The organism is Streptomyces sp. NPDC107562 (genome assembly GCF_055657325.1).
This window is the reverse complement of record NZ_JBVKBE010000022.1, coordinates 54922-96124: the sequence shown is the minus strand read 5'-3', so window position 1 is coordinate 96124 and position 41203 is coordinate 54922. Positions and strand designations below refer to the sequence as shown.

General features: G+C 73.3%; 36 protein-coding genes, 1 tRNA gene and 1 pseudogene (1 of these 38 cut by a window edge). 19 read left to right on the top strand and 19 right to left on the bottom strand.

From position 1 onward, the window contains the following. On the bottom strand, window positions 1–371 hold a 371-nt coding region (locus ACZ7LV_RS37065), incomplete at its 3' end, for a methylmalonyl-CoA mutase family protein (RefSeq protein WP_471945760.1). A 187-nt stretch (window positions 372–558) separates the two neighbouring features. On the opposite strand from ACZ7LV_RS37065, the gene ACZ7LV_RS37060 reads away from it, so the two are divergent. Further along, window positions 559–819, top strand: a complete 261-nt coding sequence (locus tag ACZ7LV_RS37060) for a DUF5988 family protein (protein ID WP_471945759.1) — start codon at window positions 559–561, stop codon at window positions 817–819. Window positions 820–979: 160 nt separating this feature from the next. Here the strand turns inward: ACZ7LV_RS37060 and ACZ7LV_RS37055 are convergent, their stop codons facing one another. Continuing rightward, the gene (locus tag ACZ7LV_RS37055) at window positions 980–2875 is read right to left on the bottom strand and encodes an ABC transporter ATP-binding protein (RefSeq protein ID WP_471945764.1); all 1896 of its coding nucleotides are present in this window, start codon (window positions 2873–2875) and stop codon (window positions 980–982) included. A 156-nt stretch (window positions 2876–3031) separates the two neighbouring features. On the opposite strand from ACZ7LV_RS37055, the gene ACZ7LV_RS37050 reads away from it, so the two are divergent. Both ACZ7LV_RS37050 and ACZ7LV_RS37045 read left to right on the top strand, forming a co-directional pair. Next, window positions 3032–4000 (top strand): lysylphosphatidylglycerol synthase transmembrane domain-containing protein, encoded by a 969-nt coding sequence (locus ACZ7LV_RS37050; protein WP_471945758.1) that lies wholly within the window; start codon window positions 3032–3034, stop codon window positions 3998–4000. 66 nt (window positions 4001–4066) lie between these two features. Continuing rightward, on the top strand, window positions 4067–4831 hold the full coding sequence (locus tag ACZ7LV_RS37045; RefSeq protein WP_471945757.1) for a crotonase/enoyl-CoA hydratase family protein: 765 nt from the start codon (window positions 4067–4069) through the stop codon (window positions 4829–4831). Window positions 4832–4967: 136 nt separating this feature from the next. Here the strand turns inward: ACZ7LV_RS37045 and ACZ7LV_RS37040 are convergent. The 3 genes and pseudogenes from ACZ7LV_RS37040 to ACZ7LV_RS37030 all read right to left on the bottom strand — a co-directional run. Next, a pseudogene (locus ACZ7LV_RS37040) lies at window positions 4968–5912 on the bottom strand (FAD-dependent oxidoreductase); the annotation flags it as partial. Then, window positions 5909–7285 (bottom strand): FAD-dependent oxidoreductase, encoded by a 1377-nt coding sequence (locus tag ACZ7LV_RS37035; RefSeq protein ID WP_471945756.1) that lies wholly within the window; start codon window positions 7283–7285, stop codon window positions 5909–5911. The gene ACZ7LV_RS37035 and the pseudogene ACZ7LV_RS37040, both read right to left, overlap by 4 nt. After that, window positions 7282–8721, bottom strand: a complete 1440-nt coding sequence (locus tag ACZ7LV_RS37030; RefSeq protein ID WP_471945755.1) for an FGGY family carbohydrate kinase — start codon at window positions 8719–8721, stop codon at window positions 7282–7284. Before ACZ7LV_RS37030 ends, ACZ7LV_RS37035 begins: the two co-directional genes overlap by 4 nt. A 273-nt stretch (window positions 8722–8994) precedes the next feature. Here ACZ7LV_RS37030 and ACZ7LV_RS37025 point away from each other — a divergent pair, with 273 nt between their 5' ends. The 6 genes from ACZ7LV_RS37025 to ACZ7LV_RS37000 all read left to right on the top strand — a co-directional run bounded on the left by ACZ7LV_RS37025 (window position 8995) and on the right by ACZ7LV_RS37000 (window position 17438). After that, window positions 8995–9978 (top strand): hypothetical protein, encoded by a 984-nt coding sequence (locus ACZ7LV_RS37025; RefSeq protein ID WP_471945763.1) that lies wholly within the window; start codon window positions 8995–8997, stop codon window positions 9976–9978. Between the two features lie 25 nt (window positions 9979–10003). Next, window positions 10004–11515, top strand: a complete 1512-nt coding sequence (locus ACZ7LV_RS37020; RefSeq protein WP_471945754.1) for an amino acid permease — start codon at window positions 10004–10006, stop codon at window positions 11513–11515. A gap of 178 nt (window positions 11516–11693) precedes the next feature. Further along, window positions 11694–12788: a mechanosensitive ion channel family protein gene (locus ACZ7LV_RS37015; RefSeq protein ID WP_471945753.1), complete on the top strand. Its 1095-nt coding sequence runs from the start codon at window positions 11694–11696 to the stop codon at window positions 12786–12788. A gap of 215 nt (window positions 12789–13003) precedes the next feature. Further along, window positions 13004–15223 carry an NADP-dependent isocitrate dehydrogenase gene (locus ACZ7LV_RS37010; protein WP_471945752.1) on the top strand — a complete coding sequence of 740 codons (2220 nt, stop codon included), beginning with the start codon at window positions 13004–13006 and terminating at the stop codon, window positions 15221–15223. A gap of 133 nt (window positions 15224–15356) precedes the next feature. Further along, the gene (locus ACZ7LV_RS37005) at window positions 15357–16157 is read left to right on the top strand and encodes an N-formylglutamate amidohydrolase (protein WP_471945751.1); all 801 of its coding nucleotides are present in this window, start codon (window positions 15357–15359) and stop codon (window positions 16155–16157) included. A gap of 57 nt (window positions 16158–16214) precedes the next feature. Next, the gene (locus ACZ7LV_RS37000; RefSeq protein ID WP_471945750.1) at window positions 16215–17438 is read left to right on the top strand and encodes a cytochrome P450; all 1224 of its coding nucleotides are present in this window, start codon (window positions 16215–16217) and stop codon (window positions 17436–17438) included. A 33-nt stretch (window positions 17439–17471) separates the two neighbouring features. On the opposite strand, the gene ACZ7LV_RS36995 is transcribed toward ACZ7LV_RS37000, so the two are convergent. Genes ACZ7LV_RS36995 through ACZ7LV_RS36985 form a run of 3 tightly spaced genes read right to left on the bottom strand, consistent with a single transcriptional unit; the run spans window position 17472 to window position 20031 of the window. Beyond that, window positions 17472–17969 carry a hypothetical protein gene (locus tag ACZ7LV_RS36995; RefSeq protein WP_471945749.1) on the bottom strand — a complete coding sequence of 166 codons (498 nt, stop codon included), beginning with the start codon at window positions 17967–17969 and terminating at the stop codon, window positions 17472–17474. Further along, on the bottom strand, window positions 17966–18541 hold the full coding sequence (locus ACZ7LV_RS36990; RefSeq protein WP_471945748.1) for an RNA polymerase sigma factor: 576 nt from the start codon (window positions 18539–18541) through the stop codon (window positions 17966–17968). The genes ACZ7LV_RS36995 and ACZ7LV_RS36990 overlap by 4 nt, the downstream gene beginning before the upstream one ends. Before the next feature lie 59 nt (window positions 18542–18600). Beyond that, a complete protein-coding gene (locus ACZ7LV_RS36985; protein WP_471945747.1) occupies window positions 18601–20031 on the bottom strand; it encodes a S8/S53 family peptidase in 1431 nt (476 codons plus the stop codon). 110 nt (window positions 20032–20141) lie between these two features. Between ACZ7LV_RS36985 and ACZ7LV_RS36980 the strand changes: the two genes are divergently transcribed. Further along, on the top strand, window positions 20142–22745 hold the full coding sequence (locus ACZ7LV_RS36980) for a CHAT domain-containing protein (protein ID WP_471945746.1): 2604 nt from the start codon (window positions 20142–20144) through the stop codon (window positions 22743–22745). 41 nt (window positions 22746–22786) lie between these two features. Here ACZ7LV_RS36980 and ACZ7LV_RS36975 read toward each other — a convergent pair whose 3' ends face one another. Continuing rightward, window positions 22787–24592: a LuxR family transcriptional regulator AbsR2 gene (locus ACZ7LV_RS36975; RefSeq protein WP_471945745.1), complete on the bottom strand. Its 1806-nt coding sequence runs from the start codon at window positions 24590–24592 to the stop codon at window positions 22787–22789. Between the two features lie 95 nt (window positions 24593–24687). Here ACZ7LV_RS36975 and absR1 point away from each other — a divergent pair, with 95 nt between their 5' ends. Both absR1 and ACZ7LV_RS36965 read left to right on the top strand, forming a co-directional pair. Next, entirely contained in the window at window positions 24688–25773 is a 1086-nt protein-coding gene (gene absR1, locus ACZ7LV_RS36970) for a beta-glucuronidase AbsR1 (RefSeq protein WP_471945744.1), read from the top strand. Between the two features lie 211 nt (window positions 25774–25984). Beyond that, window positions 25985–26278 (top strand): SCO4225 family membrane protein, encoded by a 294-nt coding sequence (locus ACZ7LV_RS36965; RefSeq protein WP_471945743.1) that lies wholly within the window; start codon window positions 25985–25987, stop codon window positions 26276–26278. A gap of 52 nt (window positions 26279–26330) precedes the next feature. On the opposite strand, the gene ACZ7LV_RS36960 is transcribed toward ACZ7LV_RS36965, so the two are convergent. Then, window positions 26331–26404: transfer RNA gene (locus ACZ7LV_RS36960), tRNA-Pro, on the bottom strand. A 133-nt stretch (window positions 26405–26537) separates the two neighbouring features. Next, window positions 26538–27389, bottom strand: coding sequence for a LysR family transcriptional regulator (locus tag ACZ7LV_RS36955; RefSeq protein ID WP_471945742.1), 852 nt, complete (start codon window positions 27387–27389; stop codon window positions 26538–26540). Window positions 27390–27457: 68 nt separating this feature from the next. On the opposite strand from ACZ7LV_RS36955, the gene ACZ7LV_RS36950 reads away from it, so the two are divergent. The 3 genes from ACZ7LV_RS36950 to ACZ7LV_RS36940 all read left to right on the top strand — a co-directional run bounded on the left by ACZ7LV_RS36950 (window position 27458) and on the right by ACZ7LV_RS36940 (window position 30081). Continuing rightward, window positions 27458–28342, top strand: coding sequence for an EamA family transporter (locus tag ACZ7LV_RS36950; protein WP_471945741.1), 885 nt, complete (start codon window positions 27458–27460; stop codon window positions 28340–28342). 117 nt (window positions 28343–28459) lie between these two features. Next, window positions 28460–28804: a cupin domain-containing protein gene (locus tag ACZ7LV_RS36945; RefSeq protein WP_471945740.1), complete on the top strand. Its 345-nt coding sequence runs from the start codon at window positions 28460–28462 to the stop codon at window positions 28802–28804. 113 nt (window positions 28805–28917) lie between these two features. After that, window positions 28918–30081: a Gfo/Idh/MocA family protein gene (locus tag ACZ7LV_RS36940; protein WP_471945739.1), complete on the top strand. Its 1164-nt coding sequence runs from the start codon at window positions 28918–28920 to the stop codon at window positions 30079–30081. A 9-nt stretch (window positions 30082–30090) separates the two neighbouring features. On the opposite strand, the gene ACZ7LV_RS36935 is transcribed toward ACZ7LV_RS36940, so the two are convergent. Further along, on the bottom strand, window positions 30091–30702 hold the full coding sequence (locus tag ACZ7LV_RS36935) for a TMEM175 family protein (RefSeq protein WP_471945738.1): 612 nt from the start codon (window positions 30700–30702) through the stop codon (window positions 30091–30093). A gap of 74 nt (window positions 30703–30776) precedes the next feature. Beyond that, entirely contained in the window at window positions 30777–31811 is a 1035-nt protein-coding gene (locus tag ACZ7LV_RS36930; protein ID WP_471945737.1) for a LacI family DNA-binding transcriptional regulator, read from the bottom strand. Window positions 31812–31877: 66 nt separating this feature from the next. Here ACZ7LV_RS36930 and ACZ7LV_RS36925 point away from each other — a divergent pair, with 66 nt between their 5' ends. Together ACZ7LV_RS36925 and ACZ7LV_RS36920 are read left to right on the top strand one after the other, a co-directional pair. Further along, the gene (locus ACZ7LV_RS36925; RefSeq protein WP_471945736.1) at window positions 31878–32042 is read left to right on the top strand and encodes a hypothetical protein; all 165 of its coding nucleotides are present in this window, start codon (window positions 31878–31880) and stop codon (window positions 32040–32042) included. A gap of 87 nt (window positions 32043–32129) precedes the next feature. Further along, window positions 32130–33134 (top strand): Gfo/Idh/MocA family protein, encoded by a 1005-nt coding sequence (locus tag ACZ7LV_RS36920; RefSeq protein ID WP_471945735.1) that lies wholly within the window; start codon window positions 32130–32132, stop codon window positions 33132–33134. Between the two features lies 1 nt (window position 33135). Here ACZ7LV_RS36920 and ACZ7LV_RS36915 read toward each other — a convergent pair whose 3' ends face one another. Next, window positions 33136–34518, bottom strand: a complete 1383-nt coding sequence (locus ACZ7LV_RS36915; protein ID WP_471945734.1) for a glutamate decarboxylase — start codon at window positions 34516–34518, stop codon at window positions 33136–33138. A 283-nt stretch (window positions 34519–34801) separates the two neighbouring features. Further along, window positions 34802–35734, bottom strand: a complete 933-nt coding sequence (locus ACZ7LV_RS36910; RefSeq protein ID WP_471945733.1) for a GNAT family N-acetyltransferase — start codon at window positions 35732–35734, stop codon at window positions 34802–34804. Between the two features lie 142 nt (window positions 35735–35876). Between ACZ7LV_RS36910 and pgfA the strand changes: the two genes are divergently transcribed. Continuing rightward, window positions 35877–36830 (top strand): cell envelope lipid trafficking protein PgfA, encoded by a 954-nt coding sequence (gene pgfA / locus ACZ7LV_RS36905; RefSeq protein WP_471945732.1) that lies wholly within the window; start codon window positions 35877–35879, stop codon window positions 36828–36830. A gap of 198 nt (window positions 36831–37028) precedes the next feature. Here the strand turns inward: pgfA and ACZ7LV_RS36900 are convergent, their stop codons facing one another. From ACZ7LV_RS36900 to ACZ7LV_RS36885, 4 genes are read right to left on the bottom strand one after another with little or no spacing between them, the layout of a single operon-like run. Next, on the bottom strand, window positions 37029–37937 hold the full coding sequence (locus tag ACZ7LV_RS36900; RefSeq protein ID WP_471945731.1) for a sugar phosphate isomerase/epimerase family protein: 909 nt from the start codon (window positions 37935–37937) through the stop codon (window positions 37029–37031). A 1-nt stretch (window position 37938) separates the two neighbouring features. Then, window positions 37939–38916 (bottom strand): ATP-binding cassette domain-containing protein, encoded by a 978-nt coding sequence (locus ACZ7LV_RS36895; protein ID WP_471945730.1) that lies wholly within the window; start codon window positions 38914–38916, stop codon window positions 37939–37941. 5 nt (window positions 38917–38921) lie between these two features. Then, a complete protein-coding gene (locus tag ACZ7LV_RS36890) occupies window positions 38922–39998 on the bottom strand; it encodes an ABC transporter permease (protein WP_471945729.1) in 1077 nt (358 codons plus the stop codon). Continuing rightward, on the bottom strand, window positions 39998–41002 hold the full coding sequence (locus tag ACZ7LV_RS36885; protein WP_471945728.1) for a sugar ABC transporter substrate-binding protein: 1005 nt from the start codon (window positions 41000–41002) through the stop codon (window positions 39998–40000). Before ACZ7LV_RS36885 ends, ACZ7LV_RS36890 begins: the two co-directional genes overlap by 1 nt. A gap of 157 nt (window positions 41003–41159) precedes the next feature. Between ACZ7LV_RS36885 and ACZ7LV_RS36880 the strand changes: the two genes are divergently transcribed. Continuing rightward, window positions 41160–41203, top strand: the 5' end (the start) of a protein-coding gene (locus ACZ7LV_RS36880; RefSeq protein ID WP_471945727.1) for a GntR family transcriptional regulator. Its footprint extends 718 nt past the window's final position; the window shows 44 of its 762 coding nt (coding positions 1–44); it begins with the start codon at window positions 41160–41162; its stop codon lies off the right edge, out of view.

The window sequence follows — 41203 nt, the reverse complement described above, 5'->3', positions numbered from 1 at the left end:
AGCGGGATCCCGCCGAACAGCACCCGCATGTCCTCGACCGAGTCGACCGCCACACCGACCTTGCCCACCTCGCCGTGCGCCAGCGGCGCGTCCGAATCATGGCCCATCTGGGTCGGCAGATCGAAGGCGACCGACAGACCGGTGGTGCCGTGCGCGATCAACTGCCGGTAACGGGCATTGGACTCCGCCGCCGTACCGAACCCCGCATACTGCCGCATCGTCCACGGACGACCCGTGTACATCGACGGGTAGACCCCCCGCGTGAAGGGATACCCGCCCGGCTCGCCCAGCTTCTCGGCCGGATCCCATCCCTGCAGGACATCAGGCCCGTGGACCGGCTCGATGGGCAGGCCGGACTCCGAATCGCGCACGGCTGCACTCCTTCACGTCTGCCACGTCGTCCCGACGATAGGCAGCGGGCCGTTCCGTGCGTACCCCTAGTCCCCCCTCAAGCGGCCGGGCCGGACGGCCGCCCGACGGGCTGATCCATAGGGGATCTTCAGGGGTGTCCGGGGAACGCGACCCGACGAAGAATCGTGGCGGGACGAGAGGAGACCCATGAGTAGCGTCACCCACGATTCCTCCGCCATAGCGATGAGCTCCGTACGGCTGGAGGGCGGTCCGAGCGGGTTGTCCGGGACGGTCGAGCTCACCGAACTGGACGAGGTGATCTTCTCGGAGGAGAAGATCAAGATCCGTTACGGCAACGGATACGAACACTACGAGACCGTCCGCCCGGCGCCGGCGAGCACCGGCGGCGGTGCGGAGGCCGAGCACAGGACCTTCCGGTGGGTCGGCCGCACCAAGATCGCCGAGTAGGCGGAACATCCTTCGGAGTCACCCCGGAGGGCCGGGCCCGGGGATCCCGGTGGATCGGCCCGCACGCCCGCGCCTGGCGGGTCCGGCCCTGCCGTCCGCGGCTTCAGCTGCCTTCGGCCTCATCGGGGGGCGCGGCGGCTCCAGCGCGGTCCGGCCGGCCTCATGCCGTCACCTCCGCCGCCTCCGGGACCTCCTCCCCCGTACCCTCCGCGAACTGTGTCCGATACAGCTCCGCGTACCGTCCACCCACCGCGAGCAGGGCCTCGTGCGTGCCCCGTTCGACGACCCGGCCGCCTTCAAGGACGAGGATCAGGTCGGCGTTGCGGACCGTGGACAGGCGGTGGGCGATGACGAGGGCGGTGCGGCCCTGGAGGGCCTCGGTGAGGGCCTCCTGCACGGCCGCCTCCGAGGTGTTGTCGAGGTGGGCCGTGGCCTCGTCGAGGATCACCACGCGCTGACGGGCGAGCAGGAGGCGGGCGATGGTCATGCGCTGGCGCTCACCGCCGGACAGGCGGTAGCCGCGTTCGCCGACGACGGTGTCGAGGCCGTCCGGCAGGGCCCGGACGAGCGTGTCCAGGCGGGCCCGGCGCAGGGCGTCCCACAGGTCGCCCTCGCTCGCCGTGGGACGGGCCAGCAGCAGGTTGGCCCGGACCGTGTCGTGGAACAGGTGGCCGTCCTGGGTGACCATGCCGACGGTGGCGCGCAGGGAGCCCGCGGTCAGTTCGCGGACGTCGACGCCGCCGACCCGCACGGCGCCCCCGTCCACGTCGTACAGGCGCGGCAGCAGTTGCGCGATCGTCGACTTGCCCGCGCCCGAGGAGCCGACCAGGGCGACGGTGCGGCCGGGGTCGGCACGGAAGGAGACGCCGTGCAGGACCTCGGCTCCGCCCCGGCTGTCGAGGGCGGCGACCTCCTCCAGGGAGGCGAGGGAGACCTTGTCGGCGGAGGGGTAGCCGAAGCGGACGCCCTCGAACTCGACCGACACCGGTCCTTCGGGCACCTCGACGGCGTCCGGCGCGTCCTCGATGAGCGGCTGGAGGTCGAGCACCTCGAAGACCCGCTCGAAGCTGACGAGGGCGCTCATCACCTCGACGCGCGCCCCGGCGAGCGCCGTGAGGGGCGCGTACAGGCGGGTCAGCAGCAGGGCGAGGGCCACGACCGCGCCGGGTTCCATGCTGCCGCTCAGGGCGAACCAGCCGCCGAGGCCGTAGACCAGCGCGAGCGCGAGCGCCGACACCAGGGTCAGCGCGGTGATGAAGGCGGACTGCGCGGTCGCCGTACGGATGCCGATGTCGGCGACCCGGCGGGCCCGGACCGCGAACTCCGCGGACTCCTCCTCCGGCCGGCCGAAGAGCTTGACGAGGGTGGCGCCGGGCGCGGAGAAGCGCTCCGTCATCCGGGTGCCCATCGCCGCGTTCAGCGTCGCCGCCTCCCGCTGCATCCCGGCCATCCGGCTGCCCATCCGCCGGGCGGGGATCACGAACACCGGCAGCAGCACCAGCGCGAGCAGGGTGACCTGCCAGGACAGGGTGAGCATGACGGCGAGGGTGAGCACCAGCGTGACGAGGTTGCTGACCACGCCGGAGAGCGTGTTGCTGAACGCCCGCTGGGCGCCGATCACGTCGTTGTTGAGGCGGCTGACGAGCGCTCCGGTGCGGGTGCGGGTGAAGAACGCGACCGGCATGCGCTGCACATGGTCGAACACCGCCCTGCGCAGATCGAGGATGAGGCCCTCCCCGAGCGCCGCCGAGAGCCTGCGGCCGAGGATGCCGAGGGCCGCCTCCACCACCGCGATGAGCGCGATCAGCAGGGCGAGCCGTACGACGGTCCGCTCGTCGCCGTTCGTGACGATCGCGTCGACGACCTGCCCGGCGAGGATCGGGGTCGCGACGGCGAGCAGCGCGGTCGCGACGCCGAGCAGCACGAACAGCGCGATCCGTGAGCGGTGCGGGCGGGCGAAGGCGGCGATCCGGCGGAGGGTGGCGGGGGCGAAGGCGCGGCGTTCGTCTGTGGCGTTCATGACGCTGTACAACTGCGTCCACGCCGTGGTCTCCATACTCATGCGAGCGAACCTAGGACCTCGACCAAGCTTGAGGTCAAGTGCCCCGCGCCGGTCGCCGGAGAGATCGTTGTCGGCCGAATCCCCGCACGTAATCCCCTGGTCCCGCTTCCGCAACCCGCAGTTGGGGCGGTGCGGAAAACCTCTCGAAGTGTGACAACGGCAGAACGGCAACCCTCGGGACGGCGCCCCCGGCGCGTCCCTTACCGGCTCGTCCTGGGCCTGATCCCGCTCGCCTTCGTGGCGTACCTCGCGGTGCGGCACCGCGACGTACTCGCCGAGGGCTTCCATCATCTGGCGACGGCCAAGTGGCCCTGGCTGCTGGCCGCGGGCGGTGCCACCTGCCTGACCTGGGTCGCCATGGCGGTGACCCGGCAGGGTGCGGTCGTCGAGCGGCTGCCGGGGTTCCGGCTGCTCGCCACGCAGGTCGCGGCGATGGCCGCCAACCACATGCTGCCGACGGGGCTGGGCTCCAGCGCGGTCAATCTGCGGTTCATGACGGTGTGCGGGCTGCCGCTGGCCCGCTCCTCGGCCGCGGTCGCGCTCTATCTGCTCGCCGAGAGCATCGCCCGGGTCGGGATGCTGGCCGTGCTGCTGATCGCCTTCCCCGGCGCGCTGCGGCTCGGCACGCTGCTGCCGGAGAACGTGGTCGGCCCGCTGCTGTTCGTGCTGGGCGCGGTCGCCGTCTTGGCGGCGGCGGTGCTGCTTCTCGTGGGACGGCTGCGCAGGGCCGTGTTCTCGTTCGTGCGCACGGCGCTGGGTGAGGCCCGCTCGGTGCACACCCGCCCGTCGCGGGCGCTGGCGCTGTGGGGCGGTTCCCTGGCGTTCCCCGCGTTGCAGGCGGCCGGTCTGGTCGCGGTGGGGCTGGCGCTGGGCCTGGAGATACCGCTGTGGCACATCGTCGTCGCCTATCTGGCCGCGACGGTCGCCGTCGCCGTGGTGCCCACGCCGGGTGGGCTCGGCTCGGTCGAGGCGGCGCTGATCGTGGCGCTGGTCGCGGCGGGCAGCCCGGCCGCGGTGGCGACGGCGGTGGTCCTGGCGTACCGCGTGATCACGGTGTGGCTGCCGCTGCTGCCGGGGGCGCTGACGCTGGGCGCGCTCGTACGGCTGAAGGTGATCTGAGGCCGGTCCCGGCCAGTAGCGTGCTGACCTTCGACGACACGAAGCCGCAACGAAGGGGGCACCACCATGCCGGTCCGCGTCGAGCGTCAAGGGCACGTCACCACGGTCATTCTCTCCCGCCCCGAGGCCCGCAACGCCGTGGACGGCCCCACGGCGGCCGAACTCGCGCTCGCCTTCCGTGAGTTCGAGGCGGACGACGAGGCGCGGGTGGCGGTGCTGTGGGGTGAGGGCGGCACGTTCTGCGCGGGGGCGGACCTGAAGGCGATCGGCACCGGGCGCGGCAACCGGGTCGCCGAGGACGGTGACGGTCCCATGGGACCGACCCGGATGCGGCTGACCAAGCCGGTCGTCGCGGCCGTGGCGGGGCACGCGGTCGCGGGCGGCCTGGAACTGGCGCTCTGGTGCGATCTGCGGGTCGCCGAGGAGGACGCCGTGTTCGGGGTGTTCTGCCGCCGGTGGGGCGTCCCGCTGATCGACGGCGGCACGGTACGGCTGCCCCGGCTGATCGGCACCGGCCGCGCCCTGGACATGATCCTCACCGGTCGGCCGGTGCCGGCTCGCGAGGCCTACGACATCGGGCTCGCCAACCGCGTGGTGCCGACCGGCCGGGCCCGCGCCGAGGCCGAGGAACTGGCCGCCGCCCTCGCCCGCTTCCCGCAGGCCTGCCTGCGCGCCGACCGCGCCTCGGTGTGGGAGCAGGACGGCCTCGACGAACCGGAGGCGATGCGCGGGGAGCTCCGGCACGGCATGGGCGTCCTGCCGGCGGCGTCGGAGGGCGCGTCCCGCTTCACGGCGGGAGCCGGACGACACGGCTCGTTCACGGCCGACTGAGCCCGAAGTCCACGCGTGCCACGGCGGCCCGCCGCCCCCGCATGAGCCGCGCCCGTCCGCCCCGCAACCGGCCGGACAGAACCGCCCCGACCTGCACGGGCCGCGCGGTGGCACGGGTCGGTCACGGGCCGGTGAGGGCCAGGGCGGTCAGGACGGCGGTGGCCGCGCGTGTGCCCTCGTGGGCCACGGCCGGCGCGCGTCGCACGACGTGCACGGCGTTGCCGACGGCGAACACACCGGGGCGCGAGGTGCGCCAGTCGCCGTCGACGGCGGGGCCGCGCGTGGCGGTGTCCAGGACGATGCCGCCGCGCCGGGCGAGCTCGTTGTCGGGGACGAAGTCGCCGGTGAACACCACGGTGTCGCAGGCCAGTACCGCCGTACGGCCGTCGCGGTGGCGTACGCGGACGCCGGACAGGCGGCCGTGGCCGAGGACTTCGGTCACGCTCGTGCCGGTGAGCAGCGGGACGCCCCCGCGCAGCCGGGTGTCGAGGGCGCGGACGCGTGAGGTGGGTGCGGCCGGCAGGTCGGTGACCATCGCGACCACGCGGGCGCCGGCCGCCCGCACGGTCGCGGCGGCCGCGTAGGAGACGTCCTCCGCGCCGACGACCACGGCCCGGGTGCCGATCCGCTGCCCGTAGAGGTGGACCGCCTGCTGGAGTTCACCCGTGGTCCAGACGCCGGCCGGGCGGGTGCCGGGCACCAGGCGGGCGGCACGGGGGCGTTCGCGGGCACCGGTGGCCAGCACGATCGCGCGCGCGGCGATCTCCTCGGGGCCGTGCGGGCCGACCGTCGCCAGGGTCCGCGGTCCCACCCAGTCCAGGGCGCTGACACCGGTGCGCACGACCGCTCCGGCGCGTACGGCGGCGGCGGTGAGCAGCCGTGCGTATCGGGGGCCGGTCAGGGGGCGCAGCCAGGTGCCGAAGCCGCCGTGCGCGCAGTGCCGAGGCACCCCGCCCGCCGCGCGTTCCCGGTCGAGCACCTCCACCCGGCCAGCCCCGGCGGCGGCCAGCCGCGCGGCGGTGGCGAGCCCGGCGGGGCCCGCGCCGATCACCAGTACGTCGACCTGGCGCGGCCCGGTCATGACCGGCCCTGTTCGAACAGCTGCCGTACCGCCGCGCCGCAGTGGAAGCCCTGGCACCGGCCCGCCCGGGCGCGGGTGCGGCGGCGCAGTCCGTCGAGGGTGCGCGGCGGGATCGTGCTGGTGAGGGCGTCGCGGATCTCGCCCTGCGAGACCCGCTCGCAGTGGCAGACGAGGGTGCCGTACTGCGGGTCGGCCGCGATGAGTTCGGGGCGCTGGTAGGGGCGGGGGAAGGCCTCGCCGAGGTTCGGCATGCGCACCGGCTCCAGCTTCCGGGCCGGTCCCGGGTCGAGGCCGGCCCGCTTGAGCAGGCCGGTGACATGGGCCGCGATCGCGAGGGACGCCGTCAGGCCGGTGGAGCGGATGCCGCCGACGGTGACGTACGCCTGGCCGGGGTGGGCGCGGACGCGGTAGTCGTCCTGCCCGGTGGCGGCGCGCAGGCCGGCGTAGACGGCGGTGAACTCCTCGTCGAGCAGTGCGGGGAGGATGCGGCGGCCGTGGGCGCGCAGGGCGGCGAGCCCGTCGGCTGTGGTGCCGGTGGCCCGTTTGTCGTCCAGGTCCTCGGCGGTGGGGCCGAGCAGGACGTTGCCGTGGACGGTGGGGGCGACGAGGACGCCCTTGCCGAGCGCGGTGGGGACGGGCAGCAGGATGTGGCGGACGAGGGCGCGGGCGAACGTGTCGAAGACGATGAGCTGGCCGCGGCGCGGGGTGACCGTGAAGTCGTGGTGCCCGAGCCGGGCGTCGAGCGTGTCGGCGTGCAGTCCGGCCGCGTTCACCAGCCAGCGGGCCCGCAGGGTGCCCGCCCTGGTCTCCAGCACATGGACGCCGTCGTGCCGGCCGGCCGCCTCCACCCGGGTGTCGAGGTGCAGTTCGACTCCGTGCCGGACGGCCTGGGTGGCGTACGCCAGGGTCGTCGTCCAGGGGCAGATGACGGACTCGCCGGGTACGTGCAGGGCGCCGAGCGCGCCGGGGCCCAGGTGGGGTTCGCGCGCGTACAGTTCGGCGGGGTCGAGTTCCCGGGTGGTGCGGTGGTCGTTGGCCTCGGCCTTGGCGGCGAGGCCGGGCAGCGCGGCGAGCTGTTCCTCGTCCCAGGCGACGAGCAGGGCGCCGACGGGCTCGACGGGGATGCCGGACTCGGCGGCGTAGGCGGCGAGCAGCCGGGCGCCCTCGCGCACCAGCCGCGCCTCCAGCGTTCCGGGCACGGCGTCGAAACCGGTGTGCAGGATCGCGGTGTTGGCCTTGGAGCTGCCCTGACCGACGTCGTCCTCGGCTTCGACGAGGGCGACGCGCAGCCGGGGGTGGCGGGCGAGTTCGCGGGCGATCGCGCTGCCGACGACACCGGCGCCGACGACCGCCACGTCGTACACCGGGGTCATGCGGGCGCCTCATCGAGCAGGGCGGCGACGGCACGGCGGAAGGCGGCGAGGCGTTCTGCGGCCTCGTCGGCGCCGATGCGGGGCTCGTGGACGGCGGCGGGCTTCCAGTCGGGCAGGGCGTCCGCCACGGTCAGTCCCGGCTCCGCGCCCAGCCGGGCGAGCGCGCCGACGCCGACGGCGGTCGCGTCGGGCAGCGCGGACACCTCCACGGGACGTTGCAGCAGGTCGGCCTGGGTCTGCATGAGGAGCGCCGAGCGGGTCAGACCGCCGTCGACGCGCAGTGCCCCGAGCGGCGCGCCGAGGTCCTGCTCCGCCGCGTCGGTGAGGGCGACGACCTGGGCGGCGATGCCCTCGCACAGGGCGCGGACCAGATGGCCGGGTCCGGTGTCGAGGCCGAGTCCGGTGAGCGAGCCGCGCAGGTCGCCGCGCCACCAGGGGGCGGCGAGCCCGGCGAGGGCGGGCACGAAGGTGACCCCGCCGCTGTCGGGGACCGTGGCGCCGACGGGGTCGAGGTCGGCGGCGCCCTTCAGCACACCGAGGTCGGTGAGCCAGCGGACGGCGGAGGCGGCGGTGTAGACCTGCCCGTCGAGGCAGTAGCCGGTGTCCGCGGCGAGCCGCCAGGCCACGCAGCTGACCAGTCCGGAGCCCCCGCGCCGGGGGGTGTCGCCGGTGTGCGCGAGGAGGAACGCGCCGGTGCCGTAGGTGCACTTGGCGCCGCCCGGTCCCGTGATGTGCTGGGCGAGCAGCGCGGCCTGCTGGTCGACGGCCAGGCCGGTGAGCGGGATCTCGGCGCCGAAGACGGTGGTGGTGCCGACGTGGCCGGCGTTGTCGACGACCTCGGGGAGCCGTTCGCCGGACAGGCCGTACAGGTCCAGGGCGCGCGGTGACCACCGGGCGTGGTCGAGGTCGAGCAGCTGGGTGCGGCCGGCGGTGGCGGCGTCGGTGACGAAGGCGCCGGTGAGGCGGTGCACGAGCCAGGCGTCGCTGGTGGTGACGACGCCCTCGCGGGTGAGGTGCCGTCGTATCCAGGCCATCTTCGGGGCGGCGAAGTACGGGTCGAGCGGCAGGCCGGTGAGGTGCCTCAGCTCCTCGCCGTGCGGCGCGAGTTCGGCGCAGACGGTGTCGGCCCGGCGGTCCTGCCAGACGAGCGCGTCGGTCAGCGGGCGGCCGGTCGCCGGATCCCAGGCGAGCACGGTCTCGCCCTGGTTGGCCAGGCCCAGGGCGACGACGGGTTCGCCGGCTTCGGCGAGGGCGCGGTGGCCGGCCTCGACCACCGAGTCGTACAGCTCGGCGGGGTCGACCTCGACCAGGCCGCCGGGCAGCGGGCGGGGGCGCACGGCGGCGAACCCGGTGCCGAGCACGCCGCGTTCGGGGCAGATCACCAGGGCCTTGGTGCCGGACGTGCCCTGGTCGACGGCGAGCACCGGACCTGTCATCGAGCCCCCTCCGGCTCCTCAGGCGATCACGGTGCGACAGCCTGCCGTCGGCCGCGGCGTCGCGTCAAGCGTCTCTGACGGTCAGTCAGCTCACATGGTGAACAGGTGACACGAGGAAGCCGGGGTGGATCGGCGATCCGTGCGGAGATGCGGAAGCTCCGCCTCTATAGTGACGGCCGACCGGACGTGACCTTGTCAACCGCCGCTCGGGGGAGCCCTGTTGTTACTCCAGCCCGCCGTTCCCGTCCACCCGCACCAGGGGACGGGCGGATGATGGCCAGAGACGGAGCACGACCCGCCTACGACCCCGCGGGACCCGACACCGCGCTGCGCACGGTCCTCCAGGAGGTGCGCACGGGACGCTGGATGTCGATGCGCACGCTGCTCGCCGAGACCTCGTCGTGGTGGCAGTGGACGCAGCGCACGCAGGTCCTCGCGGCGGCGGCCGCGGGCACCGACGTGGTGCGGGCCTGGCTCACCGAGGAACCGGACAGCGTCCCGGCCGTGGTGATGCGGGCCCGGGTGGCGGTGGAGCGCGCGCTGCGGGCCGCCCGCGGGGACCACCGCCGTACCCAGGAACTGTGGCACGAGGCCTGGCGGGCCGCCGGCGCCGCGGCCCGCGCGAGCCCGCACGACCCGGTGCCCTGGGTGTGCCTGCTGGCGCTGGCCCGGCTGGACGGGGAGCAGCGCTGGGACGAGCACCGGGTCGCCGCGCCGGAGCCGATGCTGCCGCCGGGGCCGTGGGGGCTGCTCACGGAGGCCGGCAGGCGTGATCCGTACAACCGCGAGGCCCACCACCGCATGCTCCAGTTCCTGTTCGGGCGGGCAGCCACCGGTCGGCTCGCGGAGGCCGTCGGCTTCGCCCAGTGGGCCGCCGACGGGGCGCCGCCGGGCTCGGCGCTGCACGTCCTGCCGCTGTACGTGCGGGTCGAGCGCTACCGGCGGGCCGGCGGCAACGACGCCGCCCTCGATCTGCACTGGGTCGCCGAGGACGCGACCCGGGAGGCCCGCCGGGCGTTCCACTCCTGGTTCGAGCTAACCACCGTCGCCGAGCGCACCGCGCTCGACCTGAACCACCTCGCCCACGGGCTGTGGGGTGCCCTCCAGTTCCCGGAGGCGGCCCGGGTGTTCGACGCGATCGGCCCGTACTACGCGCCCCTGCCGTGGGCCCACCGCACGACGGACCCGTCCGACCACGCCGGCGCCGTGGAGGTCTTCCTCCAGGCCCGCAGCCGCTCGACGGCCCATCGCCCCTGATCCCCTCTCCCCTCGAAGGATGCGCATGTCCCGCAACGCCCTTCCGCCGCAGGACGAGGAACAGCGCCTGCGCGAACTCGGCTACAAGCCCGTCCTGGCCCGCCGTATGGGAGGCTTCGGCAACTTCGCGATCAGCTTCTCGGTGATCTCGATCCTGTCCGGCTGCATGACCCTGTACGGCTTCGGCATGGGCGCCGGCGGTCCCGCGGTGATGCTGTGGGGCTGGGCCGGGGTCGGCCTGTTCGTGCTGTGCGTGGGCCTCGCGTTGGCGGAGGTGACGAGCGCGTACCCCACCTCCGGCGCCCTCTACTACATGGCCGACCGGCTCGGTGGCCGGCGCTGGGGCTGGTACACGGGCTGGCTGAATCTGCTCGGCCTGCTCGGCGCGATCGCCGGCATCGACTACGGGGCCGCGCTGTTCACCGGCGCCTTCCTGAACCTCCAGTGGGGATTCACGCCCACGCCCGAGAAGACGATGCTGATCTTCGTGGTGATCCTGCTGCTGCACGCCACGCTGAACCTGTTCGGCGTCCGTCTGGTCAGCGTGCTCAACTCGATCAGCGTGTGGTGGCACCTCGCCGGAGTCGCGCTCATCGTCGGCGCGTTGGCGATCGTCCCCGACGACCACCGGTCGCCGTCCTTCGTCTTCACCGAGTTCGTCAACGAGACCGGCTGGGAGAACCCGGTCTACGTCGCCGCGATCGGCCTGCTGCTCGCGCAGTACACGTTCTCCGGCTACGACGCCTCCGCGCACCTGTCCGAGGAGACCTCCAACGCCTCGGTGTCGGCGGCACGCGGCATCGTCCGGGCCATCTGGGTGTCGTGGATCGCCGGCTTCGTATTGCTGGCCGGACTGACGTTCGCCATCCAGGACTACGCCGCGACCCGGGACAGCGAGACCGGGGTGCCGCCCGCCCAGATCCTGCTCGACGGCCTCGGCACGGACGGCGCCAGTGCGCTGCTGCTGGTCGTGATCGTCGCCCAGTTGTTCTGCGGCAACGCGGAGGTCACCGCGGCCAGCCGGATGGTGTTCGCGTTCAGCCGGGACGGGGCGCTGCCCGGCTCGGCGCTGTGGCGCAAGGTCAGCAACCGCACCCGGACCCCGGTGGCCGCCGTCTGGCTGGCGGTGGGCGTCGCCTGCCTGCTCGCCCTGCCCTCCCTCTATTCGGCGACGGCCTACGGCGCGGTCACCGCCATCAACGTCATCGGGATCACCCCCGCCTACGTCATCCCGGTGTACCTCCGGCTGCGCGCCGGGGACCGGTTCGAGCCCGGACCCTGGAACCTGGGCCGGTGGAGCAGGCCGATCGGCTGGATCGCGGTCGGGTGGGTGGCCTGCGTCACCGTGCTGTTCTGCCTGCCGCAGTCCTCGCCGGTGACGGTCGACACGATGAACTACGCGTCCGTCGCCCTCGTCGTCGTACTCGTCCTCGCCACCGCGTGGTGGTACGTCGCCCGCCGTTCGTACGGGACACCGAGCACGGCGGCCTACGGATCGGACCGTGAACAGGCGGAAATGGCCGAGGGCGTCATCTGAGCCGCGGGGTCCGGCCGCCGCTCCCGGTACGAACTGGCGTGCCGGATACGGCAGGATGAGCGGGCGCGCCACCCCGTCGCAGGGGAGGGCGCGCTCGCACATCCCGTCTTCGAGCAGGTGACTACGTGACGCGACCTCACATCCGGTATGCCGCCCCTCGTTTCCCCGGAGGTGACCGATGACCCGGGCGCTGACCATGCACGACCTGATGCTCGCCGGCATCGCCCTCGTGGCCGGCCTGCTGGCGGCGTTCCTGCTGCGCATGCTGCTGCGCTGGCTGGGCAAGCACGCGCTGCGGACCCGCTGGGGCGGCGACGACGTCATCGTGGACGCCCTGCGGACCGTGGTGCCGTGGGGAGCGGTCGTCGGCGGCGCGGCGGTGGCCGGAGGGGTGCTGCCGCTGACGCGGACGGTCCAGCACCACGTCAACCAGTCGCTGACGGTGCTGTTCATTCTCGTCGTGTCGGTCTCCGCGGCACGGGCGGTCGCCGCCCTGGTGCGTTCGGTCGCCCAGTCCCGTTCCGGGGTCGCCGCCTCGGCGTCGATCTTCGTGAACATCACCCGGGTCGTGGTGTTGGCGATCGGCTTCCTGGTGATGCTCCAGACGCTGGGCATCTCCATAGCACCGCTGCTGACCGCCCTGGGCGTCGGCGGCCTGGCCGTCGCGCTGGCCCTTCAGGACACCCTCGCGAACCTCTTCGCGGGCATCCACATCCTCGCCTCGAAGACCGTCCAGCCCGGCGACTACATCCGGCTGAGCAGCGGCGAGGAGGGCTACGTCACGGACATCAACTGGCGGCAGACCACCATCCGCAACCTCTCCAACAACCTGGTCATCATCCCCAACGGGCAGCTCGCGGGGACGAACATGACCAACTACAACCGGCCCGAGGAGCAGCTGACTATCCTCCTCCAGGCGGGCGTGGCGTACGACAGCGACCTGGAGCAGGTCGAGCGGGTGACCATGGAGGTCATCGCCGAGGTGATGAACGAGATCGACGGCGCGGTCCCGGAGCACGAGCCGGCGGTCCGCTTCCACACCTTCGGCGACTCCCGGATCGGGTTCACGATCATCCTGGGCGTCGGCGAGTTCAGCGACCAGTACCGGATCAAGCACGAGTTCATCAAGCGGCTGCACCAGCGGTACCGGGCCGAGGGCATCCGCATTCCGGTCCCCGCGCGCAGGGTGTTGCTGGAGCCGGGCCCGGGGGCGATACCGCAGCAGCGGGGTGTCGTGGACACGGACGACGTGGCGGGCCTGCGCCTCGACTGAGCGGGGGACGGCCAGAAGGGGGCCGGGCGTGCTCGACACGCCCGGTGACCTGCTCCTTCTCACCGGGCGGGGCCGCCTTGCGCAGGGGCGGTCAGCCACCGGGGCGGCGGGCGGGGAGCCGGATGCCCATCATCACGCGGACCCCTGTCGAGCGGTGCCCCGGCACGAGATATCTTGATGTCGAGCAATGTTGCAGACGTGGAGCGGAGCACCCGGTGACTGACTCGACCATCATCTATACGCACACTGACGAGGCCCCCGCCCTGGCGACGTATTCCTTCCTGCCGGTGGTCCGGGCGTACGCCTCGCAGGCGGGTGTCCCCGTGGAGACGCGGGACATCTCGCTGGCCGGCCGCATCATCGCCGTGTTCCCGGAGTACCTCACCGAGGACCAGCGCATCCCGGACGCCCTGGCCGAGCTGGGCGAGCTGGCCAAGACGCCCGCGGCCAACATCATCAAGCTGCCGAACATCTCGGCGTCCATCCCGCAGCTGAAGGCCGCGGTCGCCGAGCTCCAGGGCCAGGGCTACGCGCTGCCGGACTACCCGGACGACCCGAAGACCGACGAGGAGCGCGAGATCCGCGCCCGCTACGACAAGGTCAAGGGCTCCGCGGTCAACCCGGTCCTGCGTGAGGGCAACTCCGACCGTCGCGCCCCCGCCTCGGTCAAGAACTACGCCAAGACCCACCCGCACCGCATGGGCGCCTGGACCGGCGAGTCCAAGACGAACGTGGCGACCATGGGCGTGGACGACTTCCGCTCCACCGAGAAGTCCGTCGTCATCCCCGAGGACGGCACCCTGCGGATCGAGCTCAAGGGCGACGACGGCTCCACCACCGTCCTGCGCGAGTCCGTGCCGGTCCTCGCCGGCGAGGTCGTCGACGCCTCCGTGATGCGCGTCGGCGCGCTGCGCGAGTTCCTGACCGCGCAGGTCGCCCGGGCGAAGGCGGAGGGCGTGCTGTTCTCCGTGCACCTGAAGGCCACGATGATGAAGGTCTCCGACCCGATCATCTTCGGTCACGTGGTGCGCGCCTTCTTCCCGAAGACCTTCGCCCGGTACGGGGACAAGCTCGCCGCGGCCGGCCTCACCCCGAACGACGGTCTCGGTGGCATCTACAAGGGCCTGGAGGCCCTGGCCGAGGGCGCCGAGATCAAGGCGTCCTTCGACGCCGAGCTCGCCGAGGGCCCGGCGCTGGCGATGGTCGACTCCGACAAGGGCATCACCAACCTGCACGTGCCGTCCGACGTCATCGTCGACGCGTCCATGCCGGCCATGATCCGCACCTCCGGCCACATGTGGGGCCCGGACGGCCAGGAGGCCGACACCCTCGCGGTGCTCCCGGACTCCTCGTACTCCGGCGTCTACCAGGCCGTGCTCGACGACTGCCGCGCCCACGGCGCCTACGACCCGTCGACGATGGGCTCCGTCCCGAACGTCGGCCTCATGGCGCAGAAGGCCGAGGAGTACGGCAGCCACGACAAGACCTTCGAGATCCCCACCACCGGCACGGTCCGCCTGGTCGACGCGGCCGGCAACGCCGTGATCGAGCAGACCGTCTCGGCCGGTGACATCTTCCGCGCCTGCCAGACCAAGGACGCGCCGATCAAGGACTGGGTGAAGCTCGCCGTCACCCGTGCCCGCGCCACCGGCGACCCGGCGGTGTTCTGGCTGGACGCCACCCGCGCCCACGACGCCAACCTCATCGAGAAGGTCGACGCGTACCTGGCCGAGCACGACACCGAGGGCCTGGACATCCGCGTCCTGGCCCCCGTCGAGGCCACCAAGCTGTCGGTGGAGCGCATCCGCCGCGGCGAGAACACCATCTCGGTCACCGGCAACGTGCTGCGCGACTACCTCACCGACCTGTTCCCGATCCTGGAGCTGGGCACCAGCGCCAAGATGCTGTCGGTCGTCCCGCTGATGGCGGGAGGCGGCCTGTTCGAGACGGGCGCCGGCGGCTCCGCGCCGAAGCACGTCCAGCAGCTGGTCAAGGAGAACTACCTGCGTTGGGACTCGCTGGGCGAGTTCTTCGCGCTGGTCCCGTCCCTGGAGCAGTACGCGAAGGTCACCGGCAACGCCCGCGCCCAGGTCCTGGCGGACACCCTGGACCGGGCCACGGCGACCTTCCTCGACGAGGACAAGTCCCCGACCCGTCGCGTCGGCGGCATCGACAACCGCGGCAGCCACTTCTACCTGTCCCTGTACTGGGCGCAGGAGCTGGCGAAGCAGACCGACGACGCCGAGCTCGCGAAGGCCTTCGCGCCGCTCGCCGAGACGCTCACCGCGAACGAGCAGAAGATCGTGGACGAGCTGATCGCCGCGCAGGGCAAGCCCGCCGAGATCGGCGGCTACTACCAGCCCGACCCGGCCAAGGCCGCGACGGTCATGCGGCCGTCCGCCACCTGGAACGAGGTGCTCGGCTCCCTGAGCTGACGCCCCGGCCCCCAGGGCCACCCGTCCGCGTCCTCGCCCCGACCGGTGCACCGTCCGGCCGGGGCGAGGACGTGTCCGGGGCACTGTGGCACCGTGGTCGTGCCCTGTGCCGCCGACCGTCCCGGAGCCGCCCGTGACCAGCCCTTCGCCGTCGTCCCACGAGCTGCTGCCCGGGGCCGGCGACTCACCCGTGATCCTGCATGTGCCGCACTCCGCACGCGCGATACCCCGGGAGGTACGGAAGGGGATCGTGCTGGACGACCGGGCGCTGGAGCGGGAGCTGGACCACATCACGGACGCGCACACCGAGCGCCTCGCTCTGGAGGCGGCCGGCTCCGCCCGGGTCAGGCCCTGGTGCTTCGTCAATCGGCTGTCCCGGCTGGTCGTGGACCCGGAACGCTTTCCGGACGAGCGCGAGGAGATGCTCTCGGTCGGGATGGGCGCCGTGTACACGAGGACCACGCACCTGGGCGCGCTGCGGGACGCGGGCTTCGACGCCGAGCCGCTCGTCGAGCGGTTCTTCCGTCCCTACGCGCGGGCGATGACCGAGGCCGTCGCCGGGCGGCTGGCCGCGACCGGGCGAGCCGTGATCATCGACGTGCACTCCTATCCGAGCGTCCGGCTGCCCTACGAGCTCCACGGGGAGGGGCCGCGGCCCGCCGTCTGTCTGGGTACCGATTCCTTCCACACCCCGCCGGCGCTGCTCGCGACGGCCCGGGAGGCGTTCACCGGGGCCGGGGAGGTCGGCCTCGACTCCCCCTTCAGCGGGACGTACGTGCCCCTCGGATACCACGGGAGCGAGCCGCGGGTGTCCGCCCTGATGGTCGAGATCCGCCGCGACACCTACATGACCGAGCCCGGCGGCCCGGCGGGGCCGGGGCTGCCCCGGCTCGCCGCGGCGCTGGCACGCCTGGTGGACGGCCTGTCCCCCTGACCACCCGATGGGGTGCCCCGGCGCGACAGCCGGGCATCCGGCGGTGACGGTGGGGGCATGAGGGAGCAGACGACCACGGCGGCCGGGCGGCCGATGCCCCCGGTCCGTGCCTGGCCGACGCCCGACCTGGACGGCCTGCGGTTCGACCCGGTGCTGGAGGACCTCATGGCCGAGGGCCCCCTGACCCGTGTCCGGCTGCCGTACGGCGAGGGATGGGCCTGGCTGGCGACCCGCCACGAGGACGTGAAGGCGATCACCAACGACCCGCGCTTCAGCCGCGCCGAGCTGACCCGGCGCGAGGTCACCCGGATGGCCCCGCACTTCGCGCCCCGGCCCGGTTCCCTGGCCTTCGCCGACCAGCCCGACCACCACCGGCTGCGCAAGGCGGTCGCGAACGCCTTCACCGTCGCCGCGACGCGGCGACTGCGGCCGCGGGCTCAGCAACTCCTCGACGAACTGGTGGACGACGTCGTACGCGAGGGGCCCCCGGCCGATCTGGTCGGGCGGGTACTGGAACCGTTCCCGATCGCCGTGATCAGCGAGGTGATGGGGGTGCCCGCCGAGGATCGGGAGCGGGTGCACGCCTGGACCCGGCAGATCACCTCCACCTCGGGCGGCGCCGAGGCCGCGGAGCGGGCCAAGCAGGGGCTGTACGGGTGGATCGCCGAGGCCGTCCGGGCCCGCGGCGACAGCGACGGGCAGGACGTGTACTCCCTGATCGCCGCCGCCGTGGCTCGCGGGCAGATCCAGGAGGCCGAGGCGGTCGGGCTCGCCGGACCGCTCCAGATCGGCGGCGAGGCCGTCACCCACAACTGCGGCCAGATCCTGTACGTGCTGTTGACCCGCCCCGACCTCATGCGGCGGATGCGGGAGCGCCCCGAGGCCCGTGGTCCGCTCCTGGACGAGTTGCTGCGCTACGTCCCGCACCGCAGCTCCGTGGGCCTGGCCCGGGTCGCCCTGGAGGACGTCGCACTGCACGGCACGCTCATCCGGGCGGGCGAAGCGGTCCACGTCTCCTATCTGGCCGCCAACCGCGACCCGGACGTCTTCCCCGGCCCGCACCGCGTCGACGCCGCCCGCGACCCCAACCCCCATCTGTCCTTCGGCAACGGACCGCACCACTGCACCGGCGCCGCCCTCGCCCGTACGCAGACCGAACTGCTCGTCGCCACCCTGCTCCAGCGGCTGCCCGGGCTGCGGCTCGCCGTCCCCGCCCACCACGTCTCGTGGCGGCGCGGGACCATGATCCGGGGCCCACTGGACCTGGCCTGCACCTGGTGAGGAGCAGGGCGGACAGAGGGCCCGGATCCGGCCCTAGGCGCGCAGCCACTCCGTGACGACGACGTCCCCGCCCGCCCGCAACCGCAGCGCGAACGGACCGGAAGGCGGCACGTCGCCGGCGAAGCGGCCCATCGCGTCGGCGGTCAGGGTGTCCGGCGCGGCCGGCTGCGGGCCGCCCAGTACCTCGATCCTGGCCGGCTGCGGCGGCAGCAGCTGCCCCATCAGGCCGTGGGAGGTCACCTCGACGTCGACGGTCAGGTCACCGCTGCGGAAGGTCAGCATCCGCGGCGCGTCCGTCACCCCCCGCACAGGAATGGCGTCGACCAGCGAGTCGAAGGTCAGCTCGGCCAGCCGGGCGTCCATGTCGTGCAGCGCGAAGGCTTCCACGGCGATCCGGCGCAGCTCGGCCGGCACCGGGTCCAGGACGGCCGCGGCTCCCCTGAGCTCCTCCTCCAGCGAGCCGCAGTCGAACTCGTCGTCGTGCAGGTCGCCTTCGATCTCGTCGAAGTCGTTCTCGTCGCTGGTGTTCACGATGCTCCCCGTGCGTCGAGTCGGGCCCGCAGCCGGCGCAGACAGCGCTGGCGCAGCGGCCCGATGCTGCCCACCGCGATTCCCAGGGCGGCGGACACCTCCTGGTAGCTGGGCGGCGGCGAGGCCATCAGGACGCGCAGCAACTGCCGGCAGCGCTCCCCCAGTTCCTCGAACTCCTGCCACAGCCGCCGGACGCGCTCGCTCTGGGCGGCCGCCTCCTCCGAGTCGATCACCGTCTGCTCGGGTGTGCGGTCCTCGCTGACCCGGTCCAGCAGCTGCGGATCGTCGGTCGGTGTCATCCGGCGCAGGCTCTTGAGCACTTTCAGGCTCTCGTGGCGCGCGGTGCTCGCGAGCCAGGCCCCCGCCTTCTGCGGTTCCCGGATGCGGCCCAGGTGCTGGGCGAAGCGGAACCAGACGGTCTGGTAGACCTCGTGGGCGTCGGCGTCGGAGAGCCGGTGGGCGCGCACCACCGACCACACCAGCGGGCTCAGCCCCTCCACCAGCGCTTTCCATGCCGCCGCGTCGCCGTCGACGGCGGACTGGACGAGCGCGCCGACATCTGCACGGTCCACGGCCCCACCCCTCGTGTACGGCATGTCATCGTACGCCGTGGCGGGGACCGTCAGCGCACTCACGCTCCGGGGCCGGCGGTCCCGACCGGCCCGGGGCGCCAGGTCGGCGGGAGCAGGGCCGGCACGACGGCGCCGCGCACCTCCGCGAACTCGGTGTTGGCGGCGAGCAGTTGCTGCCGGGCGGCACGCGGGTCGGTCTCCTTGTGCGACACCATGTGCGAGGCGACGAGGCCGGCCACCACGGGGGTGGCGAAGGAGGTTCCGCTCCAGTTCGCGAGCCCCTCGAACATCACCCGGTCCGGATCGCCCGGGTCGCTCTGCGCGTCGCTGAGCACCCCGGTGTGCCGGGGGGACTGGCAGGTGCAGGCGTAGCCGAAGCCGTAGCGGCAGGACTCGTAGGTGGAGTGCTGATAGATGTACGGGACGGGCTTGGTGAAGCCGGTCAGGGCGCTCGTGAGGCGCTCGCCCGGGGCGTAGACCTTCACCCAGCCGCCGTGGTTGCTGAAGCAGGCGCCGAACTCGCCGTCGCTGCGCAGCGCGCCGACCGACAGCACGGAACTCGCGTACTCCGGCAGGTCGGCGTAGGCGGCGGGCCAGAACGGGGTGGCGCTGCCGTTGTTGCCGGCGGCGGCGACGAGCAGGGTGCGCCGGGTGCGCAGTTCCTCCATGAACGCCTGGACGCCGAGCAGTCCGTCGGTGCGGCCGTTGGAGGTGCCGGCGGAGAGGCTGATGATGTCGGGCCAGCCGTCGTCGACGGCCTCGAAGAGCTTGTCCCCGAACTCGGACTCCAGGATGGCGCCCGCGTCGTTCAGGCTGTTGCGCACGGTGAGTTCGGTGTTCGGCGCGACGGCGGCGACGAGGCCGCCGATGAACGTGCCGTGCCCGACGTACTGCTGGAGCACGCCGTCGTCGTCGCACTCCTGGATCTGGTGGTCGCCCTGGGCGCGGGCCAGCAGGGGGTAGGAGCGGTGGTCCCGCATCAGCCCGGTGTCGATCACCAGGACGCCGACGGCGGTGTCCGGGTCGTAGAGGCCCTCTGCGGGCGCGGGGTTGGGCTGCTCGGTGGGCTGGGCGGGCACGGGCTCGTCGCCGGGGCAGGCGTTCACCGCGATGTGCACCACGTGGTTGCGGCTGATCAGCCTGCGTCCCGCGCGCCCCTCCGCGGTGCGCAGCGCGCGCAGGGCGCTCGCGACCTCGCGGTCCGCGCCGCCCTCGCCCTGTCCGGGGTCGCCGACCTGGATACGGGTGATGCCGGAGCGGTTGGTCTCGGGGCCCGCCCGGCGCACGCTCTCCCCGACGAGGCCGGCGGTCTCGGTGAAGTGGGCGCGCACGACGTCCTCGACCACACGGGCCTCCTCGCCGTCCCGGGCGAGCACGACCCCCTTCTCGTACATGAACTCGGCGGAGTCGTCCGGGCCCATCGCCAGGGGGACGTCCGGCATCGAGCGCTGGATCTGGTCGAACTGCTCGCGGAATCGCTGTGGTGCCATGGCGTGTCCTCCCACTGGGGCGTTGCGTCGACAACTAGAGCGGACGGGCCGCTGATTGATACAGAGACAAACCTGTGTGGCATGGTTCCGGGGCCACTACCATCCGAGGGGTGACAGCGGGAAGCGACACGGTTCTCGAACTGCTGCCGATGGTGTTCGCCGCTCCGAACGACGCGCTGGCGGGTGCGGAACGGGTGCTCGGTACCGATCCGTCGCCGTTGCACGCCTCCGTCGCCCATCAGGTGATCGGTATCTGGCAGCGGGACTTCGGCGATCTGCGGATCGCCCTGGACCATCTGCGCCGGGCCCGCGATCTGGCGGCGCGCGCGGAGTCGGCCGAGCGGGAGGCGGACGTCCTCGGCACGCTCGGTGTGGCGCTGGTGCACGCGGGCCGCACCCGGCAGGGGCTCGCCGCCTTCGAGCGGGGCGTGCTGCGCGGTTCGGGGCACACGCGCGCGCGGGTGCTGTACCGGCGGGCCTACGTGTGGTGGGTGCTGGGCCATCACCGGGAGGCGCTGGAGGACGTACGCCGGGCGATTCCCGTGCTGCGGCAGGCGCAGGACGTGATCTGGACGGCGCGGGCGCTGACGCTGCGGGCGACCGTGCATCTGGCGCTCGGCTCGGTGGAGCGCGCCGACGCCGACTTCACTGCCGCCGAGCGGCTGTGGGACACCACGGGCCAGGAGCACGACAAGGCCGACGCGGTGGAGAGCCGGGGGCTGGCCGCGTTCCGGTCCGGTGACATCCCGGCGGCGCTGCGGCTGCTGGACGAGGCGCAGGAGCGGTACGCCAAGCTCGGCACGCCGTCCTTCATGCTCGACATCCGGCGCTGCGAGGTGCTGATGGCGGCCGGGCTGGCCAAGGAGGCGCTGACCGAGGCGGACGCGGCAATAGGGGTGCTGGACGGCATCGGCGGCCAGTCGACCCGCAAGGCGGAACTTCTGCTGGTCGCCGCCCGCGCGGCCCGGCTGGCCGGTGATCCGCACACGGCGATCGCGCGCGCGGCGCTGGCCGTGCGGCTGTTCGCGGCGCAGCGGCGCACCTGGTGGGAGACGCACGCCCGGCTGGTGCTGATCGAGGCTCGGGTGGCCGCCGGGCGCCGTTCGGGCCGGCTGGTCGCGGACGCCGCGGCGGTGGCCGACCGGCTGGCCGCGTTCGGGGCGCCGGCCGCGCCGGAGGCCTCGCTGCTCGCGGGCCGGATCGCGCTGGGCCTGGGCTGGCGCACGGACGCGGAACGGCATCTCGCGGTCGCCGCGCGCAGCAGGCACACGGGGCCGTCGCACGCGCGGATGACCGGCTGGGCGGCGCAGGCCCTGCGCGCGCGGGCCGCCGGTTCGAGCCGCGGGGTACTGGAGGCCTGCCGCCGGGGGCTCGACGTGCTGGACGACCACCGGATGACGCTCGGCGCCTCAGAGTTGCGGGCGCGCGCCACCGAGCAGGGAGCGGAGCTGGCCGCGCTCGCGCAGCAGGCCAGCCTCGCCGCCGGGGGCCCGCGACGGCTGCTGATGTGGAGCGAGCGGTGGCGGGCGACGGTGCTGTCCGCGCCGCCCACCCGGCCGCCCGCCGACCCCGCGCTGGTGCGCTCGCTGACCGCGTTCCGGGAGATCGCCGCGCGCGCCGAGGCAGCCCGCATGGAGGGCCGGCCGGTGCCGGCGCTGGAGCGTGAGCAGCGGCGCCTGGAGCGGGAGGTCCGCTCGCGCACCCTGCACATGCGGGGCGACTCGCCCGGCGACGGGGACCGGTTCGACGTGGGCCGCCTGCTGGCGCGGCTGGGCGGCACACGGCTGGTGGAACTCGCCGTGCTCGACGGGCGCGTGCAGGTGCTGCTGTGCGGTCAGGGGCGGGTGCGGCGGTTCGAGGCGGGCTTGCTCACGGAGGCCGAGGCCGAGGCCGAGTACGTACAGGCCGGGCTGCGGCGGCTGGCCCACCCCGGCGCCGAGGGGCGGCTGCCGGTGGTGGAGGCGGCGGGACGGCGGCTGGAGGAACTGCTGCTCGGGCCGGCCGCCGCGCACCTGGGGCCCGGGCCGGTCGTGGTCGTGCCGCCCGCCCGGCTGCACCGGGTGCCGTGGGCGCTGCTGCCGTCGCTGCGGGAGCGGGTGGTCAGCGTGTCGCCGTCGGCCGGCAGCTGGCTGCGGGCCCGGGAGACCGAACCACCGCCGGGCGGGCGGCACGTGCTGGTCCGGGGGCCGGGGCTGGCGACGGGGGGCGCGGAGGTGCCCGAGGTCGCCGACCGGTACGGCAGGCCGACCGTGCTGGAGCACGACGAGGCGCGCGTCCCGCGGGTGCTGGAGGAGCTCGACGGGGCGGCGCTCGCGCATATCGCCGCGCACGGCACCTTCCGCGCGGACAGCCCGCTGTTCTCCGCGCTGCGGATGGCGGACGGGCCGCTCATCGTGCACGACTTCGAACGCCTGGACCGCAGTCCGTACCGCATCATCCTCTCCAGCTGCGACACCGCACGCCTCGCGTCGGTCGGCGCGGACGAACTGCTGGGCCTGGTCACCGCGTTGCTCCCGCTGGGCACGGCGGGCGTCGTCGCGAGCAGCGCGCCCGTCAACGACGCCGCCGTCGTCCCCCTGATGCTCGCCCTGCACAAGGGCCTCGCCACCGGCCTCTCCCTGGCCGAGGCCCTTCGCGACGCCCGCGCCGCGCTGCCGGACGACGCCGTCCACCAGGCGACGGGGTGGGCGTTCACGGCGTTCGGCGCGGCCTGACGGGTCCGCGCGACCACGACGTGCTGATCCGGACGGCGGCCCTACGCCGGCTGCGCGTCGGGCATCTCCACCAGGCAGGGGAGGGCGGCCCGGTCACCGGTGCCGAGGCGGACGTAGGCGCTGTAGAGGTGGTTGCCGACCGTGCGGACGGAGAGGGTGAGCTGTTCGGCGATCTCGCGGTTGCTGAGGCCGGCCGCGGCGAGGGTGACGATCTGGCGTTGCCGGGCGGTGAGTTCGCCGAGGGCGAGGCCGGACAGGGCAGGGGTGCGCGCTCCCTGGCAGCGCCGGGACAGGGCCACGGCGCGGGTGCGTGAGGTGCGGGCGGCGCGCGGGTCGCGGTGCGCGCGTACCGCCTGGGCGTGCGCCTCGGCGGCGAACAGCAGGAACCCGCGCTCCTCCAGGCGTACGGCAGCCCGGTCCAGCGCCGGCCCGTCGCCCCGGGCGAGTGCGTCGGCGTGGTCGGCGAAGACTCCCCGCAGCCGGCCGGCGACGCGCTCCGGCGCTCCGAGGCGTACGGCGTCGTAGGCGCTGTCCGCCTCGGCCGCGGCCAGCGCCCGGTCGAGGTCGCCGCGCGCCGCCGCCGTCCACACGGCCACGGCTCCGCTCAGCTCGGTCGCCGCCGCGGCGGGCACCTCGCCCGACTGGGCGGTGGCGAGGGCGAGTTCGGCGCGGCAGGAGACGTCGTCCGCGGCGCCGCGCAGCCCTTCCCGGGCCCACGCCCCGGCTTCCCGCAGCCGGCCGCGCAACCGTGCCAGCCGCGCCCGCAGCGCGGCGTACCCGGGCGGCACCGGAAGGCCCTCGGCCACCAGCCACTCCCCCACGGCCGTGGCGGGTCGCCGTACGTCGGACTGCACGACGTCGCGCATCAGCGCGGCCTGTTCCGCGGCGAGGGCGGCCTCGCAGCGGTCCGGGGCGCCCGCCAGCCGCCGGGTGCGCAGCCTGCCCGCGACGGCGCGCAGGGCGGGACCGAGCAGCGGGTGGGCCGGCCGGACGGCGCCCTCGTCGTCGATGCGGACCAGGCCGTCGTGTTCGAGCCGTTCGAGGATGCCGAGGTCGAGGCCGTGCATGGGCAGCGCGAGGGGTTCGGCGAAGGCGAGGCGGTCGAGGGTCTCGCGCTCGTCGGGTGCCGTGCGGTCCAGGGCGGGGGCGATCCTGCCGAGGACGGCCGCGGTGACCGGCACCGGCCCGCGCCATTCCCGTTCGTCCGTGCCCTCGACGCGGCCGAGGTGGCCCCCGTCGCGCAGCGCGCCGACCAGGTCGCGCAGGAGCCGCAGGTCGCCCTGGCACAGGTGGCGCAGGCGGTTCGCGGTCAGCGGCTCCAGCGGGGCGCCCGCGCTCGCGGTGATCAGGTGCACGCTCTCCTCGGCGGGCAGCGGTTCCAGGGGGAGCCGGGGCAGCAGTTCGCCGGTCCACAGCCGGGAGACCGCGGCGGGCAGGGGCGCGCCGTCGTCGGCGACGACCAGCAGGCGGGTGCGGCCGTGCAGGGCGAGCTGGTGGAGCAGGGCGGCGGAGGCGTCGTCGAGCAGGTGCGCGTCGTCGACCAGCAACAGCCGGGTTCCGGAGAGCAGTTGCACCGCCCGGTGCAGTGTGGCCCCCTCGGGCAGCAGGGGGGCGAACGCGGCGAAGGGGATGTCCCGGGTCTCGGGCGTCCCGGCGGCCCTGGCACAGTCGGCGCCCCGGACCGCCTCGGTGGCCAGGCGGGTCTTGCCGCACCCGGCGGGGCCGGTCACGACGATGCCGGGCCGGCCGGCGGTCAGTGAGCGGCGCACGAGTTCCAGCTCGTCCTCCCGCCCGGTGAACGGCCAGGGCAACTCCAGGGTCCTCGCGTCCTGTTCGTAAGTCGTCACATGAGCATGAGTGCCCCTACTCAGTCCTGATACAGGGCGACTTGAGTAGTCCCCGACTCAGGCGCCCCGGGCCGGTCCGGCGGCAGTCTGTGCGCATGCCCGGACGCTACTGCTCCCTCGCGCAGGCGTCGGCCCCCGTCTTCGCACCGGGGCTGACCGCCGAGCGGCTGGGTGCGCTCGCCGGCGGGCACCGGATGTGGGTCAACGGCACGGTGCTGCACTACTACTTCTTCACCGGCGACGCCGACGGCTCCGTGATCCCCGTGCCGGGGACCGGGGAGACGCGGCGGGTGTCGTGGGGCGGCGCCAAGGAGCAGCAGGACGTCGTCCGTGAGTGCCTCGCGGAGTGGCAGGGCCTCGGCATCGGACTGACGTTCACGGAGGTCGAGGACCGGACGGAGGCCGAACTGCGGATCGGTTTCCAGCCGGGCGACGGCTCGTGGTCGACGGTGGGCAGGGACGCGCTCCGGGCCGGGCGGAACGACCGCACGATGAACTTCGGCTGGGACCTGACCGAGCCCGGGGAGCGCGGGACGGCGCTGCACGAGATCGGGCACGCGCTCGGGATGCTGCACGAGCACCAGAGCCCGTTCGCCGGCATCCACTGGGACGACGAGGCCGTCTACGACGAGCTGGCGGGCCCGCCCAACCACTGGAACCGCGACCGGACCTTCTTCAACATCTTGCGCAAGCTCGACCCGGACGAGGTCAACGGCTCCGTCTGGGACCCGCATTCGATCATGGAGTACGCGTTCTCGTCGGGACTGATCCTGGAACCCGAGCAGTTCCGCGCGGGGCTGCACCCGCCCGGCACGCTCTCCGGCCTCGACAAGGAGTTCGTCCTGCGCTGGTACCCGCCGTCCGGCTCCGCGCGGCCGCCCGCGCTGGTGCCGTTCCGTTCGGCGCCGCTCGGTCTGCGGCCCGGCGAGCAGGCCGACTTCGTCGTCGAGCCGCCGCAGACCCGCACGTACACCGTGGGCACCTTCGGCGACAGCGACACCGTCGTCGTGGTCTTCGAGGAGCGGGACGGCGAACCCCGCTACCTGGGGGGCCAGGACGACGGAGGCACCCCCGGCAACGCCACTGTCCGGACCCGGCTCGTCAAGGGCCGCCGCTACTTCGTCCGTGTGCGCCTGTACTCCTCGTGGGGTCCGGGCGAGACGGCGGTCATGTGCTGGTGACCGCACCGCCCCACGCACACGGACGCCTGGACCACAGTCCGGCACCGGGGGAGCGGTCGGGGTCCGTCACCTTCGGGGGAGGGTGACGGGCTCCGACCACGCCATCACGTGGGCGGACGTACGCGTGCCCGGTCGGACGGCGCCGGCCGGGCCTCGGCACACGCGGGACGGGTACCCGTCAGGGGACACAGTCCCGTACCGAGGAGATCCCATGCGTTCGCCCCGGCAGACCGCCGGTCTGTACACCCGCGGAGACACCGCCCTGCTGCTCTCCGGGGGCTACGCCACGCTCGTCGTCGGCGTCGCCGCCTGGCTGGGCGCGCTGGTCGCGGCGGGTGAGCCCGGCTTCGGCGGGATCTGGCTGATCGCCCTGACCCTGCCCGTCTCGATCCCCCTGCTGGCGATACCCGCCTCACCGGAGGGCTTCGTCCTGCTGCTGACCGCCGGGGGCCTGGCCCAGGCCTGGGTCCTGTGGCGGCTGCTGCGCGGCAGGCGCACCGCGTGAACACACGAAGGGCCTTCGCCGGCTCCCACCGGCGAAGGCCCTGTTCGCACCGTCGGGACGACAGGATTTGAACCTGCGACCCCTTGACCCCCAGTCAAGTGCGCTACCAAGCTGCGCCACGTCCCGGTGCGTCGGCACCCGGAGAACCGGGTGAACACGCAGGTAAACCCTACCCCATGCGACACGGGAGCTCGTTCACCCGCCGGACGCCGGGGCTTCGCGCCAACACGCGCCCGCGGCCTGCGGCCGAGCGCCCCGATCAGGCCCTGTAGAGGGCCGAGAGCAGTTCGATCACCGCCGGGGCGGCCGGATGCGGGTCGTCGCGCCACCAGGCCAGCCGTACGGCGACGGGTTCGGCGTCCCGGACCGGGCGGTACACGACGCCGGGGCGCCGGTACTGGTGCGCGGTGGACTCGGCGGTGACGCCGACGCACCGGCCGGTGGCGATCACGGTGAGCCAGTCGTCGACGTCGTGGGTGTCCTCCGTCTCCGGCCGGGCGTCCGGGGGCCACAACTCGGGCGTGGTGGTGCCGGTACGGCGGTCGATCAGGAGCCTGCGCCCGGCCAGCTCGGCCAGCCGCACGGTGCGGCGGCGGGCCAGCGGGTCGTCGGCGGCCAGCGCGCACAGCCGGCGCTCCAGCCCGACGATGGCGGAGTCGAAGCGCCGTTCGTCCAGCGCCCACCGCACCACCGCGAGGTCGCAGCTGCCCTCCAGCAGACCGGCCGTGGGCGAGTTGGCCCGCACCAGGTGCAGCTCGGTCTCGGGGCGTGCGGCGTCCCAGCGGCGCTGGAAGGGCAGCGTGTGCCGGCCGAGGGCGGCCCAGGCGTAGCCGATCCGGAGCCGGACGTGCCCGGAGGTGGCCTCGCCGACCAGGTCGTCGACCTCCGCCAGCACCCGGCGGGCGTGCGCCAGTACGCGCAGCCCGGTGGCCGTGGGCGCCACCTCGCGGGAGGTCCGCCGCAACAGCCGTACGCCGAGGGCGCGTTCGAGGGACGCCAGGGTGCGGGAGACCGCGGCCTGGGAGACGCCGAGGGCGTGGGCCGCGTCCGTGAAGGTGCCCGCGTCGACGATCGCGACGAGACAGCGCAGCTGGCGGAGTTCCACATCCATGCGTCCAGCGTATAGACGGAGCGGTTCATTCATTTTGCGCATGCGTTCCTCGGGCGCACGATCGGAGCATGGAAACCGCTCCCGCACGCGCGCTGCCGACGCGTCCCGGCACAGCCCGGCCGGCCCCGGGACGACTGGCCGGGGCGGTCACGATGGTCGGCAGCGGACTGTCCAACCAGGTGGGCGCGGCCCTCGGCGCGCTCGCCTTCCCGGTCGTCGGACCCGTCGGTGTCGTCGCGGTACGCCAGTACGTGGCCGCCGCCGTGCTGCTGACCGTGGGCAGACCGCGCCTGCGGGAGTTCACCTGGAGCCAGTGGTGGCCGGTGCTGCTGCTCGCGGTGGTCTTCGGCACGATGAACCTCAGCCTCTACACCGCCGTCGAGCGGGTCGGCCTGGGGCTGGCGGTGACCCTGGAGTTCCTGGGACCGCTGGTGATCGCCCTGGTCGCGGCGCGGCGCCGGCTGGACGCGTGCTGTGCGGTGATCGCGGCGGCGGGCGTGGTGGTCCTGATGCGCCCTCAGCCGTCGGCGGACTACGCCGGGATGGGCTTCGGCCTGCTGGCGGCCGGCTGCTGGGCGGCGTACATCCTGCTCAACCGCACGGTCGGCAGGCGGCTGCCCGGGGCGCAGGGCTCCGCGGCGGCGGCCGGGGTGTCCGCGCTGCTGTTCCTGCCGGTGGGCGTGGTGGTGGCGCTGCGCACTCCGCCGACCGTGACGGCACTGGCGTGCGCGGTGGCGGCGGGGGTGCTCGCGTCCGCCGTGCCCTACCTGGCCGACATGTTCACCCTGCGCCGGGTGCCGGCCCAGACGTTCGGCCTGTTCATGAGCGTCAACCCGGTGCTCGCGGCGGTGGTCGGCCAGGTCGTCCTCGATCAGGGCCTGGGTCTCGCCGAGTGGTCGGCCATCGGCGCGGTCGTGGCGGCCAACGCGCTCAGCATGCTCGTGCGCGGGTGACGCGCCCCGTCCGCCCGCGCCGCCGTGCGCTCCCGCGACGAACTGTCCGCCCACGGGCGCCCCTACCGCACACCCTGTCTGCTCCGGAGCGACGTCCGCGCTGGTTAGGGTCGCCCCATGGATCACAGCTTCGCTCGTCACCTCGCCGACGCCGAGCTCGAACCGGAGCCGCTCGACCCGGCACAGATCGTGTCCGGGACGCCCGAGGTGACCGGGAAGGTCGTCTGGGAATCGCGCGACGGGCGCCGGATCCGCGGCGTCTGGCAGATCACGCCAGGGGTGGTCACCGACACCGAGGCCGACGAGATGTTCGTGGTGATCAGCGGGTCGGCGACGATCGAGGTCGCCGGTGGGCCCACCCTGCGCGTCGGCCCCGGCGACATGGCGGTGCTGCGCGAGGGCGACCGGACGACGTGGACGGTGCACGAGACGCTGCGCAAGGCGTACGCGATCGATCTGTGAGGCGGCCGCGGGCCCGGGCCGCTCCCCGCGCCCGGTGGACGTTGACAGCGGGGAGAGGGGCCACTGATCGTGGCCCGGACAGGAACCGAACTGGTCCAAGGAGGGGCGCTGTCATGGTGAGCACGCTCGGTGTCGCCGTCGTCGGTTTCGGCTGGATGGGCCGGGTGCACACCCAGGCGTACGCCCGCCTGCCGCACCACTATCCGCACCTCGCCCTGCGGCCGGAACTGGTGACCGTCGCCGAGGAGGTGCCCGGCCGGGCCGAGCAGGCCGCCCGGCAGTTCGGGTTCGCCTCGGCCACCCGCGACTGGCGCGAGGTCGCCGCCGACCCCCGGGTCCAGGCGGTCAGCATCACCGCGCCGAACTTCCTGCACCGCGAGATCGGCGTCGCGATGGCGCAGGCCGGCAAGCACATCTGGATCGAGAAGCCGGTCGGCCTCACGGCCGAGGACGCCCGTGCGGTCGCCGACGCGGTGACCGCGGCCGGAGTGCAGGGCGCGGTCGGCTTCAACTACCGCAACGCGCCCGCCGTGGAGACCGCCCGCGAGCTGATCACCACCGGTGAACTGGGCACCGTCACCCACGCCCGGATCCGGCTGTTCAGCGACTACGCGGCACATCCGGAATCCGCCCTGACCTGGCGTTACGAGCGGGAGCGCGGCGGCAGCGGAGTACTCGGCGACCTGGCCTCGCACGGGGCCGACCTGGCCCGCTTCCTGCTCGGCGACATCACGTCGCTCACCGCCGACACGGCCGTCTTCATCCCCGAGCGGGCCCGTCCCACCGGCGCCACCGCCGGCCACTCCCGTGCCACCGGCGGCGCACTCGGGCCGGTCGAGAACGAGGACTACGTGAACTGCCTGCTCCGCTTCGCCTCGGGGGCCCGGGGCGTCCTGGAGGCGTGCCGGGTCTCGGTCGGCGAGCAGAACAACTACGGCTTCGAGGTGCACGGCACCAAGGGCGCGGTGTTCTGGGACTTCCGGCGCATGAACGAGCTGGCGGTCAGCCGGGGCACCGCCTACCAGGACCAGCCGGTGAGCACCGTGTACGTCGGCCCGGGCCAGGGCGAGTTCGCCGCCTTCCAGCCGGGCGCCGCCAACGCCATGGGCTACGACGACCTGAAGGTCGTCGAGGCGTACCGCTTCCTGCGCTCCGTCGCCGAGGGCACCCCCTACGGGGCCACGCCGGCGGACGCCGTGCGCAGTGCCGTGGTGCTCGACGCGATGGTCCGGTCCGCGCAGAGCGGCGCCTGGGTGGCCGTCGACGCGGCCGGCTGACCGGAGCGGTCAGCGCACCCTGCGGCCGGCCCGCGCGGTCCACACCCTGGCCGGGATCAGGACCAGCCACCACAGCATGGCCTGCGGTCCGACCAGCGCGGCCAGCGGGACGGTGACCACGAAGACGACGACCGTCACGACGGGATCGAGCAGGTCGCGCCCGCTGCCCACGTCGGTGGCGGCGCCGTCGCGCAGCCAGGGGCGCCTGGCCACCAGGACGGACATCGCGAGGTGGGTGGCGCCGAGCGCGGCGACCGCCGCTCCGTAGATCGCGGCCGAGGCCGGTTCCCCGCCGTAGTCGGCGAGCAGCCGGGTGGGGAAGGGCAGCAGGGCCGCGATGCCCAGGCCGAGCAGGGACAGCGAGACGAGCCCGCTGTCCACCTGCCGGACCGGGCCGAAGATCCTGCGGTGGTCGCGCCAGAAGCCGCCGAGCACCGCCACGCTGAGCGCGTAGGCCCCGAAGTCGGGGATCAGCTCGTACAACGCGTCCTGGTACTGCGCGGAGTCGAGGCCCCGGGGCACGGACAGGTCCAGGACCAGCAGGGTGATGGCGATGGCGAACACGCCGTCGGCGAGCGCCACCACCCGCTCGGGTCCGCCGGCCGGGATCGATTTCCCCATGCGCAGGACGTTAGGGAGCCGCGGCCCGGCGCGCGGGGATACACGCCCGGTCCGCGCCGGGCGGCCCGCCGACGTCACACGGCCGCCACCCCGGGCGGCATGTTGAAGGGCGTGACCACCTGTATCGCGGACGGCAGTGTGGGTCCGGCGGGCGGGAGCGCGCCGTGTGCGCGCATCACCAGATGGCAGGCCTCGCGCAGGTCCTGGCGCAGGTCGTGGTGGAGCACGGCCGACAGGTGGTGGTCGCGCAGCAGCCGGGTGTTGTCGTGGTCGAGGTCGTGCGCGACGAACACCGCGCACGGGCGGCCCAGGTCGGCGAAGGCGCGCACGGTGGCGATGTTGCCGCCGCCGATCGAGTAGACCGCGCGGATCTCCGGGTCGCGTACGAGGGCGGCACGGACGAGGTCGTACTGCGTGGCGTCCAGTCCCTGGCCCTCGGCGATCTCGACCAGGGCGCGTTCGGGGTGACGTGCGCGCATCGCGCTCCTGAAGCCCATCTCCCGCTCCTCCTCGTTGCGGAAGAACCCGCTGCTGAGGCTGGTGAGCACGTTGCCGGGCCCGTCGCCGAGCCACTGGCCCATGAGGTACGCCGCGGTGGCGCCCGCCGCGCGGTTGTCGATGCCGACGTAACCGAGGCGGGCGCTGGCGGGCAGGTCCGTGACCAGGGTGACCACCGGGATGCCGGCCGCGACGAGCCGGCCCACGGCGGCGGTGACCTCGGGGACGTCGGGGGCCTTGAGGACCACGCCCTGGGATCCGCGCCGGGCGATCCGGTCGAGGGTGCGCACCTGCTCCGCCACGGGGCCGGTCTCGCGGAAGTGGAAGCGCGAGCGCACGACGGCCGGGTGCAGGGACGGCAGCTCCGCCTCCAGGGCGGAGCGCACCGCGGTGGTGAACCGCTCGGGCGCCTGCATCACGATGTCGATCATGAAGGTGCGCCCGACGAGCCGGACCTGGGTGCGCTGCCGGTCCAGGTCGGCTATGGCGCTGCGCACGTCCCGGGCGGTGCTGTCGCGCACGCCGCCCCGCCCGTTGAGGACCCGGTCGACGGTGGCCTCGCTCAAGCCGGCCTGACGTGCGATCTCCCGGATCGGGAAGGGGTGGCCCACGGACGGCTCCTTGAGGGGTTTTTGATGGGTCGCTGTTGGTTGTTCGAGGGGTTTGTACTGACAAGAATGACAGCACTGTGCCATCCCGTCACCGAGGGGACGCCGATGTCCTTCACCTCCATGCACCGCGGTGCCCGGCCGACCGAGCGGGACTGCGACCTCACCGACGGCCCCGGGGTCGTGATCCTGCGGGGCGCCTCGGCCGGTCCGGCGTGGTCACCGGTTCGGTGATCGACGGGGACCGGAACGTCCCTTGCGGACTCGACTGACCCGCCTTCACCCTCGTACGCCTTCCGCACCACAAGGAGCCACACCCTCATGCGTATCGGAATCCTGGGCCTCGGCCGCATCGGTGCCTTCCACGCCGAAACCCTCTCCGGACTCGACGTGGTCGAGTCGCTCGTCGTCTCCGACCCATTCGCGGAGGCCGCCAAGTCGGCCGCCGAGCGGTTCGGGGCGGAGGTCGCCGATTCGCCCGAGGCGGTGCTGGCCGCGGGGGTCGACGGGGTGGTGATCGCCGCGGCGACCGACGCCCACCCCGGCCTCGTCCTGGCGGCGGTGGAGGCGGGCGTGCCCGTGTTCTGCGAGAAGCCCGTCGCCCGCACCATGACCGAGGGCGTGGCGGTGCTGCGGGCCGTCGAGGGCCGTGACGTGCCGGTGCAGATCGGCTACAACCGGCGCTTCGACGCCGGCTTCGTGGCCGCGCGGGACGCCGTCCTCGCCGGTGAGCTCGGCACGCTGCACACCGTGCGGTCGACGACCCTGGACCCGGCGCCGCCGCCGGCCGCGTACGTCGCCGCCTCCGGAGGCATCTTCCGCGACTGCTCCGTGCACGACTTCGACATCATCCGCTGGGTGACGGGCCGCGAGGTGAGCGAGGTGTACGCCGTCGGGGGCAACCGGGGCGCGCGGTACATCGCGGAGGCGGGCGACGCCGACACCACGGGCGCGCTGCTCACGCTGGACGACGGCACGATCGCCGTGGTCTCCAACAGCCGCCACAACGGCCGGGGTTACGACGTGCGCATGGAGCTGCACGGCTTCGAGGACTCCATCGCGGTCGGCCTGGAGGACAAGCTGCCGCTGCGGTCGGTGGAGCCGGGCGTGACCTTCCCGGCGGGCTCCCCGCACGACTTCTTCATGGACCGCTTCACCGCCGCCTACCGTGCCGAACTCAGCGCCTTCACCGAGGTCGTCGCGGGCAGCCGGCCCTCGCCGTGCACCGTCGCGGACGCGCTGGAGGCGGGCTGGATCGCGGAAGCCTGCACGCTGTCGCTGAAGGAGCACCGGCCGGTCCGTGTCGAGGAGGTGCGCGGCGCCTGAATCAGTGGTGGAACCCCGGCTGCGCCGACACATGGGCCGTCGGCCCCTCCCGCAGGTGGTCGACGGCGGCGCGCAGGTCGCTCGCGAGCAGCGCGATCTTGTCGTAACTGGTGCCGTGCCGGACCAGGACGCGCTGCACGACGGTCTCCTCCCGGCCCGACGCGAGCGGATACGCCGGTACCTGCCAGCCGCGGCGGCGCAACTGGTCGGTGACGTCGTACAGCGTGAAGGGCGCCGTGTCGGGCTCGGTCAGCGTCCAGGTGGTCGCGGGCAGGGCGCCCTGGCCGTCGTAGAGGACGGTGAACGGACCCATCGTGGCGACCTGTTCGGCCAGCATCCCGGCCGTCCTGGCGCAGGCGCCGTGCACCTTGGCGTAGCCGTCGCGGCCCAGGCGCAGCATGTTGTAGTACTGGGCGACCACTTCGCCGCCGGGGCGGGAGAAGTTCAGGGCGAAGGTGGGCATGTCGCCGCCGAGGTAGGAGACGCGGAAGACCAGGTCCTCGGGAAGCAGTTCGGGTGAGCGCCAGACCACCCAGCCGACGCCCAGCGGCGCCATGCCGTACTTGTGGCCCGAGACGTTGACGGAGGCGACGCGGGGCAGCCGGAAGTCCCACATCAGCTCGGGCTGGAGGAACGGGGCGACGAAGCCGCCGCTGGCCGCGTCGACGTGCACGGGGATGTCGAGACCGGTGTCCGCGTGGATGCGGTCGAGCTCCGCGGCGATCTCGGCGACCGGCTCGTAGACGCAGGTGTAGGTGACGCCGAGGATGGCCACCACGCCGATCGTGTTCTCGTCGACGTACTCGCGCAGTTGGTGCGCGCGCAGTCCCAGCGCGTCCTTCTCCAGGGGGACCTGGCGCAGCTCCACGTCGAAGTAGCGGGCGAACTTCTCCCAGCAGACCTGGACCGGCCCGACGACCAGGTTGGGGCGGTCGGTGGGCTTGCCCTCGGCGCGGCGGCGTTCGCGCCAGCGCCACTTCAGGGCGAGTCCCCCGAGCATGCCGGCCTCGCTTGAGCCGGTGGTGGAGCAGCCGACGGTGGTGGCGCCGTCCGGGGCGTTCCACAGGTCGGCGAGCATGTGGACGCAGCGGTCCTCGATCGCCGCGGTCTGCGGGTACTCGTCCTTGTCGACCATGTTCTTGCCGAGGCACTCGTCCATCAGCTGGTGCACCTCGGGCTCCGCCCAGGTGGTGCAGAAGGTCGCCAGGTTCTGCGAGGCGTTGCCGTCGAGGCTCAGCTCGTCGTGGATCAGGGCGCGCACGGCGCGGGCGTCGGAGACGCCGTCGGGCATCCGGTACTTCGGCAGCGCCCGCTCACTGATGGGCAGGGTGTAGACGTCTTCCTCGGGGCCCGGCTCCGGGCGGCTGGTCTTGTGCAGGGCCATCGGGTCGAACCCCCGGGTCGTGGGACGTCTCGCGGGCGGGCCACGCGTACCGGCGCGGCTCACCGAGGGACAGCGACTCGCACCCCGGTTGCCACCCTCCGTCGGCAATCTCGCACACCACCCGCCCCGACGCCCGCCGAGCGCACCCGAACGACGGCACGCGGACCTCCGCCGGTCGCCGCGAGCACGCAGACGACGACCGGCAGCCCCTGCCGGACACCCCGTGCGTCCAAACCGGGACGCGGGTGCGCGCGGTGACTGGCGGGGGTGTGTCTGCCGTCGTTCAGGTCGCGGACAGCACCATTCGCCGTGCGAAGTTGCGGTAGCCCAGGCGTTCGAAGGCGGCGGCCATCGGGTGGTTGGCGAGGTCGGTGTCCGCCCGGACGAGGTCGGCGCCCGCCTCCTCGGCGAGGATGCGGGTGGTCTCGGCGAGCAGGTCGTCGACGTAGCCGTGGCCGCGCTGCTCGGGCAGGACGCCGAGGTAGCCGACGACGTGCGAGGCGCTGTTGCGGGAGGGCAGCGCGAAGCCGGCCGGGCGGCCGTCGGCGTCCTCGGCCACCCGCCACCAGGTGCGCTCGCCCGGCATCACGTCACGGTAGAACGCGACGTCGGCGCGGGCCTGCGCCTGGGCTCCCACGGCGGCGGCCTCGGTGCGCGACGCGGCGTCCAGCGTGCCGTCGAGCACCCGGCGGAACAGGTCGACGAAGACCTCGTCGTCGGACTCGGGGCGGAAGCGGAGCTGGCGGGGCGGCGCGGGGACGCCGCGGTCGGGGGTCCACTCGTAGCGCAGCCGTTCGACGGCCGTGGTGAGGCCGGCGCGCCCGGCCGCCTCCTGCCGCCAGCCGAGGGCGGCGGCGGCGTCCGGACGCTCCCGCCAGTCGGCGGGGAGCAGGAGGTGGCACTCCGGAGGGGTCCCCGCGAAGGCGGCGTGGGCGGCGTCGAGGAGCCCGGCGACCACGTCGGTGCGGGCGGGCGACGCCACGGCGTTGAGGGTGTCGAGCGCGCCCGGCCGCTCCTGGCCCGGCTTGCCCCACCACACCGCGACGGCGTGCAGCTCACCGGCGTCCTCGGCGACCCACGTCCACTCCGGCCGGTACTCGCCCGTGGCGAGCCTCTCCTGGAAGACGTCCGCGTCCGCCCAGACGCCCACCTCACCGGCGGGCAGCAGCGCGAGGACGCGGTCGAGGTCGGACTCGGCCAGGGTGCGGTGGATCACGAAGCCTCCAGGGTCGGCGCGGGTGTGCGCCATTTTGGCGTGCCCATGAGCACGACCGGCAACCGGTTTGTCACTCCGGTGCGTAGACGCGGTGCGACGCCGGGGCCTACGGTCCCGGGGCAGCCAAGCCCTGGAGTGCCGGATGCGCCGTAGCGCCTCGCCCCTCTCCCTGGTCCTGCTGGGCCTGGGTGTCTTCCTGCTCGTGCTCGCGCCGATGCTGGTGTGGTACGTCAAGCCCCGCGCGGCCGTGACCCCCGTCGACATCGACGTGACCGCCGTCTACAAGGGCACGGGCAGCTATTTCGACGTCGCGGAGACCGAGACGCTCCACGACCGGCCCGTCACCGTCACCCAGCGGGTGCGCGGCGACGTCGGCGACAGCGAACGCAGCGGCCGCGCCGTGTGGGACGTGGTGACCACGGTCGACACGGAGAAGTCGCTGCCCGCGGCCGACCCGCACGACGCGCTGGACTTCTCCACCGCCCGCTGGGTCACCGACCGCAGGAGCAACCGGCCCGCGCACTGCTGCCAGGAGCAGCCGTACCACGAGGGCGAGGCCTACCTGAAGTTCCCGTTCGACGTGCAGAAGCGCTCCTACCGCTGGTGGGACAGCCAGCTCGGCTCGGCGGTCACCCTCTCCTACCGGGGCACCGAGAAGGTCCGCGGCTACCAGGGGTACGTCTTCACGGGCACCGTGCCGCCCACGAGGATCGGCACCCGGCAGGTCCCGGGCGCCCTCGTCGGACGGCCCGGGGCCTCGCAGGTGTTCGCCGAGGAGTGGTACTCCAACCACGGCATCAAGCTGGTGGTCGATCAGCCCACGGGCCGCGTCCTGTACGCCCAGCTGGGCCCCCGCCAGACCCTGCGCGCCCCCGGCGGCGACAAGGACGCCGTGGTCCTGCTGGACGTGGAGAGGCTCAGCCACACCCCGGCCACGCAGGAGTTCGCGGTCGACAAGGCGAAGGCCGACGGCGCCCGGCTGCGCGCGGTCGGCCGCACGGTCCCGATCGGCGCGGCCGCCGCCGGGTTCGTCCTCGCGGCGGTGGGCGGGGTGCTGGTGGTACGGGGACGGAGGCGGCCCGCCGACGAGCGGTGACCCACCGCCCGCAGGCCGGGACACGGGAGCGACAGGCCGGCCCGCAGCCCGAGACCGCGGCGTGACCCACCCGCCCGCAGGCCTCGACCGGTGGGCCGTCACCCACCCGCCCACAGACCGGAACCGGGAGGTGACCCGCCCCGCGGACCGGAACCGGGGGCGTGACATGTCCCGCTCGCGGGCCGCCTCCGTGATCTGTCAGGCGCCGCAGGACCGCAGGAACTTGCGGGTGCGCACCGCGATCGGAAGCGGCTTGTCCGGCTCGCACGGGTACATGTCCTGCTCGACGATCGCGAACAGGTCCACGCCCAGCTTCTGGGCGGCCGTGAGCACCGGCCCCAGCTCCGGCACGCCGGACGGCGGCTCGCACATCACCCCGCGCTGCACGGCCGGCCCGAACGGCACCTCGTTCGCGACGACGTCGGCGAGGATCTCCGGGTCGACCTGCTTGAGGTGCAGATAACCGATGCGCTCGCCGTACGTCTCGATCAGCTTGACGCTGTCGCCTCCGCAGTAGGCGTAGTGCCCGGTGTCCAGGCAGAGCTGCACCAGCCCGGAGTCGGTGGAGTCGAGGAAGCGCTCGACGTGCGCCTCGGTGTCGATGTGGGTGTCGGCGTGCGGGTGCACGACGATGTCGAGGCCGTAGGTCTCCTTGACCTCGTGCCCGAGGCGCTCCATGCCCTTGGTCAGGTGCGCCCACTGCTCACCCGTCAGCTCCGGCGCCTCCAGGATCTCGGCGGTCTTGTCGTCCCGCCAGAACGACGGGATGACCACGAGGTGCCGGGCGCCCATGGCCTGGGTGAGGGCGGCGACCTCGCTGACGTGCTCCCAGGTGGACTCCCAGACGGACGGGCCACGGTGCAGCCCGGTGAAGACGGTGCCGGCCGAGACCTTCAGGCCGCGGCGGTCCACCTCGTCGGTGAGCCGGGCCGGGTCGGTCGGGAGATAGCCGTAGGGGCCCAGCTCGATCCAGGAGTATCCGGCCTCGGTGACCTCGTCCAGGAAGCGTTCCCAGGGCACCTGCTGGGGGTCGTCGGGGAACCAGACGCCCCAGGAGTCCGGCGCCGAGCCGACCCGGATGCGGTCGAGGGCGGGGGTGTCGGCCATGTCAGGTGGTCCCTTCGGAAGAGGTGGCCGGAGCGGCGGCGGGCGCGGGAGTTTCCTTGACGGAAGCTTCCTTGGCGGGAGTCTCCCTGGAGGGAGCCTCCTTGGCGGGCGGCCCCGACAGGTCCTCCGCCTCGGGGAGCCCCTCCACGTCGACCCCCCGCACCTGCGCCAGTTCGTGCTTGAGGGCGGCGAGTTCGGTGCCGCCGGCCATGTGGTTGGTCAGCTCCTCCAGGCTCACCTCGCTGCGGTCGGCACTCAGTTCGAGGGTGCCGAGGCGCAGCACGCTGAAGTGGTCGCCGACCATGTACGCGTGATGGGGATTGTGGGTGATGAAGATGACGCCGAGGCCACGGTCGCGGGCGGCGGCGATGTACTTCAGGACCACGCCGGACTGCTTGACGCCGAGGGCGGCCGTCGGCTCGTCCAGGATCAGCACGCGGGCGCCGAAGTGCACGGCACGGGCGATGGCGACGCACTGGCGCTGGCCGCCGGACAGCGTGCCGATGGGCTGCTCCAGGTCGTCGAGGACGATGCCCATGTTGCGCAGTTCCTCGTCGGCGGTCCGCTTCATGCGGGCGATGTCCAGGCGGCGCAGCGGCCAGGGCCCCTTGGTGAGCTCGGAGCCGAGGAAGAAGTTGCGCCAGACGGGCATCAGCGGGACCGTCGCGAGGTCCTGGTAGACGGCTGCGATGCCCTTGTCGAGCGCCTCGCGGGGGGTGGCGAACCGCACCGGCTCGCCGTCCACGAGGAACTCGCCCTCGGTGTGCTGGTGCAGCCCGGAGACGATCTTGATGAGGGTGGACTTGCCCGCGCCGTTGTCGCCGAGGACGCAGGTCACCTTGCCGGGGTGGACCGCGAGGTCGACGCCGTGCAGCGCGCGGATGTTGCCGTAGGACTTGCCGGCGCCGCGCAGTTCGACGAGGGCTCCGGGGCCGTGGGTCGCGGCGTCCTGGAGCGCTGCCTGGGGGGTGGTGGTCATGGCGGTCACCTCCGGGTCGCGGTGCGCTGCACCCACAGATTGATGAGGACGGCACCGAGCAGCATCACACCGAGGAACGCCTTGAACCAGTCGGGGTTCCAGCCCGCGTAGACGATGCCCTGCTGGACCATGCCGAACATGAAGGCGCCGAAGACCGGGCCGATGGCGGAACCGTGGCCACCGGTCAGGAGGCAGCCGCCGATGACGGCCGCGGCGATGTAGAGCAGTTCCTGGCCCACACCCTCGCCGGACTGCACGGTGTTGAAGGAGAACAGTTGGTGCATGCCGACGAACCAGGCGCCGAACCCGACCAGCATGAACAGGGTGATCTTGGTGAAGGTCACCGGGACGCCGACCGCGCGGGCGCTCTCCTTGTTGCCGCCGACGGCGAAGATCCAGTTGCCGTACTTGGTGCGCAGCAGCACCCAGGTGGCCAGGGCCGCGAACACGAGCCACCAGACCACGGTGATCTTCACCTGGACGCCGCCGACGTCGAAGGACGAGGCGAACAGCGCCCTGGCCTGCTCGAAGCCGTCCATGGTGCTGATGTCGTCGGTGGCGACGTTGCCGGTGACCATCTTGGTCACGGCGAGGTTCACGCCCTGGAGGATCATGAACGTGCCGAGGGTGACCAGGAAGCTCGGCAACCCCGTCTTCACCAGCACCCAGCCGTTGAACGCCCCGATGCCGACCGAGACCACGAGGGCGACGAGCACACCCGTCCAGACGTTCACGGTCAGCTGGTAGCTGAGCATGGCGGCGGTGAGCGCCGAGGTGATCACGGCGACGCCCGCCGACAGGTCGAACTCGCCACCGATCATCAGCAGGGCCACGGGCAGCGCCATGATGCCGATGGTGGACGCCTGGTAGAGGACCGTGGCCATGGAGCCGCCCTGGCGCAGCGAGGGCGCGGCGATCAGGAAGAAGACGAACACGGCCGCCGCCCCGAGGAAGACGCCCACCTCGGGCCGGGCGAGCAGCCGCATCACCAGCGGCCGTTGCCTGGTGCGTCCGTCGGCCGGCCGGTCGCCGGGCTCCGGCGGTGTCGCCACCGCCGGCGCGGCCTGCTGGGCCATGGACATCACCGGGTCCCCTTCGCGGCGAACCCGGCGATCCGCTCGACGTTGGCCTTGTCGACGAAGGCCGGCCCGGTCAGCACGGGCTGCTCACCGCCGCCGCTGTAGTTGCCGTTGTTCTTGTAGAGCCACAGCCCGTCGACCGCCAGGTACCCCTGGAGGTAGGGCTGCTGGTCGACGGCGAACTGGATGTCACCGCGCTCGATGGCACCGGTCAGGTCCTTGTTGAGGTCGAAGGTGGCGATCTTGGCCTTGCTGCCCGCCTCGGACACCGACTGCACGGCGGTCATCGCGAAGGGGGCGCCGAGGGCCACGACGTAGTCGATGGCGCCGTCCTGCTTGAGCTTGGCGGTGATGGTGGACTTCACGGAGGGCATGTCGGTGCCGTTGACGTTCAGGACCTCCGTGGTGCCCTCGAACGTCTGCTTCACCCCGTCGCAGCGCTGTGTGAGGCCGACGTTGCCCTGCTCCTGGATGACGCAGACGGCCTTCTTCGCGCCCTCCTCGTTGAGCCGCTTGCCGAGCGCCTCGCCGGCCACGTTCTCGTCCTGCCCGAAGAACTCCATCAGGCCGAGTTGCTTCCAGTCGCTCAGCCCGGAGTTGAGGCCGACGACCGGTATCCCGGCCTGCTCGGCCTTGCCGAGGACGCCCTTGAGCGCGTCCGGCTTGGCGAGGGTGACGGCGATGCCGTCGACCTTCTGGTCGATGGCGTTCTGGACCAGGTTGGCCTGGTTGCCGGCGTTGGGGTCGGCGGAGTAGACGAGCTTGACGTTGTCCTTGGCGGCGGCGGCCTCGGCGCCCTTGCGCACGATGTCCCAGAAGGTGTCGCCGGGCGCCTGGTGGGTGACCAGGGCGATCGTCATCCGGGGCGTGGTGGCCTTGCCCGCCGAGGCGCCGTCCGCTCCCTCCTCGGCCTTCTTGCCGCCGGAGCTGCTGGAGCAGCCGGCGAGGACCAGGGCCGAGGCCGCTGCCAGGGCCAGGGCGGAGGTGATTCTGCGAGAGCGGTCCATCTTTCCAGCACCTCACTGTGCGATGGGGGAAAGGCTGTTGTTGGCACGGGATCAAATCCCCTGGCGCGCCCAGTGTCAATACTTTGTTAAGACATCATTTCACAAGCAGGTCCTAATGTTAGAACAAACTGCTACGGTGTGGGCCGGGAGGGACGCCATGACCAGTACTGTCTCCGGGCTCGCCGCCGTGCACTTCGTGCT

What these genes read in the sequence shown, in the direction of transcription:
- ACZ7LV_RS37060 (WP_471945759.1), top strand. Translation starts at nt 559, where the DNA reads ATGAGTAGCGTCACCCACGATTCCTCCGCCATAGCGATGAGCTCCGTA.
- ACZ7LV_RS37055 (WP_471945764.1), bottom strand. Translation starts at nt 2,875, where the DNA reads ATGGAGACCACGGCGTGGACGCAGTTGTACAGCGTCATGAACGCCACA.
- ACZ7LV_RS37045 (WP_471945757.1), top strand. Translation starts at nt 4,067, where the DNA reads ATGCCGGTCCGCGTCGAGCGTCAAGGGCACGTCACCACGGTCATTCTC.
- ACZ7LV_RS37035 (WP_471945756.1), bottom strand. Translation starts at nt 7,285, where the DNA reads ATGACCCCGGTGTACGACGTGGCGGTCGTCGGCGCCGGTGTCGTCGGC.
- ACZ7LV_RS37030 (WP_471945755.1), bottom strand. Translation starts at nt 8,721, where the DNA reads ATGACAGGTCCGGTGCTCGCCGTCGACCAGGGCACGTCCGGCACCAAG.
- ACZ7LV_RS37025 (WP_471945763.1), top strand. Translation starts at nt 8,995, where the DNA reads ATGGCCAGAGACGGAGCACGACCCGCCTACGACCCCGCGGGACCCGAC.
- ACZ7LV_RS37020 (WP_471945754.1), top strand. Translation starts at nt 10,004, where the DNA reads ATGTCCCGCAACGCCCTTCCGCCGCAGGACGAGGAACAGCGCCTGCGC.
- ACZ7LV_RS37015 (WP_471945753.1), top strand. Translation starts at nt 11,694, where the DNA reads ATGACCCGGGCGCTGACCATGCACGACCTGATGCTCGCCGGCATCGCC.
- ACZ7LV_RS37000 (WP_471945750.1), top strand. Translation starts at nt 16,215, where the DNA reads ATGAGGGAGCAGACGACCACGGCGGCCGGGCGGCCGATGCCCCCGGTC.
- ACZ7LV_RS36985 (WP_471945747.1), bottom strand. Translation starts at nt 20,031, where the DNA reads ATGGCACCACAGCGATTCCGCGAGCAGTTCGACCAGATCCAGCGCTCG.
- absR1 (WP_471945744.1), top strand. Translation starts at nt 24,688, where the DNA reads ATGCCCGGACGCTACTGCTCCCTCGCGCAGGCGTCGGCCCCCGTCTTC.
- ACZ7LV_RS36965 (WP_471945743.1), top strand. Translation starts at nt 25,985, where the DNA reads ATGCGTTCGCCCCGGCAGACCGCCGGTCTGTACACCCGCGGAGACACC.
- ACZ7LV_RS36955 (WP_471945742.1), bottom strand. Translation starts at nt 27,389, where the DNA reads ATGGATGTGGAACTCCGCCAGCTGCGCTGTCTCGTCGCGATCGTCGAC.
- ACZ7LV_RS36950 (WP_471945741.1), top strand. Translation starts at nt 27,458, where the DNA reads ATGGAAACCGCTCCCGCACGCGCGCTGCCGACGCGTCCCGGCACAGCC.
- ACZ7LV_RS36945 (WP_471945740.1), top strand. Translation starts at nt 28,460, where the DNA reads ATGGATCACAGCTTCGCTCGTCACCTCGCCGACGCCGAGCTCGAACCG.
- ACZ7LV_RS36940 (WP_471945739.1), top strand. Translation starts at nt 28,918, where the DNA reads ATGGTGAGCACGCTCGGTGTCGCCGTCGTCGGTTTCGGCTGGATGGGC.
- ACZ7LV_RS36935 (WP_471945738.1), bottom strand. Translation starts at nt 30,702, where the DNA reads ATGGGGAAATCGATCCCGGCCGGCGGACCCGAGCGGGTGGTGGCGCTC.
- ACZ7LV_RS36925 (WP_471945736.1), top strand. Translation starts at nt 31,878, where the DNA reads ATGACAGCACTGTGCCATCCCGTCACCGAGGGGACGCCGATGTCCTTC.
- ACZ7LV_RS36920 (WP_471945735.1), top strand. Translation starts at nt 32,130, where the DNA reads ATGCGTATCGGAATCCTGGGCCTCGGCCGCATCGGTGCCTTCCACGCC.
- ACZ7LV_RS36915 (WP_471945734.1), bottom strand. Translation starts at nt 34,518, where the DNA reads ATGGCCCTGCACAAGACCAGCCGCCCGGAGCCGGGCCCCGAGGAAGAC.
- pgfA (WP_471945732.1), top strand. Translation starts at nt 35,877, where the DNA reads ATGCGCCGTAGCGCCTCGCCCCTCTCCCTGGTCCTGCTGGGCCTGGGT.
- ACZ7LV_RS36900 (WP_471945731.1), bottom strand. Translation starts at nt 37,937, where the DNA reads ATGGCCGACACCCCCGCCCTCGACCGCATCCGGGTCGGCTCGGCGCCG.
- ACZ7LV_RS36895 (WP_471945730.1), bottom strand. Translation starts at nt 38,916, where the DNA reads ATGACCACCACCCCCCAGGCAGCGCTCCAGGACGCCGCGACCCACGGC.
- ACZ7LV_RS36890 (WP_471945729.1), bottom strand. Translation starts at nt 39,998, where the DNA reads ATGTCCATGGCCCAGCAGGCCGCGCCGGCGGTGGCGACACCGCCGGAG.
- ACZ7LV_RS36885 (WP_471945728.1), bottom strand. Translation starts at nt 41,002, where the DNA reads ATGGACCGCTCTCGCAGAATCACCTCCGCCCTGGCCCTGGCAGCGGCC.